The sequence below is a fragment of the Nostoc parmelioides FACHB-3921 genome, assembly GCF_014696625.1.
Taxonomy (GTDB): Bacteria; Cyanobacteriota; Cyanobacteriia; order Cyanobacteriales; family Nostocaceae; genus Trichormus; species Trichormus parmelioides.
Map to the genome: position 1 here is coordinate 173,014 of NZ_JACJQL010000003.1, position 57,671 is coordinate 230,684.

45 protein-coding genes and 1 tRNA gene (1 of these 46 running past the window's edge) are annotated in these 57,671 nt (G+C 41.4%); 20 read left to right on the top strand and 26 right to left on the bottom strand.

Annotation, left to right across the window (positions count from 1 at the left end; translation table 11 throughout):
- Positions 1 to 886, bottom strand: the 5' portion of a protein-coding gene (gene lipA / locus H6G14_RS04065) for a lipoyl synthase (protein WP_190565857.1). Its footprint begins 5 nt before the window's first position; the window shows 886 of its 891 coding nt (coding positions 1-886); it begins with the start codon at positions 884 to 886; its stop codon lies beyond the left edge, outside the window.
- 145 nt (positions 887 to 1,031) lie between these two features.
- Between lipA and H6G14_RS04070 the strand changes: the two genes are divergently transcribed.
- Positions 1,032 to 1,105, top strand: a tRNA-Pro gene (locus tag H6G14_RS04070).
- An 80-nt stretch (positions 1,106 to 1,185) separates the two neighbouring features.
- Here H6G14_RS04070 and H6G14_RS04075 read toward each other — a convergent pair.
- Positions 1,186 to 2,601 carry a DICT sensory domain-containing protein gene (locus tag H6G14_RS04075; protein WP_190565858.1) on the bottom strand — a complete coding sequence of 472 codons (1,416 nt, stop codon included), beginning with the start codon at positions 2,599 to 2,601 and terminating at the stop codon, positions 1,186 to 1,188.
- Positions 2,602 to 2,964: 363 nt separating this feature from the next.
- Here H6G14_RS04075 and H6G14_RS04080 point away from each other — a divergent pair, with 363 nt between their 5' ends.
- On the top strand, positions 2,965 to 3,252 hold the full coding sequence (locus H6G14_RS04080; protein WP_190565859.1) for a glutaredoxin family protein: 288 nt from the start codon (positions 2,965 to 2,967) through the stop codon (positions 3,250 to 3,252).
- A gap of 32 nt (positions 3,253 to 3,284) precedes the next feature.
- Entirely contained in the window at positions 3,285 to 4,775 is a 1,491-nt protein-coding gene (locus H6G14_RS04085; RefSeq protein ID WP_190565860.1) for a UDP-N-acetylmuramoyl-L-alanyl-D-glutamate--2,6-diaminopimelate ligase, read from the top strand.
- 515 nt (positions 4,776 to 5,290) lie between these two features.
- On the opposite strand, the gene H6G14_RS04090 is transcribed toward H6G14_RS04085, so the two are convergent.
- Positions 5,291 to 5,557 (bottom strand): hypothetical protein, encoded by a 267-nt coding sequence (locus tag H6G14_RS04090; RefSeq protein ID WP_190565861.1) that lies wholly within the window; start codon positions 5,555 to 5,557, stop codon positions 5,291 to 5,293.
- Between the two features lie 25 nt (positions 5,558 to 5,582).
- Entirely contained in the window at positions 5,583 to 5,819 is a 237-nt protein-coding gene (locus tag H6G14_RS04095; RefSeq protein WP_010995830.1) for a hypothetical protein, read from the bottom strand.
- A gap of 142 nt (positions 5,820 to 5,961) precedes the next feature.
- On the opposite strand from H6G14_RS04095, the gene H6G14_RS04100 reads away from it, so the two are divergent.
- On the top strand, positions 5,962 to 6,264 hold the full coding sequence (locus H6G14_RS04100) for a hypothetical protein (protein WP_190565862.1): 303 nt from the start codon (positions 5,962 to 5,964) through the stop codon (positions 6,262 to 6,264).
- A 151-nt stretch (positions 6,265 to 6,415) separates the two neighbouring features.
- Here H6G14_RS04100 and H6G14_RS04105 read toward each other — a convergent pair whose 3' ends face one another.
- The gene (locus H6G14_RS04105; RefSeq protein ID WP_190565863.1) at positions 6,416 to 8,170 is read right to left on the bottom strand and encodes a ShlB/FhaC/HecB family hemolysin secretion/activation protein; all 1,755 of its coding nucleotides are present in this window, start codon (positions 8,168 to 8,170) and stop codon (positions 6,416 to 6,418) included.
- A 292-nt stretch (positions 8,171 to 8,462) separates the two neighbouring features.
- Here H6G14_RS04105 and H6G14_RS04110 point away from each other — a divergent pair, with 292 nt between their 5' ends.
- The 16 genes from H6G14_RS04110 to H6G14_RS04185 all read left to right on the top strand — a co-directional run bounded on the left by H6G14_RS04110 (position 8,463) and on the right by H6G14_RS04185 (position 30,527).
- The gene (locus H6G14_RS04110; protein WP_190565864.1) at positions 8,463 to 9,239 is read left to right on the top strand and encodes a Uma2 family endonuclease; all 777 of its coding nucleotides are present in this window, start codon (positions 8,463 to 8,465) and stop codon (positions 9,237 to 9,239) included.
- A 101-nt stretch (positions 9,240 to 9,340) separates the two neighbouring features.
- Complete coding sequence (locus H6G14_RS04115; protein WP_190565865.1) at positions 9,341 to 10,459, top strand: phosphotransferase enzyme family protein; 1,119 nt, start codon at positions 9,341 to 9,343, stop codon at positions 10,457 to 10,459.
- Positions 10,456 to 10,995: a DOMON-like domain-containing protein gene (locus H6G14_RS04120; RefSeq protein WP_190565866.1), complete on the top strand. Its 540-nt coding sequence runs from the start codon at positions 10,456 to 10,458 to the stop codon at positions 10,993 to 10,995. Before H6G14_RS04115 ends, H6G14_RS04120 begins: the two co-directional genes overlap by 4 nt.
- A 551-nt stretch (positions 10,996 to 11,546) precedes the next feature.
- Positions 11,547 to 13,778 carry an SMP-30/gluconolactonase/LRE family protein gene (locus tag H6G14_RS04125; RefSeq protein ID WP_190565867.1) on the top strand — a complete coding sequence of 744 codons (2,232 nt, stop codon included), beginning with the start codon at positions 11,547 to 11,549 and terminating at the stop codon, positions 13,776 to 13,778.
- A 156-nt stretch (positions 13,779 to 13,934) separates the two neighbouring features.
- The gene (locus H6G14_RS04130; protein WP_190565868.1) at positions 13,935 to 15,035 is read left to right on the top strand and encodes a glycosyltransferase family 4 protein; all 1,101 of its coding nucleotides are present in this window, start codon (positions 13,935 to 13,937) and stop codon (positions 15,033 to 15,035) included.
- A gap of 577 nt (positions 15,036 to 15,612) precedes the next feature.
- Complete coding sequence (locus H6G14_RS04135; protein ID WP_190565869.1) at positions 15,613 to 16,446, top strand: helix-turn-helix domain-containing protein; 834 nt, start codon at positions 15,613 to 15,615, stop codon at positions 16,444 to 16,446.
- 176 nt (positions 16,447 to 16,622) lie between these two features.
- Positions 16,623 to 17,999, top strand: coding sequence for a cache domain-containing protein (locus H6G14_RS04140; protein WP_190565870.1), 1,377 nt, complete (start codon positions 16,623 to 16,625; stop codon positions 17,997 to 17,999).
- A gap of 64 nt (positions 18,000 to 18,063) precedes the next feature.
- Positions 18,064 to 18,852 (top strand): MinD/ParA family ATP-binding protein, encoded by a 789-nt coding sequence (locus H6G14_RS04145; protein WP_190565871.1) that lies wholly within the window; start codon positions 18,064 to 18,066, stop codon positions 18,850 to 18,852.
- A gap of 7 nt (positions 18,853 to 18,859) precedes the next feature.
- Positions 18,860 to 20,032, top strand: coding sequence for a DUF7005 family protein (locus H6G14_RS04150; RefSeq protein ID WP_190565872.1), 1,173 nt, complete (start codon positions 18,860 to 18,862; stop codon positions 20,030 to 20,032).
- Positions 20,033 to 20,069: 37 nt separating this feature from the next.
- Positions 20,070 to 21,164: a cyclic nucleotide-binding domain-containing protein gene (locus H6G14_RS04155; protein WP_190565873.1), complete on the top strand. Its 1,095-nt coding sequence runs from the start codon at positions 20,070 to 20,072 to the stop codon at positions 21,162 to 21,164.
- 203 nt (positions 21,165 to 21,367) lie between these two features.
- On the top strand, positions 21,368 to 21,586 hold the full coding sequence (locus H6G14_RS04160) for a type A2 lantipeptide (RefSeq protein ID WP_190565874.1): 219 nt from the start codon (positions 21,368 to 21,370) through the stop codon (positions 21,584 to 21,586).
- Between the two features lie 122 nt (positions 21,587 to 21,708).
- On the top strand, positions 21,709 to 22,758 hold the full coding sequence (locus H6G14_RS04165; RefSeq protein ID WP_190565875.1) for a radical SAM protein: 1,050 nt from the start codon (positions 21,709 to 21,711) through the stop codon (positions 22,756 to 22,758).
- 63 nt (positions 22,759 to 22,821) lie between these two features.
- Positions 22,822 to 23,829 (top strand): hypothetical protein, encoded by a 1,008-nt coding sequence (locus H6G14_RS04170; RefSeq protein ID WP_190565876.1) that lies wholly within the window; start codon positions 22,822 to 22,824, stop codon positions 23,827 to 23,829.
- A 40-nt stretch (positions 23,830 to 23,869) separates the two neighbouring features.
- Complete coding sequence (locus H6G14_RS04175; RefSeq protein WP_190565877.1) at positions 23,870 to 25,315, top strand: NHLP bacteriocin system secretion protein; 1,446 nt, start codon at positions 23,870 to 23,872, stop codon at positions 25,313 to 25,315.
- Positions 25,302 to 27,554 (top strand): NHLP family bacteriocin export ABC transporter peptidase/permease/ATPase subunit, encoded by a 2,253-nt coding sequence (locus H6G14_RS04180; protein ID WP_190565878.1) that lies wholly within the window; start codon positions 25,302 to 25,304, stop codon positions 27,552 to 27,554. Before H6G14_RS04175 ends, H6G14_RS04180 begins: the two co-directional genes overlap by 14 nt.
- 111 nt (positions 27,555 to 27,665) lie before the next feature.
- Positions 27,666 to 30,527, top strand: a complete 2,862-nt coding sequence (locus tag H6G14_RS04185) for an NHLP bacteriocin export ABC transporter permease/ATPase subunit (protein WP_190565879.1) — start codon at positions 27,666 to 27,668, stop codon at positions 30,525 to 30,527.
- 98 nt (positions 30,528 to 30,625) lie between these two features.
- On the opposite strand, the gene H6G14_RS04190 is transcribed toward H6G14_RS04185, so the two are convergent.
- From H6G14_RS04190 to H6G14_RS04290, 21 genes are all read right to left on the bottom strand, one after another.
- Positions 30,626 to 31,003, bottom strand: coding sequence for a hypothetical protein (locus H6G14_RS04190; protein ID WP_190565880.1), 378 nt, complete (start codon positions 31,001 to 31,003; stop codon positions 30,626 to 30,628).
- Between the two features lie 197 nt (positions 31,004 to 31,200).
- Positions 31,201 to 32,625, bottom strand: coding sequence for an O-antigen ligase family protein (locus tag H6G14_RS04195; protein ID WP_190565881.1), 1,425 nt, complete (start codon positions 32,623 to 32,625; stop codon positions 31,201 to 31,203).
- Positions 32,626 to 32,642: 17 nt separating this feature from the next.
- Positions 32,643 to 33,590, bottom strand: a complete 948-nt coding sequence (locus H6G14_RS04200) for a glycosyltransferase family 2 protein (protein WP_190565882.1) — start codon at positions 33,588 to 33,590, stop codon at positions 32,643 to 32,645.
- Positions 33,590 to 34,735, bottom strand: coding sequence for a glycosyltransferase (locus tag H6G14_RS04205; protein WP_190565883.1), 1,146 nt, complete (start codon positions 34,733 to 34,735; stop codon positions 33,590 to 33,592). Before H6G14_RS04205 ends, H6G14_RS04200 begins: the two co-directional genes overlap by 1 nt.
- Before the next feature lie 328 nt (positions 34,736 to 35,063).
- The gene (locus H6G14_RS04210; RefSeq protein ID WP_190565884.1) at positions 35,064 to 35,951 is read right to left on the bottom strand and encodes a glycosyltransferase family 2 protein; all 888 of its coding nucleotides are present in this window, start codon (positions 35,949 to 35,951) and stop codon (positions 35,064 to 35,066) included.
- A gap of 79 nt (positions 35,952 to 36,030) precedes the next feature.
- Positions 36,031 to 37,005 carry a glycosyltransferase family 2 protein gene (locus tag H6G14_RS04215; RefSeq protein ID WP_190565885.1) on the bottom strand — a complete coding sequence of 325 codons (975 nt, stop codon included), beginning with the start codon at positions 37,003 to 37,005 and terminating at the stop codon, positions 36,031 to 36,033.
- Between the two features lie 119 nt (positions 37,006 to 37,124).
- Positions 37,125 to 38,093 carry a glycosyltransferase gene (locus tag H6G14_RS04220; protein WP_190565886.1) on the bottom strand — a complete coding sequence of 323 codons (969 nt, stop codon included), beginning with the start codon at positions 38,091 to 38,093 and terminating at the stop codon, positions 37,125 to 37,127.
- Positions 38,094 to 38,144: 51 nt separating this feature from the next.
- On the bottom strand, positions 38,145 to 39,965 hold the full coding sequence (hepA, locus tag H6G14_RS04225) for a heterocyst formation ABC transporter subunit HepA (RefSeq protein WP_190565887.1): 1,821 nt from the start codon (positions 39,963 to 39,965) through the stop codon (positions 38,145 to 38,147).
- 456 nt (positions 39,966 to 40,421) lie between these two features.
- Positions 40,422 to 41,189: a heterocyst development glycosyltransferase HepC gene (hepC, locus tag H6G14_RS04230; RefSeq protein WP_190565888.1), complete on the bottom strand. Its 768-nt coding sequence runs from the start codon at positions 41,187 to 41,189 to the stop codon at positions 40,422 to 40,424.
- 773 nt (positions 41,190 to 41,962) lie between these two features.
- Positions 41,963 to 44,188: a polysaccharide biosynthesis tyrosine autokinase gene (locus H6G14_RS04235; protein WP_190565889.1), complete on the bottom strand. Its 2,226-nt coding sequence runs from the start codon at positions 44,186 to 44,188 to the stop codon at positions 41,963 to 41,965.
- Positions 44,189 to 44,304: 116 nt separating this feature from the next.
- Entirely contained in the window at positions 44,305 to 45,393 is a 1,089-nt protein-coding gene (locus H6G14_RS04240) for a glycosyltransferase (protein WP_190565890.1), read from the bottom strand.
- Positions 45,394 to 45,795: 402 nt separating this feature from the next.
- Complete coding sequence (locus H6G14_RS04245) at positions 45,796 to 47,109, bottom strand: NAD(P)H-dependent oxidoreductase (protein WP_190565891.1); 1,314 nt, start codon at positions 47,107 to 47,109, stop codon at positions 45,796 to 45,798.
- Positions 47,110 to 47,178: 69 nt separating this feature from the next.
- The gene (rfbC, locus tag H6G14_RS04250) at positions 47,179 to 47,748 is read right to left on the bottom strand and encodes a dTDP-4-dehydrorhamnose 3,5-epimerase (RefSeq protein ID WP_190565892.1); all 570 of its coding nucleotides are present in this window, start codon (positions 47,746 to 47,748) and stop codon (positions 47,179 to 47,181) included.
- A gap of 84 nt (positions 47,749 to 47,832) precedes the next feature.
- A complete protein-coding gene (locus H6G14_RS04255) occupies positions 47,833 to 48,645 on the bottom strand; it encodes a phytanoyl-CoA dioxygenase family protein (RefSeq protein WP_190565893.1) in 813 nt (270 codons plus the stop codon).
- Between the two features lie 7 nt (positions 48,646 to 48,652).
- A complete protein-coding gene (locus H6G14_RS04260) occupies positions 48,653 to 49,669 on the bottom strand; it encodes a glycosyltransferase family 2 protein (protein WP_190565894.1) in 1,017 nt (338 codons plus the stop codon).
- Positions 49,670 to 49,746: 77 nt separating this feature from the next.
- On the bottom strand, positions 49,747 to 50,775 hold the full coding sequence (locus H6G14_RS04265) for an NAD-dependent epimerase/dehydratase family protein (RefSeq protein WP_190565895.1): 1,029 nt from the start codon (positions 50,773 to 50,775) through the stop codon (positions 49,747 to 49,749).
- Positions 50,776 to 50,851: 76 nt separating this feature from the next.
- Positions 50,852 to 52,066 carry an L-2-hydroxyglutarate oxidase gene (lhgO, locus tag H6G14_RS04270; protein ID WP_190565896.1) on the bottom strand — a complete coding sequence of 405 codons (1,215 nt, stop codon included), beginning with the start codon at positions 52,064 to 52,066 and terminating at the stop codon, positions 50,852 to 50,854.
- Positions 52,067 to 52,177: 111 nt separating this feature from the next.
- On the bottom strand, positions 52,178 to 52,951 hold the full coding sequence (rfbF, locus tag H6G14_RS04275; RefSeq protein ID WP_190565897.1) for a glucose-1-phosphate cytidylyltransferase: 774 nt from the start codon (positions 52,949 to 52,951) through the stop codon (positions 52,178 to 52,180).
- A gap of 441 nt (positions 52,952 to 53,392) precedes the next feature.
- On the bottom strand, positions 53,393 to 55,591 hold the full coding sequence (locus H6G14_RS04280) for a tetratricopeptide repeat protein (RefSeq protein ID WP_190565898.1): 2,199 nt from the start codon (positions 55,589 to 55,591) through the stop codon (positions 53,393 to 53,395).
- Positions 55,592 to 55,718: 127 nt separating this feature from the next.
- Positions 55,719 to 56,501 carry a PP2C family serine/threonine-protein phosphatase gene (locus H6G14_RS04285; RefSeq protein ID WP_190565899.1) on the bottom strand — a complete coding sequence of 261 codons (783 nt, stop codon included), beginning with the start codon at positions 56,499 to 56,501 and terminating at the stop codon, positions 55,719 to 55,721.
- Between the two features lie 238 nt (positions 56,502 to 56,739).
- Positions 56,740 to 57,414, bottom strand: a complete 675-nt coding sequence (locus H6G14_RS04290; RefSeq protein ID WP_010996973.1) for a vWA domain-containing protein — start codon at positions 57,412 to 57,414, stop codon at positions 56,740 to 56,742.
- Positions 57,415 to 57,671: the final 257 nt, after the last annotated feature.

Consider the following 57,671-nt stretch of genomic DNA (forward strand, 5'->3'; position numbering starts at 1 on the left):
CAGCACTCAGCACTTTTTGCCGGGGATAACGTTCCATTAATTGTCTTACTTGTTCGGCGTGGTAAGAACTTCTCGTCAAAGGTGAGGATACAACTTGTAGAAATCCGATTTCTTCACCATAGGCTTGCCAAGCAGCAAATTGTTCTGGAGTAACAAAATCGTTAACTTGCAAGTGCTTTTGACTGGGTTGGAGATATTGCCCGATTGTGAGGATATCGCAATCCACAGCGCGTAGGTCTTGCATAACTTGGCGAACTTCGGCATCAGTTTCGCCTAAGCCGACCATGATACCGGATTTTGTGTAGAGCCAGGGAGCAATTTGACGCGATCGCTGCAATAATTCTAGGGTGCGATCGTAGTTGCCTTGGGGTCTGACTCGTCGATAAAGGCGAGGAATCGTTTCTGTATTATGGTTTAATACCTCTGGTGATGCTTGGAGAATGATCTTTAACGCCTCCCAGTTACCGCACAAATCAGGGATTAGCACCTCAATTGTGGTTTGAGGCGAAACTGCGCGCACCTCTGCGATACACTTAACAAACTGCGATGCACCACCATCTGGTAAATCATCTCGGTTCACGGAAGTGATGACCACATGATTCAGTCTCATCCGTCGCACAGCTTCAGCTAATCGCGTTGGTTCTGTGGGGTCGAGAGCTTTGGGCTTTTTCTCAAAATCAATATCACAATAAGGACAAGCACGGGTGCAGGCTGGCCCCATAATCAAAAATGTGGCTGTACCAGCTTGAAAGCATTCACCAATGTTCGGACATGACGCTTCCTCACAAACTGTATTTAGCGCTAAATCCCGCAAAATTTCTTTAACGTTACCAACGCGCTCCCATTGAGGCGCTTTTACCCGCAACCAGTCTGGTTTTACAGTCACAATCCGCTTTTACCACTGAATGTTATACAAATCTAATCCTAGCAAGCAAATCCCATTCCGATTCATCTATATATATAGATGTAGATATCTTTTCGGTATTGACTATTATTTATGTTATGCTAAAAAAGGCGTACAAATTTTTTAACGGGATGTAGCGCAGCTTGGTAGCGCACTTCGTTCGGGACGAAGGGGCCGCTGGTTCGAATCCAGTCATCCCGATTGTACATTCGCACATTATATGTCGCTCTACAAGTGTAGTGGTCAACCAACAAGCGATCGCTTCGTCCTATTTTCCGGATCTAAGTTGGCGAAGTAGTTCCTATCTTCATTTGCACTATTACCATAGTGCCTTCATCAACCTTGCTTCTCACATTAACAGAACCCCCACAATGCCATAACAATCTCTGCACGATTGTGAGTCCTAAACCTGCGCCATTCGTCTCATCAATTAGTCCCGATCGCACACGATAAAAGCAGTCGAATATTTTGGGAATTTCGCTTTCGGCAATACCGATACCTGTGTCACGAATTTCTAGTTGGACGTATTCGCCTTGTACTTTAGCTCTAACCCAAACTTTACCACCATTGGCTGTAAACTTGAGGCTGTTGTGCAGCAGATTAATGACTATTTGTCTCAAGCCGCCATTGACACATAAAACGCTTGGCAAGTCTGTAGGGATAGTGTAGCCTAGCATGATGCCTTTTTCTTGGGCTACTGGTTGGTAAGTGCTGACGACTCCAGGGACAATATCTGCAAGCTTGACGAGTTCTAAAGTTGTGGTTTCCAAATTATGCTCTAGTTCTACCAAAGTCATGAGACCGGCAATCAAAACACTTTGGCGATCGCACTGGGTATTTAACATCTGCAAATACCTCTGTCTTTGGTGCGGTTTCAGGGTGGGCGAATTCAATAGCGAAAGTGCAGTTTTCATTTGCGTCAGGGGTGTACGCAGTTCTTGACACACATTAGTTAAATATTCATCTTTCAATTGCTCTTTTGTTTGTAATTTCTGATTGTGCTGCTGCAATTTGGCAATGCGTTCAACACTGATGCGACGATTAATTTCGTTTTGTCGTTGGAGTTGCTTGGTGAGCATTTGGCTGATGAGGGCTGGCTCGCAAGCAGTGGAGCAGATAAAATCCTTTGGTGCTATTGGCTTTAACTCAGAAGTAGCTTCTTGTTTTATCCCATCCAACACACGCTGAATTACTTGATGTTCAACCGAAGTAATCGTTAATAGCGGTTGACTCTTATTATTTTGTGTCTTACCCAAGGGGGCAATTTTGTGATTTTGACGTGGGCGATAAGCTGCTATTAAACTGCAAAATTTTGTCGATAAGACTATCAAAAAATATTCTCGTTGTAAGTGATTATTTGGTAGTAATGGCACCTCAAAATAATGCTCATACGAACAAGATAAAGATGTTAAATTTTCTTCTCCCACCTCTGATTTACTTTCTCCAACTTGGCAATTGTAAATACGACCAGAGTTATCCACCGATGACTGATAACGGACTATTTCTGTAGACCAAACTTTTCCTGGTGGCAGCTTAATCCATAAAGTTGCACTGAGTTGCTGCTCAATCAGTAAGTCTATTTGCGCTCTCACCAGTGATAGCAAGGTCGCCGGACTGAGAGTCACTGTTTGAGAAGGCGCTTCCACTCCTAAAGCCAGCTGATAAACGGACAAATCCTTATGCAGAGAGTCATTCATGAGTTAAGCACAACCAATAAAAATCAGGGGGAGGAAAAAATAATTACTTTTTGGAAGTAGAGGGAAAGCCTAACTCATCATTGGTAGGGAGAAAAGCCACCCTGGCGCTTTGGTAATTGGTAACAGGTCTATTACCAATCACCTATTACCAAACCCCCATCTACAAAAAGATGAAGATTTTCACAATATTACTTACATATATGTTTTTTACACAAAAGCCACGTAAACACAATAAATTATGAATGACAAAATTACTAACTACTACTTTTGTTAATAAAAATGACCAATTTGTATTGCAAAGATTATAGATTTATCATGTATTCTTTACAATAGCAGTTCTCAGTGATTTGTAGTATTCAGTAAATGCGATTAATTTTATACAGTAAGCCCGGTTGTCATTTATGTGAAGGTTTGCAGGAAAAACTAGAACAGATCCAAAATTTGAGTTTTGAGTTAGAAATCCGTGACATTACAACTAATGAAAACTGGTTTGCTGCCTATCAATATGAGATTCCGGTTCTGTGTTTAATAACGCCTGGAGACGAGAAAGAGCAAGCTTTACCCCGCCCTTCTCCCCGCGCTAGCGTTCAGCAATTGGCACAAATGTTGGGCAAGTATTTAGCCAATCCGGAAAAAAATAATGCAGAATAGGCGCAAGAAAGGCGTGTGTCGAGGTTCACAACATGAAATTGCGGGAATTACTAGCGACAGTAGACAGTGTTGAAAATTTACCTCCGGTTTTGGCGGATGCGGAAGTTAAAGGCATCAAGACCAACTCCCATGCTTGCGGTGCGGGTGATTTGTTTATTGGAATGCCAGGAACGCGGGTAGATGGTGGAGAATTTTGGCCTAGTGCGATCGCCTCAGGTGCGATCGCGGCGATCGTTTCTCCTCAAGCTGTGGAAAAAAATCCTCCCAGTGATGAGGCTGTTGTCATTAGCTCTAACAATATGACTAAAGCTTGTGCCGCGATCGCCGCAGCTTTTTATGGTTACCCTGGGCAGAAACTCAAGCTGGTGGGTGTAACTGGTACTAATGGTAAAACTACCACCACCCACCTGATTGAATTTTTCTTAACCAAAGCTCAATTATCTACGGCTTTGATGGGGACTCTCTACACCCGTTGGCCTGGTTTTGAGCAAACAGCCACCCACACCACCCCCTTTGCAGTAGAACTACAACAGCAACTAGCACAAGCTGTGAATGCTGGTTGTGAGTTTGGAGTTATGGAAGTCAGCTCCCACGCTTTAGCACAGGGACGGGTGCTTGGTTGTCCCTTTGAGGTGGGGGTATTTAGCAATCTCACCCAAGACCACCTGGACTATCACAGCGACATGGAGGATTATTTCGCAGCAAAAGCGCTGTTATTTAGTCCTGATTACCTGAAAGGACGGGCAATTATCAACGCTGATGATACCTATGGTCAAAGATTAATCAAGGCATTGAGTCCGGAAAAGGTCTGGAGTTACAGCGTTAATGATAGTAGTGCTGATTTGTGGATGAGTGACTTGAGTTATGAGCCTAATGGTGTAACAGGAACTCTGCACACACCAGGAGGTGATGTCAGTTTCTGTTCACCTTTAGTTGGTCAATACAATTTAGAAAATCTTTTGGCAGCTGTCGGCGCGGTTTTACACTTGGGCTTAGACCTACAACTCATCGCCAATGCTATACCAGAGTTCCCCGGTGTCCCCGGACGAATGGAACGGGTGCAGATTAATTCTGAGCAAGATATTAGCGTGATTGTCGATTACGCCCATACTCCTGATAGTTTAGAAAACTTACTCAAAGCGGCTAGACCGTTTATTCCTGGGAGAATGATTTGCGTATTTGGTTGTGGCGGCGATCGCGATCGCACCAAGCGCCCCAAAATGGGTAAAATCGCGGCTGAACTAGCGGATTTAGCTTTTGTGACTTCAGATAACCCCCGGACTGAAGACCCAGAGAGAATTTTAGATGATATTCTGGCGGGGATTCCCGACACAGTGCAACCGACAGTTATAGGCGATCGGGCGATCGCTATTCGTACCGCAATCTTACAAGCTCAACCTGGTGATGGGGTGCTACTGGCGGGGAAAGGTCATGAAGACTACCAAATTCTCGGTACAGAAAAAATCCACTTTGACGACCGAGAACACGCACGCGCCGCTTTGACAGAAAGAGAAAAACTATAAGGGTTGTAGTGGCGTGACAAGTCTTAAATAGTGCATAAAAAAAGTTTTTGTAGTGTAGGCATTTTGCCTGCGCTGCAAAGGCTAGAAGAGACGCGATGAATTCTGCAATTAGGGTGGCTAAATTAATCAATTAATTTAAAGGCGTTGCTGATTAGTGGGATGATTTTTATCTCACGCATACCGCTAAGGCGAAACCTGTTTACCTTAGCGTCTCCGAAGGAGAAGGGTAGGCGCAAAGGCGCAAAGGCGCATACTGCTAAGGCGGAACCCGTTCGCGTTAGCGTCTCCGTATCCTACGGGAAGCAAGCTACGCGCAGCGTCTCTGACAGGAGAAGGAGCAGGGTAGAATCTATATTATGCTTTGTGCAAAAGTCCCAATTCATGCCGCATTTATGCAACACCAATTTATAGCCGTAGCCAGATAGATTAGGACATCAAGCTAAGATAAAAACCTGACAATCAAAGGCTTTCAAGTCTGTCAACAGACAACAGTCAACCGTCAACAGCTATAAAATCTACGAGTCCTCAGATGAAACATTCCCTTTCACTAAACGGTGAAACAAACGGCAAGGCCAAATGCAGGCTCCACAAAGAGTTACAGAGGCAATGGCTACCAAAATACGCCAGTTATCCTTCAATGTATTAGTAGATTGTGATGACTCGTCTTGCCTATCTTTGGTGAGTTCTGGCAATGAGTGAGCTAGCTGACCAGCTGTACTTACCCCTTCAATCGCCGCTCCAATTAGATAAGCTACAAGGGCAATACCTAGCCAGTGATTCATGATATTTTATTCGTGAATTTTCGTGTTAATGATTTTCCTGTCCTAAAGATAATCTACCTTCAGCAGTGTCTCGAATTAGGGGTAGTTTAGATGTGATGTAACTATCCAGGCTACTATCTACCTGCGCGTCTAGTCCCTGGTTGACTTTTAATTGCTGGGTGAGTAATTGTACTAGAGATATATCATCAAATTGAAGTAAAGTGCTGACGTTAGTAGACTCAATTACAGCCCAAAGCTGGCGTATTATTTTTGTGGTGATCATGAGTCTCTAACCTCTTAAGCTTTTCTTTATAATTACACATTTTTCGGATGTGTGGGGAAATATTTGTTGAAGAATTATCAAGCCACTGGAAGATAAAGTAGAATGGTTGGGTAAATTCTGGTACATAACATAACCAAATCTTATGGAAACCACAAAGCTCCACATCTGTAAGCTAGAGGCGACTCAGGAATGGTTGTGTTTAGATGCAAGGGCTTACATTGCAGAATGTTTAGAAGCTTGTGTCACTGTGGAGATGCTGGCTGATTTGAGGGAAATCTTTCCACGTCAAGCATTGACAGTAGCTAGTGTTCAGGTTTGCGAATTACAGAGAAAGCGTATTCAGCGATGGCTGAAAGAGCAAAATGGAGAAGTTCAGGATTTAGGGGAGTCATCCCAGGTTTTGCAGAGTGCTATGGATACATCTTTGGGTCAGCGTTCATCGTAATTGAGTCAGGCTCACTGTGCAAGCGATCGCTTCTGAAATAACTGCAAATATTTTAGGGGTGTGGGGGTGTAGGGGTGTAGGGGAAACAACTAATAATTAAGTCAAGATAAGTTACAGCGAAAGTTTCATGTTTACCAGCATGATTTTTTTCTTAAAACGGTTGATACCGCAGTGAAAAGTGAAGACCATTTTCTTGCAGTGTGTTTCCGCCATCATTAATATTCGTTAAGGGAATACCATAATCTAAACGTAGGCTTAAATCTCGACTTGGTTGCCAAAGCAAGCCTAAACCGAGACTGGAAATTGTCTGTGGTTGGGGATTACTACCGCGATTATTCCACACAGTACCGATATCAAAAAACGGTGCTATCTGCAAAGCATTGGAGTTAGCAGTTAAGGGAAGGCGAACTTCCACAGAAGCTGTAAAACCATTGTCGGCTACGAGTTTGTTTTGGGTATAACCACGAACTGTATCAAACCCACCAATACTAAATTTTTCTAATGATAATAAAGAATCTCCCGTCAGTTGGGCATTGACTCTAGTGAGGATTAATGTTCGTGAGGATAATAACTGCACCCATTGAAATTGACCTAACCAAGAGAAGAAGCGCCCATCCGTATCAGTATCATTGACTGTAGCATCAAAAGCCCCAATACCAAGGCTAAATTGGGAGCGAGCCGCTAAAACCCTTGTGGCATCTCGTTTTACCCAATCTTGAGAAAAGCGAAGGGCGGTAATTTTTGATTCTCCATCTTCCGCACCAGGAGAAAAGGAAAAAGGGATATTATCGAGGAGAAATGTTTGGGAACGACGTAAATCTAAGCCTAAACTCAGAGCAAGTTCTGTCTGGGGTTGGCGGTAGAGAGGATGACGATAACTGAGGGAATAGGTTTGAGTTTCGCTTCTAATGTCCAAATTGCGGAAATCGTCTGTAATAATGCGGCTATTGGCATTATTCACCCGAAAACTCAGTGTGTCATTATTGCCATTTACCGGAATTGTGTAGCTGACATCATACAAGTTAAGTCCTTCCGTAATTGTATATTCAGCAGCGAGGCGATCGCCAAAACCCAGTAAGTTATCATGATTCAAAAATACCCCTAGTTGAGTGGAACCAATACTGGGAGTTTGGTTATTGGCTGTAAAGACTCCCCCATGAAATGCCGGCGCTTCCGTGATATTTACCAGCAAGATATTACTACCAGGAGTACTACCAGCAGTTAACTCAGCATTTACCCGTTGAATTACGGGGTCTAATTGTAATAGTTGCAATGCTGTTTCTAAGCGTTGGCGATTTAATGGCGTGGAGGTAGCTTTGGTGAGGTGCGATCGCACGTATACTGATTGAAGACTCCTTAACCCGGTGATCTCAATTTTCTCTAGTTCTCCTTCCACCACCTGAATTTTCACCACACCATCGGTCAGATTTTGATTGTTGGGTAAAAATGCACCACTAGTGATGTAGCCGTTTTGAATATAAAGTTCGGTAATATCTGAACGTAGTTGAATTAAATCTGCAAAAGTAACTCGACGGTTCTCAAATGGTTCAATCAACCTGGCAATTTCATTTTTTAAGACTGTAGCCCCCAAAACTTCAACTTTTTTGACTAGAAAGCTTTCACCAGTAGGAGAAGTAACATCCGATGGTGTTGGCGCAGGAGGCACAGGAAAGATAAGTGTAGTAGGAGAAGGGGGAGTGGGAGTAGCAGGACTAGGGGACGGTTTAGGGATAGTTTGGTCGATAGTTTCTGGTGTAGTAGGGGGGATTATCACCCCTGGTGGCGGTGTAGATTGGGCAGATGCAACACCAGGAAAGCTCATTAAGGTTAGTAGCAGAAATAATCCGGGACAAAGAAATTTTGCTTTAGTTCGTGTATCATTTCTGCCTAAGACAATATTTTTCACATTCTTGAAATTAACAGTTAACGCACGAGTATTTTTACTTAAGTACAGTCTAAATTATCACATTTATTCTTGACATACAAGCAATTAACGACATTTGAAATTGCATAAAACAGCATTGCTATTTGGGCGAAAGCAAGGTATGGGGAAACTTAAATAAGGGAGGGGTATAGAGGTGTAAGGGAAAGACTTTTTATGGATGAGTAATGAGTCTTGAGTAAGATATTCTCCCTTGCCTCCTACCCCCTGTCTTTCCTGATAAAATAGGAAACAACCTCATATTTATGCTGTGTTTATGGCAACCCAACTCAGCGAAGCTAAATCATCAAATCAGCTGGTAATTACTTGGGAAGCTTTGCCAGACGATTTTCAACTAAAGGATGAACCGGTGGAGAATACAGGTCAGCCAATATTGGCTGGTGCTTTACGGGAAAGTTTAGAACTGAGTGGATTTATCCAACCCCAAATGTTGATTGCTTCAAATTTTGGTCTTTGTGCAACTATCAACGGCCAATTGGTGGTGAAAGCACCGGATTGGGTTTATGTACCATCGGTTAAAGAGGTGAGGGAAAATCGTAAAAGTTATACACCCATTTTAGAAGGTGATATTCCTGCGATCGCTATAGAATTTCTTTCAGATACCGAAGGTGGAGAATATTCAGTCAAGCGGACTTATCCACCAGGAAAATGGTTCTTTTATGAACAAATATTGCAAATTCCTATCTACGTCATTTTTGAACCAGATGGGGGTTTGTTGGAATATTATCAACTGGAAAATGGACGCTACGAATTAAAGCAACCCGATGAAAATGGTCGTCATTGGGTTGATTCAATGGGCTTATTTTTGGGAACATGGCAAGGCACAAAAGAAGCCCGGACTGGTTATTGGTTGCGTTGGTGGGATCAAGCTGGTAATTTGTTACCTTGGGCTGTGGAACAGATTGAACAAGAACGCCAACGCGCTGAACAAGAACGCCAACGCGCTGAACAAGAACGTCAGCAAAAAGAACGACTGATGGCTTATTTAAAATCTCAAGGTATTGACCCAGAAAATTTACCACCCCTTGAGTAGATAGTCAGCAATACTTTTATACAGATGGGGCGTAAAACTTGAGTTACTATGTCTCCTAATTGCCATTGTGCAGTTTTTGTGGGGAGTAGTAAAAGTTAAATATGACAGAAGTTATCAGCACGCAGTCTGTAGTAGATTTAGCTGCCATTGCCGAAAAATTCGCGTTTCCAGGTACAGTCACAAATGTTCAAGCATTTGGTAGTGGCAATATCAACGATACTTTTTTAGTAACTGTTGATTCCTTAGAAGCACAGCATTTTATTCTGCAACGGATAAACACTTTGGTGTTTCGTCAACCAGAACTGATTATGCAGAATATGCGTATCTTCAGTGATCATGTTTATCAACGTCTACAATACGCACCCCCAAACCGTCGTTGGGAAGTTCCGCGCGTACTTTCCACCAAGGATAATCACGATTACTGCACAGATACTCAGGGGAATTTTTGGCGGGCGATTAGCTTTATTTCTGGGTCGCAGTCTTTTGATACTATGCAGGATTTAGCACAAGCCCAAGAAATCGGCTATGCCTTGGGGATGTTTCACAACTTAATCAGCGACTTATCACCAGAAAAACTAGCTGATACTCTGGAAGGCTTCCATATTACGCCGCTTTACTTGCGTCACTATGAACAGATTTTGGCAACAGCTAAACCGCAACCATCCCCAGAATTAGATTATTGCTTGCAATTTGTGAGCGATCGCCAAAGTTATGCCTGTATTCTAGAAAATGCTAAAGCTGCGGGTGAGTTGCCGTTACGTCTCATACACGGCGATCCTAAAATTAACAATATCATGTTTGATACTGTTACTCACAAAGCCGTCAGCGTTATCGACCTCGACACGGTTAAACCCGGTCTAGTACATTATGACATTGGTGATTGTTTGCGATCGGGCTGTAACCCTGCTGGGGAAGAAACAGAACATTGGGAAAGCGTTTCTTTTGACACTGATTTATGTCAAGGAATTTTACAAGGTTATCTGTCGGTAGCAAAGGATTTTCTCACCGATAATGATTACGCATATATGTATGATGCTATACGCCTCATTGCCTTTGAGTTAGGACTGAGATTCTTTGCTGACTATTTAGCGGGGAATGTTTACTTTAAAATCAAGTACCCAGAGCATAATTTAGCCAGGGCGCTTGTGCAATTTAAACTAGCCGAAAGTATCGAATCTCAAGAAATTAAGATTCGTAAAATTATTCAAGATATAAAATGAGTCACCAAATATTTTCTCTACAACCATTCCCCTCTGAAGAATCTTTAATTGATCTCAAAATTGCTGGTAATATTAGCCGCCATAATAATCAACTCACGATTAATTATCAGGTTGTTGGTGAATTATCACCAGTTGATATTCCCTCGCCTGTAGACACACCAACGAGAAAAAATGAACTATGGCAAAATACTTGTTTTGAGTTCTTTATTGGCGTTAAAGATTCTCAACAATATTGGGAATTCAACCTTTCTCCATCCCGAAATTGGAATATATACCGATTTCATGGATATCGCCAGGGAATGCAGGAAGAAACAGCTTTTACTGACCTACCTTTTAGTGTTGAGAATCAATCAGATAGTTTAGAAATCTCGTTAAATGTCGATTTAGGAAAAATCATCTCTTCTGAACAATTTATTGATGTCGCAATTACTACAGTGATCAAACAAAAACATGGCAACATAACTTACTGGGCTTTAGTTCATCAAGGTAAAGAAGCTGACTTTCACATCAGGGACAGTTTTATAATTAGATTATGAGATGTAGGGTGCGTCAGTCCGAGGAAACCTAGCTGCACCAAGAAATCATTCATATTGACGCACCCTACTAATACCAATTCAAAATTCAAAATTAAGCTAGTATGGTGGGCATTGCCCACCATACGAAATAATAGTTTTTTTTAGCTTGACAATTTTAGTAATACGCAAGTGGCGCAAGATATAAATCAGAGAGGTATTGCATTTATATTGATCAGTAAATATTAATCCATGATTATTGTGATTGATGGAAATAAGAAATAATTATGTGATTTTAATAAATTTTTCGTGAAATCAAAAAAAATAATCTTAAATATTTGCTATACATAACTGAAAGATTCAGCCATAAAACAACGGGTTATCTACAAATTACTAAGGAAATTTCATATTTTGCTGATAGAACATTGAGCTTCACGTAAAAATCATTTACATATATGTTCATCAGAGTCGATTGGAGTCCGTTGTAGTAATTAGCCATGATACACCGAAAGTCCAATGAGGTAATTTATCTTGCTACATAACACATCGTACTAATTAAAAATTTGCATAATTTTATGGAAAAAAAATTAGCTCCACAGTTAGATAATTTTTACCAAAGCTGTAGTCGGTATTTCCAAAAACTGTCTCGTAATCAAAACTTTCGAGGCTTGAAAATATATCTTTTGATACTTACTATAGCTATGGTGGTAATTATTAATCCCATAGGCAATTATATGCCTTGGATTGTTAATATACTACCAACGACTACTGAGAAAATAACTCATAAATCATCTGTACAGCAAACTGATAAACAATCGCATAAAACCTCAAATAAAGCAGCCTATAAAACCTCTTGGATAGGTAACACTTTTGGTGGTAAAAAGTGGGTACAAATTCAGATGGAGGGTATATATGTCACTCCCAATGGCACAGTTTATGTCAACAGTCATTGGGATGAAGCTGGTAGAGAAGTAGGTATTTATAAAGACGGCGATGTAATTGGTAAAGCTGATGACTTACATGGCTGGGGAAGGTTGGGAGGTAAAGCAATTACAGCCAATCAAAAGTACCTCTATGTAGCTATGCAGCAATCCCACGAAGGGAAACCAGAGGATGATTACCCACCAAAGGGAACCACTTGGTACAATGTCCGACGCTATGACTTATCTGGAAAACCTGCGCCCTTTGCTGGGGGGCGTGGTTGGGATAAAAGTATGGTCATTGTCAATAGTAAAAGTGAAGTTACTGGATTAGCAACTAAAGACAAAGAGTTATATGTAAGTGATACTGCTAGCGATCGCCTCCGCGTTTACAATACAGATACCATGCAGGAGCTACGCAGCTTTAGCGTTCCTGATCCTGGTGCGATCGCTATTGATCAGCAAAATAACTTATGGGTTGTGCAAAAGAAAAAAATAGTCCGATATTCGCCCCAAGGTAAGCAATTAGCCCAACAAATCACCGATGTTGCTAACCCAAGTGCGATCGCCTTTGATCCTCAAGGTAGATTACTAGTAGCTGACAATGGGAAACGTCAGCAAGTACTCATTTATAACATCGCCAATAAACCAAAGCAGGTAGGCACTCTCGGTGACAAAGGCGGTATCTATGGGGGTACTTCTGGGGAAGTCAAAGACTCGAAACTGTATGGTATTACCGGAATCGGCACAGATAAAAGCGGCAATATCTACGTTAGCAATCATGGTTTTAATAGTACTGGTGCTGACTTGAGAAAATTCTCGTCATCGGGAAAACTCCAGTGGCGCTTACTCGGTTTGCAATTCATAGATAACGCCGATGCTGATCCTGATAGCGATGGTAGAGACGTGTTCACCAAAAACGAACACTTCGTCATGGACTACAGCAAAAACAACGGCAAAGAATGGACATATAAAGCATATACCCTAGATAAGTTCCGCTACCCAGATGATGGAAGACTGCACACCACACCCACATCAGCCTTCGTTCGGCGCTTGGGTGGAAAACGCCTACTCTACCTCTCCTCAGAAATGATGGCAGAACGGCTGTTAATCTACCGTTTTGATGGTGAGATAGCTGTTCCCTGCGGCATTTTTGGCAAAAACCATCTTAGTTGGCCTCCCAACCAACCAAAAGACGGTAGTTGGTTATGGCGGGATATCAATGGTGATGGTTCCATCCAAAACAACGAATACAAAACCTTGGGTGAAGAAGATGGTTCTGTCTGGGGTTGGGAAATAGACAGCAAAGGAGATATTTGGCAAGCGGCCGAAGCTGGCTACATCAAACACTATCCCTATCAAAAATTAGATAATCATGGCTGTCCCATTTATGGACAAGCTATTGGGGGCAGAATACCCATGCCAGCACCTTTCAAAACTTTGACAAGAATCAAATACTTTCCCAAACAAGACGTGATGTATCTTGGAGGGTACACCAATGAACATCCCAATCTTGATGGTGATTGGGGCTTAGTTGGTACAGAAATAGTCCGTTTTGACAACTGGAGTAAAAAAAGAAATCTCCGGTGGCGGATAGTGCTTCCTTATAATCATCAAACAGACCCCAAATTACATATCAAATCAATTGATGTGGCAGGAGACAGAGTTTTTGCCGTTGCTAGTAAAAAAGCAGAGGTTTATGTCTATAAAGCCACAACAGGGGAAGCATTGCCAATGTTAACACCCGGCGCAGAAGTAGGAGGCGAAAGCGGCTGGATTGATATCCCCTACGGCATTCGCGCTTTTCGTCGTGCCAATGGTGAGTATTTAGTATTTGTGGAAGAGAACGCTAAAGGAAAGGTGATGATGTATCGATTACCTGGGTAATGGTTGACGGTTGACGGTTAACAGTTAACTGTTAACTAATGACTAACACCAGATAGAACCCCGACTTCTTGAAGAAGTCGGGGTTCTGAAAGAACTTCCGGATAATTGCCACTAACTAGAGATTTATTTTGTGGAACTAGAATAAAAATTATTTTTATGCGTATACTACATATTTTGAATCACGTCCGCGAAATTGGTAATGGCATCGTGAATGTGGCTGTAGATTTAGCTTGTCTGCAAGCCAAAAACAATCATGATGTAGCTGTAGCATCTGCTGGTGGAGAATATGAAATATTACTTGCTCAATATGGTGTTAAGCACTTTGAGTTAAACCAAAGCCGGACACCTCTAAATTTAATTCATGCGGCTAGGCGTTATCGCGCAATTATCCGAGAATTTCAACCGGATATTGTCCATGCTCATATGATGACGGGAGTTGTGCTAGGAAGATGTCTCAAGGCTGATTCTGAATATGCTTTGGTGGCGACAGTACACAATGAATTTCAACGCAGTGCTGTACTCATGGGATTAGCAGATAGAGTAATTGCGGTGAGTCATGCTGTCGCTCAATCAATGGCTAGGCGTGGTATTCCTGAGCATAAATTGCGGGTGATATCCAATGGCACATTAGGCAGCGTCCGTACTCGTAACATTAAAGAGTATTCACCAGTAGAATTACAACGACCAGCGATCGCCACTGTAGCCGGGATGTATCAGCGTAAAGGCATTGGTGAGTTAATCGCTGCATTTGCACACATTGCCCAAGATTTCCCCCAAGTTCATCTTTATCTCGTTGGAGAAGGCCCCGAAAGGCAGATTTTTGAGGAAAAAGCCCAAGCTACAGGTTTGAGCGCTACACGCATTCATTTTGTAGGTTTCCAGCCAGAACCACAACGCTACTTATTAGCCGCAGATATATTTGTACTCGCTTCTCACCGTGATCCTTCTCCCCTAGTAATTCCAGAAGCCCGTGAAGCCGGCTGTGCTATTGTCGCCACCAATGTAGATGGCATTCCAGAAGCATTAGACAATGGCAAAGCTGGTGTTTTAATTCCCCCAAAAGATAGCTCTGCTTTGGCAGATACCCTAGCAAAATTACTTAGTCAACCTCATCTGCTCAAACATTGGCAAGACCAAGCACAACAAAATTTAGAATGGCTGACGGTTGGGCGTGTGAATCAACAAACATTAGCAGTTTATGCTGAGGTTAAAATAGAATTTAGAAACGTAATTTGCCACACTCTGAAAAAGAGTTAAGCTAATACGTGTCTAAATTGTGTAAATACTAATAAGGCTGTTGACCGTTAACTGTTAACAGTTAACAGTTAACGGTCAACAGTTAACAGTTAACGGTCAACAGCACCCCTAACCTCTACTCTTTTTCTCTATAAATTTTCAATGCACCAAAGTAGGAAACTGTATATATATTTTGATGAATCTTTTTAGGATGATTATTAAATTTAATCTTTGCTATTAGTAGGAATTGGCTAAAAATATAAACTTTTATAGACAATAATCAATTAAATTTTACTTAGCTGTGGGTGTTATTTATCATCTGACAGTTTTTCTTGATTGATGCTGATACTTTCCTTGGGGGAAGCAGCACAACATCTTTGCTCTCAAGGAAAAAGCTAAATGAATGCAGCTAAATGCTAAAGATATCTCTATTCCTTGAAGAGTGAAGATTTTTAACGTGTATTATTTAGTAAATTTAATTACTAAAATGTAATCTAATAGATACATATATTCACGTAAAACCCTGGATTCTACAGTTAAATAACCTTAAGGCTCATTAGGTTCACTTAGAAATTCAGTAATTACAGTGAGTAGAACTATGGTTTTTGACAGCTGTATTTCCGAGCAACATACTTATCAAGTTACACAGCAGCTAGAAAAAGAGTTGCGTCTTACTAATTTGCTGATGGATTGTGTCACAGATGCGGTGTTCTGGGTAAAACCAAACGCCAGGATTTTATACGTTAATGATGCTGCGTGTAGTTTAGTAGGCTACTCCCGTGAAGAATTGCTTTGTATGAGTATTCAATACCTAAACTTAGAATTTTTGATGGAAGTTTGGTTACAGCACTGGACAACTATTAAACAAAAAGGGTCTTTATATTTTGAATCTCTGTATAGGACTCAAACAGGTTTAAGTTTACCTGTCCAAACCACTGTTACCTATATGGAAGAAGACGGTAGGGAGTATGGTTGCATCTCCATCCGTGAGATTAAAAAACGTCAACCAGAGTCATTTCAGTTCCCACAAAATCCAGCACTAGATATTGTTGCAACCAAAAAATCATCAGAACCTTGTAAATCAATATTTCCCTCTGGTTCTCAGCTAAATCAGGTCTTTAAATTTATTGAGTCTAACTACAACCAATCTATTGGCTTACGTGACGTAGCCCAAGCAGTTGGTTACTCCCCAGCTTATTTAACTGATCTAGTGCGGCGACATACAGGGGAAACTGTAAATCACTGGATTATTAAGCGACGGATGGTAGCCGCACGAACATTACTCCTAGAAACTGACCAATGTGTGAATCAAATTGCTGAGGCTGTGGGGTATCAGCACGAGGGACATTTCTTCCGCCAGTTTCGCCAGTACCATGACACTACGCCCCACGCTTGGCGAAAAATGCAGCGTCAGGTTGCAACATCACAATAGAGGCGAAAAAATTGCGAGTCCGACAAAAAGATTGTGCATTGTTTTCAAATCTCGTTTCTTCTAACCTGCTAAATACCTATTAGTCTCCCTTTTTATCAGACTGTTTTAGAGGTGATGATGATCAACGGGCAAAAGATTTCTCGTTGATCATCATCAAACTTGTCTGCATTGTCAAAATGAAGTATTTCCGGCGGTTATTTTATCCACCTGCTTGGCCGATCGCTGCCAAAATTTCGGTAGCCTTGGTTTGTGCTGTGCTAGTACCGATGATTTTTACGGCTTACTACAACCTACAACAAAGTTTAAACAGTGTAGAGGCCGGAGAATATCACAAACTAGAGCTGCTAGCTAGCAGCAGCGCCAGTCGTCTTGACCAATTAATTATTGATTATCATCGGGTAGTTGCTCAAATTAGTAGCGATCGCCATGTGGTAGATTTTCTCTCAGCTACCACACCAGAAAACCGCAAAGCCCAAGGCCCCAACCTACAACAGACCATCCAAAATGTCCTCCGTTCCCATCCCAACTTGGATGTTGTTTTACTGATGGATAAAAATGGTCAATGTCTGGCTGCAACAGATCCTAAATTTATTGGTGAAAACTATTCCCACATCCAAGGTAACTTTTATGGGTCTAGCACTTTACTTGGTGAAACTAGCCAAAATCCGGGTATGTTCTTTTCCCAGCCTGTGCGATCGCCTCATGGGGAAATTATCGGACTCACCGTTATCAAAATTCGCCAAGCAGATATTTGGGTAATTATCAATGCTTTGCAACTATTAGGCTCCCAGAATTACGTCTTTGTGATTGATCAACAGGGAACTATTATCAGTCATCCTGATCCGTCTGTGGTCAACCACAGCCTAAATATTCCTGAGTTAGGGGTGATGGTGAAAACCACACAACCAGGTCACGCCACTTATCACTTACCAAAATCTCACATTTCCCAAATAGTCGGCTTTGCACCCTTAGCGACGCAACCTTGGGTATTGGGAGTTAGCCAACCCAAAGCAGAATTTACCGCACCCTTGCATCGTCTGATTTGGCTCAATAGCAGTAGCGTGGTGATTGTTGGTGGAATTACGGCCATCATCGCTCTGCTGTCAGGGTTGAGTATTTCCCGCCCGATTCACGCCCTCACCGCCGCCGCCCAAGCGTTGGAGGATGATAATTTTGATGCTCACGTAGTTGAGTTACACCAGAGTTTGGCGGAATTAGGACATAGAGAAGATGATATCGGGCAATTAGTCCGAGTTTTTTCAGAAATGGCGGAGGAAGTCAGGTTACGCGATCAACGGCTGAAAATGCAGGTTCAGGAATTGCGAATCGAGATTGATCAAACCAAAAGAGCCAACCATGTAGCCGAAATCACCGAAAACGAACACTTTCGGCATTTACAACAAACAATCCAAAAACTCAAACACCAGGAAATAACCACTCATGAAACCGAAAAAGAGTACTACCAGCGATTGCAAACTCAAGTGCAATCATTAAAAGAGCGATCGCTCAACAGCAAAAATCAGCCCTTAACAGAGCCAACAGAAAACACATAATCACTATATTTATTTTCCAATCACCAATCACCAATTACCCATTACCCATTACCAAATATAATTTATGTCCCAAATCATCGCTATTCACTCATTTCGTGGCGGAACCGGCAAATCAAACATAATAGCCAATATAGCAGCTACTATGGCGCTACAAGGGCAGCGTGTAGGCATCATTGATACAGATATCCAATCACCAGGGATTCATATTATCTTTGGTCTTAAAGAAGAGAAAATTAAACTTACCCTCAATGACTATCTATGGCAACGCTGTGATATTCAAGATACTGCCTATGATGTTACAGATACACTAGTTAATGAACTAGGAAGTACAACTAAAGTTAAAGGTAGTCTTTATCTAATTCCTTCCAGTATTAAAGCTGCGGAAATTGCCAGAATTCTCCGGGAAGGATATGATGTAGTCCGCCTTCATGACGGCTTTCAAGAACTGATTCGTACTCTAAAATTAGACTATTTATTAATTGATACTCACCCTGGTTTAAACGAAGAGACATTAGTTTCCATCGGTATTTCTAACGTATTATTAATTATCCTCCGTCCAGATAGTCAAGACTTCCAAGGAACAGCCGTGACAGTGGATGTCGCCCGGAAATTGAAAGCGGCAAAAATTCTCTTAGTCCTCAACAAAGCTTTAGCATCCTTAAATTTCTCTGACTTAAAACAACAAGTAGAGCAAATCTATGACGTACCCGTCGCCGGGATTTTACCCTTAGCAGAAGATATGGTACAGCTAGGAAGTAAAGGTCTTTTTTGTTTGCGTTACTCTCAACATCCCATTACGCAAATCATTCAAGAAATTACTGAGCAGATTGCTGGTTTAGTTGTGAGTCACTAATAGCCATATGAGCAATCAACAATTATTTCGTACTCAGGTTTTGACTGACTTTGGCGCAACAGCTTCCGAGGTTGAGGAACTATTGATATATAACCAGAATGTTTTTGCTCACAGTAGCTTAATCCATCCCCTAGAGTTTCCCTTACCCCCAGAACCCCATATAGAAACTTGGGAAAAATATGCAGTTACAGCCAAAATGATAGGCGCATTTGCAGTACTTAAACAGAAGCTAGTACAGTTACAATTTCCCATCCAAGAAGGTATCTCTCAGACAAAAGCCTATCGAAACGCCACTCGTAAGGGTGTATCAACAGACGAGATGTCAGAAGCAACAGGTTTAGTCTTGCAGCAACCCCAACAACTCCAATTAATTCTTCATCAAAGTTTGGCGGGAACAATCCCCGTATTACTAACTGAAAACAGAGAAGATTTTGTATCTCTAGTGCAAGCCTTAACAAAGCACAACGAACCCCAACCGCTTCCTCAATCAATGGGAGCTTGTATAGTTCGTGGGTTCAACAATTGGGACAGGATTCGTCAATATCGCCAAAAATGGGAAGCAGAGCATTTTGCCTCTAATTGGAACACGGAGTTTCAAAGATTAATCCTACAAAAACATCTTTATCAAGATACATTTATTATTTTAAGTAATATTCCATATAGTAATATTTCAGCCGAAGAAATAGGACTAAAAGCATCACAATGGCAAAAATTGTCACTCACAATTCGTCTAGAACATGAATGTACTCACTATTTAACATATCGTCTATTCAACTCTATGCGAAATAATATATTTGATGAGTTAATTGCCGATTATAGAGGCATTGTTGCTGCCACTGGTCATTACCAATCCAACTGGTTCTTACGATTTTTAGGCTTAGAATCATTTCCCCAATATCGAGAAGGAGGTAGACTGCAAAACTATCGCGGTAAACTGCCACTTTCTAACGGAGCTTTTGCCATTTTACAAGCATTAGTAAAAGCCGCCGCCGAAAACTTACAGCATTTTCATACTCAATACGCCCAAAAGCTAACAGATACTAATATGCAAATCCTAATGTTAATCACTTTGACATATTTGACATTAGAAGAATTGGCTACCGAAGAAGCACACTTTTTCATCCAGAACACTTTAGACAGATTACAGAGTAATTGCTTGGGACTTACACCAGTGTCATAGATTTTGTATGAGCTTAGATAAATAATTGGTCTTAGTTATGACAGAAGTTTTACTCAAAGAACTAACTAAAAGTGATATTGATTTGATGATTGCTATAGGTCATCAAAGAGAAGTCGCGGCTGGTACTACACTTATTCAACCAGGGAAAATTGCTGATTTCTTACATATTTTATTAGATGGTACATTCAGCGTTATTGTCCCGCAACCAGAAGATAATCTTCTAACTCGTGCATTTGCGGCTATTGAGGGGAACGAAATCTTCGGTAAGGAGATTGGGAGATTATCTAGGGGTGAGATAGTGGGAGAAAGTCCCTTAATTGGGACACGTCCACCAGCCACTACGATTCAAGCTGTGGAAAAGTCTCTGGTGATGTCAATTCCGGTAGGAGAATTAGCGGCGAAATTACAGCAAGATGTGGGTTTTGCGGCGCGTTTTTATCGAGCGATCGCCATCATTATTTCCGATAGAATACAAAATACCATCCATCAACTTGGTCGTCGTAACCTAGCACAAAGTCAACATTTACGAGATGTGCTGTTTATCCTGGGAGAATTGCACGATAGTGACATAGATTGGATGATGGCTTCTGGTACGCCCCAAAAAATTCCCGCTAACACCATACTCATCCACGAACAAGGAACTGTAGACGCGCTGTATATTCTCCTCGATGGAAAAATGTCTTTGTCTATTTCCCCAGATGAACAGAATCCTTTAGCGCGTGCTTTTGCGGCTATTGAGGGTCATGAAATTCCTGGTAGAGAAATAGCCAAATTATCCAAAGGTGAAATCATCGGCGAAACACCCTTTATTGATGGTAGTTTACCCCCTGCAACTGTTAAGGCTATTATCGATTCCACAGTATTGGCGATTCCCCGTCAACAATTAGCCGCAAAATTGCAGCAAGATGTAGGATTTGCATCCCGATTTTATCGTGTAATTGCTACTTTACTCTCTGAGCGATCGCAAGCAATGGTGAGTCAGCTTGGTTATGGTAGGCGAGTTTATAGCCGGGGTCAATCTTTACGTGAAGGGCTAGAGTATGACGATGAATTAGATATTAACACTTTAGATAGGATGGCGATCGCTGGTAAAAGATTTGATTGGATGTTGGGAAGATTAAAAGTAAGTTAAATTCCCAATATGCTATTTTTTTAATCTAAAGTAGATTTTTTGAATCTTGGTATCTAAAGAAATGTGAGTAGTAAGCAAAAAAAAATGTATTGATTTACCCTATTAAAGAGATTAATTTATATACAGTAAATCAAGGATTTTTCCTTAAGGGAATCTTCCGAAATTCCAAAATTGTGTCAGTTGTAAATCATTAAGGAGGGACTATGTCCAACGAAAACCTAGAGCAAGATAACAATGAAAAAATTCAAATTAATGAAAATGGAGAATTAGTGATCAAAGATCCACAATTAGCGGATGCACTCCAAGAGTTAAGCCCTGAAGAACTTGAAGCAATTGCTGGTGGCAATGCTAACTACGTCGCCTGTGGAGCAAATTACCAATGCGGTAAAACTCGTGCAAGTTTTGACCAAATAGCAGAGTAATAATTCTCTGAAAAAGGATTGCTACACTAGGCTAAAGGTAAATCTAGACTGTAGCAATCATATTTATTTTATTTACATACATTTGAAATAAAAAATAGAAAATTAGTTGAGGAGTTTGTGTTATGACAGTAGAAATTTTGCAACAACATATTGATAATGTAAAGCGTGCGAAATTAATATCTGATAAATATTTGGAACTAATTATTTTACCAACAGAGCAGTGTAACTTTCGTTGCGTTTATTGCTATGAAGATTTTTCTATAGGGAGGATGAAATCAGAAACTATCTCAGGCATTAAAGCACTAATTGAAAAGCGATGTGCAACCTTGAGTTATTTAAATTTATCATGGTTTGGTGGAGAACCTCTGGTTGCTAAAGACATTGTTCTAGATATTTCTGAATATGCTATGTCCCTGGCTGGCAATTATTCTCATTTGCATTACTCAGGGTCTATGACCACTAATGCTTACTTTCTTGATATCAATACTGCTTCTGCTTTAGCCAATGTGGGAGTTACACATTACCAAATCTCTTTGGATGGTCCTATGGAGATTCATAATAAAAGCCGTATCCGCGCAGATGGTAAAAATACCTTTGAACGAATCTGGTCTAATTTACTAGCAATACGCGATAGTCTCTTGCCTGTTTCCGTTTTATTGCGTCTTCACTTTACTGCCGATACATTTGATTTACTTGATCCTTTATTAGAGGATATCAAAAGAGAGTTATTGCCTGATCCTAGATTTTCTGCTTTCTTCAAAGGAATTGAACATCTTGGTGGGCCTAATGATGCTTCGATCAAAGTTTTTTCAGAAACGGATAAAGCAAAGGCTATGAAAATACTAGAAGATAAATTATTTGGTGATAATTTAAAATCGCCACAGAATGGTGCTGTACCAGACAATGCCGTTTGTTATGCCGCACGTCCTAACTCTTTAGTTATTCGTGCCAATGGAAAAGTTGGCAAGTGTACGGTAGCTTTAACAGATGAGCGTAATGATATTGGTACTTTAGCATCAGATGGTAAGCTAAACCTCATTCCTGGTCGTTTTTCTCCTTGGGTTCGTGGAATTGAAACCTTAGATATTGACACACTAGCCTGTCCTTTAGTTTTATTGCCAACAAGTGACGAAATAGCTGCTAACCTGCGAAAGAAAGCAGTGACTGTATAAGCCAAAATGACAGTTACAAAAAATACAATTATTCTTTCATATCCTCAGGCATAACTTTAAAATATGCAACTTTATTCAGTCATTAATTCTTGTAGAGATGCTCTACAAATGACTCTTGAATCTTACTGTGTAGGTCGTGCTAAAACTATTGATATTTCATCAGTAAAATCTGATGATTCAGCAGATAAATATCTCTCAGATTTAATAAATACTCGCTTACCCTCGACCGATAGACTGCTGATAGATAAATTTAGTACTGCTAGACAAAGAGGCTTACTTGCATGCCGTAGAGGAGATTTAACTGCGGCTGAGAAGGCGTTTTCTGCTGCAAATGTTCTACTTCAGCTAGATAAGCTCTCCCATGAAGGAATGTTACTTTACAAGTCTTTTTTAGAACAAGCAGAAGCTTACTTAGATTATCGATTAGGTGATTTCACACAAGCTCGTAACCGAACTTATAGCGCTCTAGAAACTAATATGATTTTAGAGGAAGAATATGGTTATGAAATTATCTTTTTTGGTCGGATTCAATTAGTTCATAATCTTGTACGTATTGATGCGGGATGTATGCAGTGGAGTCGAGCGATTAAACTCGCTTTCCAGATTCTGGGTTATCTTGAAGGAGTATTAGATATATTACCTGTTCCTGGCCTATGGGGCTATGAGCGTGTAAAACGCCAAATACCAGAATTTGTTGCTGCAATGTTTGCTCAAGTAACAGGTGAAATTGCGATCATTTTAGCTAGTCAAGATCATCAGTTTGATTCTGATTTACTAAAACTAGTCAACACCAATGAGAATAATCATTGTCACCCTCAAGCCTATGCTTGGTTATTGCTAAAATTGGCATTCATAAATAATGAAGTTGCTACTTTTTTAGCACAAGCATCTAATTTTGTTGCTCAGGGGCGTGGAGATACACCATTACTTTGGTATGCAACACTTGCTGATTTAGTTACTTTGTGTGATGAAATCAAGCTTCCAGAGTCTGATTTATTAAAACAAGAGATAATCAAAGATGTAGCGGCTTGGAATGGTGTTCCAAAAAAATTATTATCTTTATTTTCTTAGCTTGGAAATCTTGGCAAGATTATTGTTAAATTAACAAAAAATGCTCCAACAAAAGCGCAGTATATTCCGCAAAGAATCCTTAGAGCGTCTATCTTCTCCTGAAAGATTAGACCAACTGATGCAGGTAGTCAGTCCTAAAAGCTGGCTGCCTCTTGTGGCGTTGGGTTCTATTGTGGGAGTTGCTTTTATCTGGAGTATTTATGGTAGCATTCCCATCACCGTTGAAGGTCGGGGTGTATTAATTTACCCCAGTAATGTTGTACCACTACAATCTAAAAGTGCTGGGCAAATCATGGCGCTGAATGTGAAAGTGGGGGATGTGATTAAAAAAGGGCAGGTGTTAGCGACAATTGACCAAGCTGAACTACGTAAGCAACTGCAACAACAGCGAGGGAAACTAACGCAACTGGAATCACAAGATAAAGCTGTTGGTTCGCTACAAGGGCGGAGGTTGGAACAGGAGGAGCGATCGCAGCAACAACAGCGTCAGTACCTCCGGCAGCGTATACTGGAATTACAAGCAATCACGCCTTTACTCAAAACCAAAGGTAACACCTCTGTTGATCAGCAACGTCAAGGCTTACAGCAACGTCTCCAGCAGGCTCAAGCTCTGACTTCTGTGTTTTTACGGAGGATGAAAATTCGCCAAGAATTATTTCAAAAAGAAGGGGCGATTTCCGGTGATGAAGCCCTCAAAGCAGAACAGGAATATCTGCAAAACTTAGAAAAAATCGCTGATATTCAAGCACAATTAAAAGAACTGGATGTCAAAGAGACTCAACAAGAAAAAGATTATCGGGAAAATCTAACGCTTGTGGCTGATTTGCAGTCACAGTTGAAACAATTAGATAGTCAACAGGCTTCCGTGGCTCAACAAGATTTGGAAAATGTCACGGCGAGAAATAAAGAAATTCAAGAAGTCAAGCGAGAGATTGGTTCTCTGGAACTACAACTAGGCAATAATAGCCAGATTATTAGTCAACATAGCGGACGCATTTTAGAAATCACCTTAACACCGGGACAAGTTGTTAACGCAGGTACACGGTTAGCTACCATAGAAGCGGAGAATCCCCAGAGTAAGTTGGTTGGTGTCACCTACTTTCCTGTGGCGGAGGGGAAGAAAATTCAGCCAGGGATGTCTATCCAAATTACCCCCCAAACGGTGAAGCGGGAACGTTTTGGGGGGATTGTGGGTAATGTCACCAGCATTTCTCGCTTCCCGATTACCAAGGAAGCGGCTGCTAGTGAAGTAGGTAATTCTGAGGTGCTGGAAGGTTTGGTGTCTCAACAACAAGGATTAATACAAGTATTCTCTCACTTAGAATTAGATGCCAACACACCAAGCGGTTATAAGTGGTCTTCTTCCACCGGGCCGCACCTGAATATTTCTTCTGGAACTACTACCGTTGTGCGGGTTAAAGTGGAAGAACGCGCTCCCATCACCTTTGTTTTACCAATATTGAGGTCTGCCAGTGGTATCTACTAAATCTACCGTAGTAACACTGGTTAATCCTTGGCAGTATGTAAAAAAAATACTACTACCTAGAAGGCTGCGAGTGAAAACGCCTACGCTGCTACAAATGGAAGCAGTGGAATGTGGTGCGGCTGCTTTGGGAATTATTCTTGGTTATTACGGTCGAATTGTACCACTGCCACAACTGCGACGAGACTGTGGAGTTTCCCGCGATGGCAGCAAGGCATCTAATATGGTGAAAGCTGCCAGAACTTATGGACTAGAAGCTAAAGGTTTTAAAAAAGAACTGAAGCAAGTACAACAATTACGCCCTCCTTATATTGTCTTTTGGAACTTTAACCATTTTGTTGTGGTAGAGGGATTTGGTAAACATCAGGTTTATCTCAATGACCCCGCTACGGGGCCGCGTCATGTATCGTTACAAGAATTTGACGAGGGATATACCGGAATAGTGCTGGTGATGGAACCAGGCGCAGAGTTCCAAAAAGGTGGTCGCAAACCCAGCATGATTGCATCTTTGTGGTCACGGTTACAGGGGGCGGAGAGTGCTTTAGTTTACTGCATCGTGGCAGGATTTTTCTTGACGATTATTGGGTTAGTAATCCCCGTATTTAGTCAAATATTTGTCGATGATATTTTGGTACAGGGACGGATGTTATGGCTGCATCCTCTGCTTTTGGCAATGGCGATCGCTGCTATACTGCAAGGGTCACTGACATTACTCAGGTTACGCTACCTACGCCGACTCAAAATTAGACTGGCTGTGGGTATGTCCAGCCGTTTCCTCTGGCATATTCTACGCCTACCTGTGAGCTTTTATGCCCAAAGATTCGCCGGGGAAATCAGTAACCGCACTAACCTGAATGACCAAGTAGCCGATGTTTTAGCTGGACAGTTAGCAACAACCATCATTGACACATTGATGGTGCTTTTTTATGCTTTGGTTATGGTGCAGTATGACTGGGTACTTACCTTGATGGTGGTTAGTTTTGCTGCCGTGAACGTCTTAACTTTGCAATGGATTTCTCGTCAACGGGTAGACGCTAATCAACGATTAATCCAAGAGTATGGCAAGGCCGCAGGGGTGTCGATTGCTGCCTTGCAAAGCATGGAAACACTCAAAGCATCAGGGTTAGAGTCTGATTTCTTTTCTCGCTGGTCTGGTTATTACACCAAAGCGCTCAATTCTCAACAAGAATTAGGAATTACTAACCAGACATTCTCAGTTTTACCCACACTGCTATCGGCTCTCTCCGCCATGTTGCTCTTGATAGTCGGTGGTTTTCGGGTGATGGATGGACATCTGAGTATCGGTATGCTCATCGCCTTTCAAGGTTTAATGTCTGGTTTTCAGCTACCCGTCAACAATCTTGTCAACTTTGGTACGACTCTTCAGGAATTAGAGGGAAATTTGATTCGTCTTGATGATGTGTTAGATAACCCGGTGGGGGAGGGGGGTATAGGGGTGCAGGGGTGTAGGGGTGTAGGGGGGGAAATATCGTCTCCATTAATATATGCGCTTCCTAAATTGCAAGGATATGTGGAGTTAAAAAATATCACTTTTGGCTATAGTCGGTTAGAAGCGCCTTTAATTGAAAACTTTAATTTGTCAATTAAACCAGGACAGCGTGTGGCGTTGGTGGGGGGAAGCGGTTCTGGTAAGTCTACCATTGCCAAACTTGTAAGCGGACTGTATCAACCTTGGACTGGGGAAATCTACTTTGATAGTCAACCGAGAGAGGAGATTTCCCCCCAACTGCTGACTAACTCTGTGGCGATGGTGGAGCAGGAAATTTTACTGTTTGGCGGTACGGTGAGAGACAATTTAACCCTGTGGGATACTACTGTACCAGATAAAAACCTCATGAGGGCTTGCCAAGATGCGGCGATCGCTGATGTAATTTTCTCTATGTCTGGAGGTTATGATGCCGAACTCATTGAAGGTGCTGCTAATCTCAGTGGTGGTCAACGACAACGACTAGAAATTGCCCGTGCGTTGGTAAATAATCCCTCTATCTTAGTTATGGATGAAGCCACCAGCGCCTTAGATGCAGAAACAGAAAAAATCATTGACCAAAATCTCCGCCGTCGGGGATGTACCTGTATTATCGTGGCGCATCGATTAAGCACTATCCGCGACTGTGACCAAATCATTGTTCTAGAACGGGGGAAAGTAGTACAGCAAGGTACACACCAAGAACTTTGGCAAGTTGAGGGTGCATATTCGCGTTTGATTCGGACGGAAGGATGAGAATCAATTCAAAATTCAAAATTCAAAATTCAAAATTTACAATTTAAGAATTTCTTTCTCTACACCCCAAAACTAGTAACCAACAACAATAACCAAATCTAAATAGCCAAAATGGAACTACAGGGGCAAACTTACATAATTAATGGCAATGAACCAATTTTACTCAATGACTCATCGCGGGTTTGGGTGGTTCAGTCTGGTTCTATGGCGTTATTTGCAGTCACCGTAAAAGATGGTGTGATTGATGGAACTCGTCGTTATTTATGTAGTATTAGCCAAGGGAAGGCACTTTTTGGCACTGTTCATCAGCAACGCCAAATTCTCGCGGTTCCTATTGGTGAAGTTGAGTTATTGCTTTTACATCCAGAATGTTTTCGGGGGTTAGGAGCGAAAGCTAATGCTTGGATAGAAAATTGGTTAATGCAACTTAGTAGTGTATTGTGCCAGATTCCCTCCCCAAAAATTCAGGTAAAAGCTGAGGGACAAGGACGATTTTCCTTAAATAATGGTCAAAATTTCCAACCAGCCGCAGGTTTAACTTGCTGGGTGCAGTTTCAGGAAGGGAATGTTTGTTTTCTGGGATTTGAGGAATTGATTTTAGCCACAGACGTAGCCTTTCCCATGAATGACAAAATGTGGTTAACAGCAGTTGGGGGAGCGCAACTAACAACTCATAACCCTAGCAAATACGAAAATCCCGATATACTGCTGGCTGGTTTATCTCAATTACATACTCAAATATTGCATTGCGTTGCTTTATTAGATGAGCAAGAAGCACAAGCAGAACTGACAAGATTACAAGAACGTCAACGCCTAAATCGTCGAATGACAGCCGAAGCTTTAGGGGAACTATCATCAACCCTCAATCCTCAAGACGGTGACTTTTTCCTAGAAGGTACTCCTTTATTGGTGGCTACTGGTGCAGTCGGTAGGGCTATGGGTATTAAGATTAGCCCCCCATTGCGTTCGGAAAATCTCCAGCGAGTGAAGGAACCATTAGAAGCGATAGTCAGGGCTTCACGTATCAGAATGCGCCGGGTGTTGTTGCGGGATAATTGGTGGCTGAAAGATGCAGGTGCTTTAGTCGCCTATACTAAAGAGAATCAACCAGTGGCGCTGTTACCTGTTGCTGGAAATCGTTATGAAATGTTTGACCCAGTTAACTATAGCTGTGTGCTAGTCAACGAGGGTGTAGCTGCAACATTAGCTCCTATGGCTTATATGTTTTATCGCTCTTTACCCGATAAAGCACTCAGGGCTATTGATATAGTCAAGTTTACCCTCCGGGGACACGGGTGGGATTTACTACAAATTTTATTTACTGGTATTTTCATTACCCTTTTGGGGATGATTACACCTTATGCCACTTCAATAATTATAGATAATGCCATCCCCGATAGCGATCGCTCTTTATTATTACAAATCGGCTTAGGGTTATTAGTTGCTGCTTTAGGTACAGGTTTATTTCAACTGGCTCAAGGTTTTGCCTTGCTGCGAATGGAAACCTCTGGTGATGCTTCTACTCAGGCTGGTGTGTGGGATAGACTACTCAATTTACCAGTATCGTTTTTCCGAGAGTACACCACAGGGGATTTACTCTCACGGATTTCCTCAGTCAGTGCTATCCGTCGTCAACTTAGCGGCAGGACGCTGATTAATTTTATTACTAGTATATTTGCGTTATTTTACTTAGGACAGTTATTCTATTACAACTATAAATTAGCCCTGATTGCAGTTGCTAGTGCCGTAGTGGCGATCGCTATCACCACAATCTCTGGTATCCTCCTATTATCAAAAGTGCGCCCCTTACTAGAAGTGCGGGGCAGTATTTTCGGGCAAACAGTACAGCTAATCAACGGTATCTCTAAACTGCGTATTGCTGGGGCTGAAGAACGCGCCTTCGCCGCTTGGAGTAAAAACTACACTCGGCAGATTAAGCTGGAACTCAGCACCCAACTGGTAGAAGATTTTGTGGTAATTTTCAATACAGTCATCCCCATCATTACCACTGGAGTCCTATTCTGGTTTACCACCAAGCTATTGGAAGAAGCTCAAACTTCCGGAAGTATCGCCTTCTCCCTTGGTACTTTTCTCGCCTTTAACACAGCCTTTAGCAACTTCACCAGAGGAACCACAAACCTCAGCAATACAGTTACCCAAATTTTACAAATTCTTCCCCAGTGGCAACGCACACAGCCAATTTTGGCAACTGTACCAGAAGTAAATATCACTAAATCCGACCCAGGTAAATTGACTGGTAAAATTACTGTAGATCATGTAACATTTCGTTATCGCCGTGATGGTTCCCTGACCCTAGATGATATATCTATCTCTGCGGAACCGGGAGAGTATATCGCTCTAGTAGGTGGTTCTGGAAGCGGTAAATCAACCATATTTCGCTTACTACTGGGGTTTGAAACGCCCCAAGCCGGAAGTATCTATTATGATGGTCAAGACCTCTCTGGCTTAGATGTGGATGCAGTCAGGCGACAGTTAGGCGTTGTATTACAAAATGGTCAGCTAAATTCAGCTTCTATTTTTGAAAATATTGCTGGTGGCGCTCAAATTACCCTAGATGAAGCTTGGGAAGCAGCGCGGATGTCTGGTTTTGCTGATGATATTAAAGCCATGCCCATGCAAATGCACACCGTAGTCAGTGAAGGCGGTGGTAATATTTCTGGAGGACAAAGACAGCGATTGCTAATTGCTCGCGCCTTAGCATTAAAACCCCGGATTTTGTTATTTGATGAAGCTACCAGCGCCCTCGACAACAGAACCCAAGCAATAGTTAGTGAAAGTCTAGATAAATTACAAGTTACCAGAATTGCGATCGCTCACCGACTAAGTACAATTCGCAATGCTCACCGCATCTATGTATTACAAGCAGGCCAGATAGTACAATACGGCACTTTTTCAGAGTTAGCAAACGCTGAGGGACTATTTGCCCAATTGATGGCTCGACAAATGGTGTAATTCTTTTTTATGAAGCGAAAATGGGAAAATTTGAGTGTATTTGGTTACAAGAATGGGATTTTGACTATGACAACAATAACAACTAGTACTTTTAAAATTTAGTACACCAAGTTGCCAGTACCACGTAACTGCCGCAAAGAATTAATGCAGAATGGACAGTCGCACGTAAAGATCCTAATTGCGGCTTCGCTTTCTTCATCGGTAAAATCAAGTTCTGCAACTGTATCATCAGATGGCCTTGATGAGACTACCATTGATTGCGGTGCAGGAGCAGCTTTGGGATCTCTTTCTGAATCTCGAATACACACGAAATCCTTCATACCATGAGGATTAGTAATACAGGTACGACCATCATTAGTGTGTATTAATCGCTGGGTCAGGTTAGCATGAGCAGGGTTGATTATCCCTAGTGTAGATACCAACGATGTAAAAATTGAGGAACTAGCGAACAAACTAAGTATGAGTTTTCTGTTCATAAACTCCCGGAAATACTATGACTAAACGTTTAGGTTATGCGATTCACTATCAAATATCAAGTAAATTTTTGCACCCGTTAATTTGATAATGCCCGTTGTAGTAAGCTTATTCTCTAGTTAGATTAAATTTCCGGATAAACTTGCCTTTCTCCTCCTATTTCCCCTAGCTAGCCCGATAATTCTGGGTTGGTGAACTGCTAGTGGTGCCTAATTCTTTGCTGTACATGATATTTATGCCCCGCCATAGCCATAGCAATAAAGCTCCAAAGAACCATACCCGGCATCCCCAACATCCCACTATTACCCAATAATGTGGATAACATACCCAGACTAATAGCTCTAGCCGCAGCCATGAAAGAGTCAAAACTATACTCTGAATATTGGAATGCTTGGGTAAACAGCATAAATAATGCCAGTAAGTAGAATATACCGCCAAACCAACCCAATGTGAAAAACATATCCAGAATGCCGCTATCAACGACAATGGGTTCTAATACGCCTTTTTCATTCACAATAAAAGTGTTGCCTACTCCATTACCCAAAGCATTGGTTAAAGCACTATTGAGACCATCTTCATAGATTTTCTGTCTGACCCTAGCACTATCATCATCTTCAAGATTAGAAAAAGTTTCAAAGCGAGTGGTGATGGGTTTAGAAAATTGCTCTATTTGTGTTAAAGGAATTACACACAACGCCATAACTAAAATAGTGATAAATAGGCGTAGTTGTAACCGGGTTTTTAGTGAAGTTAAAAAAGTTAGAAAAGCTATTAACCATCCTCCCCACAAGGTGCGTACTGTGGTCAGTAGGAAAGCCAAATAACCAGCCGCCGAAGCAGGAAGGCGAATAAAACTTTTATTGGTAAATAATAATAACAAGCCAGCCATCATCATGGCTGCATAAGGTGCAGGGGATGCCATTGTACTCCAAATACGTAGTTTCAGAGGTTCAGGATCACCCATGCTAGTTAATTTTGTACTGGTTAACCAAAATAAATCCCACTCAGGAGGATTAAGAAACTGCACAATTCCATAGATTCCTGTCACCAAGACACCCCAGGTAAAGGTACGCTCAATAGTACGGCGATACAGGGGATAATCACGCCAGTGAACGAATAGATAAAAAGCAAAGGTGATTGGGGTTAACCAATCTAGAAGTCCCCGCGCCGCCGTGAAGGGTGATGTTTTAATCATGCCTATGAGAAAGCCATAAAACACGCCCAAAAAGGCGAGAACAAAGGGTAAACTACCTTGGCGCAAGGACTTTGGTAATTCTTTGAGGAAGGTATGTAATGTTAATAGTGTCACTAAGTATTGTGACACCAACATAAAACGTGTGGGATCCCAACCACTTTTATAATCAACTACACGAGCTACAAATGGTGTAACAAACCAGATCCACCAAACAAAACCTGTGTAAAGTACGGGGTATCGCACATATAAGAAAGCACCAACAGCGAAGGATAGAATTACATAAGCTGTACGGAGAATGCCAGCCGCACCACCGAAAATGCACACGGCTGAAAACAAGACTAGAGATAGTATTGCTAGCCAAGCCAACAGTGGTTGTTTGCTAAAACCCAAGTCTGTGGTAGAAGAACTATCTGTAAGAATATGATTCACTTCCTACTCCCAACTTTTTAATTTTTAATTTGAGCAAAGCGAATTGAACTTTGCCAGGTTTGCCAACCGCGCCAGCGACCATGCCAAGCTGCTAATAACTTCTGCCCAGCTAAGGCGCGATCGCTCGGTAAAAAGCGGAAAAATTGCATCAAACCCATAGCATCTCTCGTACCCACCAAGGTCGCCCAGAGCAGAAATGTTAATTGTTGAGTTGGTGATAGGTGTTCTAATAAGGCTAAGGTTTCGTTGTGGACGGCATTAGTTACAGCCAGATGATTGAAGCTTTGGCGCTGGTCTTCATCAAATCGCTGGGCTGGATAATGGTTGACTCCGATTTGGGGGTCATAGATGAGCTTCCAACCAGCCCGCTTTAAGGCGAGACAAAAAGCGACCTCGAAGTGAACTTGTGCGCCTGTACCGAGCATCCGTTGATCAAAACGCAATCCGTGGACAGCCGATCGCCGAAAGCTCATATTAACTCCCTTGAGAACATCGACCTCGCGGGCTTTTCCTATACCTATATGGTGATTACCAATCACTCTGCCAAACCAATGAACCTGACCAACTACTGGGCAAGTACCATCTTCTAGGCGATCGCCATGATATACCCAATCCCGTCCACCAACACCGGCAATCTGTTCATGGGCGAGGAAGTGGGTTTCAATTTGCGCTAACCAATTACTATGAGGCGCTGCATCATCATCTGTAAAAGCGATGATATCTCCTTGGGCTATATCTAATCCTGCATTCATCGCCGCAACTACACCAGGAACGCGTACCGTTGTGGTGTGTAATGGTAGAGAGTGAGGCGCGATGGTTTCCAAAAATTGCCAAGTCTCTACGTCAGTATCTCGGACTACCACCAATACCTCATCAGCTGGTCGAGATTGCTTTTGTAATGACTCTAAGCAGCGTGTTAGGTCTTTAGTACGGCGGTAAGTAGGCACAATAACTGTAATTTTCATTACTGGTGCAACTCCTCAAATAAATCTATATAACGCTGTGCCATATTTATCCAACTGTGTTGCTCGGCGATGGTGCGGGCAACTTGTCCCATTTGTTGTCTTAAAGTGCGATCGCTTGCTAGCAAAGATAATGCTTGCGCCAAAGCTTCTACATCGTCTGAATCCGCTAAAACTATTCCAGATTCCGGCGTTAACAAATCTGCTGCACCTGTGGAACTAGCAGTAATCACAGGCAAACCAGAAGCCATTGCTTCAATCACCACCAAGCCGAAAGGCTCATAACGTGAAGGGAACACGAAAAAATCTACGGCTTTCATCAGTTCGGGAACATCACGCCGCAGTCCTAAAAAATGTACTCGTTCATCCAATCCCAGGGATTGCGCTAACTGAAGATATGGACTTCCTTCCGTAATTCCCGCAACTGCTAGATGTAAATCTGGCACATTAACTAAGGCTTTCAGGACTGTATCTAAGTTCTTGCGAGAGATTCTAATATCACCAGCAAATAGAGCTAAAGGGACTCCTGCCGGTAATCCCCACTGTGAACGCTGATTATTTCCCGGTGAAAATTCCTGCAAATCCACACCGTTGACAATGACCCGAATCTTTTCTGGCGCTACACCAATGGCTTGCAAATCTTCAGCCACCCGACTAGAAACAGCCACCACCACCCGCGCCCGACGAAAAGCCTTTTTTTCCCAACGAGCATTTAAAACGGTGTACAACCACTGGTAAAAATTATAAAAAATTCTGCGCGATCGTGTAGTTTTAGCTGAATTTGATTGAGCCTTACTAGAGGAAAAATTCAACCAAGAACTATGGACAAAATGCACTGCATTCACATCACCAGAGGCATGGGTAATTGCCCCATTAATTTTGATTAAATCAACTTGAGAACGGTGTTTTTGCAACCAATTAGCGCTGATGAAAGCGAAAATCAAGTTACGGAATAATTCCGTAGGCCATTGCTTAACAGAAATAGCAACCCAATTAACTTGCTCACTCTGTTGTAATTCTGGAGCCACTTGACTAGCTAACAAGGTGACATGATGACCACGACGAATTGCTTCTTGGGCAATTTCATAATTAACCCGTCCTTGGCCATCACCTTTAATTACATTATGTGTAACGATACTTAATCTCACAATATAAATATCCTCTAGTAGTTCACCAACCCAAAATTGCTGGGCTAGGGCAAGCAGGGGGAGCAGGGGAAGCAGAGGGAGCAGGGGGAGAAAGAGATTTTTTTTGCTGCTATTAACCTTGCAAAGTTCTCTTGGCAGACTACTAGATTTCTCCCCCCCTGATGGGTATAGGGGTGTAAGGGTTTAGGGGTTTAGAGGTTTAGGGATTGATAAAACTATTATTCTTTCGTTAGTACGATAGTCACCACTCATCACTCGAATAAAAACCTACACCTGTCGGCTCCCCTACCTCCCCTGCTTCCCCTGCCCCCTGCCCCCCTGCCTCTTCTCATCCCCAATTCAACTGGGACGGCTGCCATAATTTTTGGATATGAGAACGGCGAATAATTTCTGGCCAGGCTTGTAGGGAACCCCGCTTGCAGAGGTATGCAGTCATGTGCAGGAAGTATACACAGCAAAAACCGATGAGTTTTAAGACATTAGGGAATAAATCTTTGTAACGTTTAATCCCGATGTAAAGCCTAGCCGCTTCTATAGAAATTTCGTATTTAGTTAGTTTGCCGATATCGGATTCCATCAAGGAACTTTTACCGTTTCCTCCAGCATTGAGGACGCGTAATTCTGGGCAATTTAAAATCTTGTAACCCCTTTTCAATGCCCGTAGACACAATTCTGCATCTTCATAACCAAAAAATATATTTTCATCCCACTGTTCTTGCTCAAAAAACTGACGAGGAAAAATAGAGGCATGAATAGCAATGGTTTCGGGAACATCACTAGAACGGAAATATCCGCGAAAAGATAACTTTCCCGGAGCCATTACATATCCGTCGGGGCTATAACTGATGCCAGAAAGAATGGTGTGCTGACTTTGTTCTGGTGACATTTTTGCGTATTGAGCGATCGCACTACCAATAAACTCTGGTTCAACACAAATATCATCATCAATAAAAGCAATTAAGTCTGTTTCTGATGCTGGGATGGCATTAACTGCATTGTTGCGGTTAGCACAAACACCAATCCGGGGGCCAGTAATATAAGTTGTCTGGGGATATTGTTCAACAATCTTTTGATTTTGTTGCTGCATCTCAATACTCGGCGAGTCATCAGACACAATTACCGAGTGTGGTTTGATCTGGGAATCCCACAGCGATCGCAAGCAATTTTCCAAATCCTCAGGGCGATTTCTAGTTGTGATGCAAGCCGATAGCCGCATTTTATTTATACCTCTTTAGTTAGTTTTGTTATATCCCCAGAGATCCCCGACTTCTTAGAGAAGTCGGGGATCTGACTGATTAAAATCTTGATGCGATCATCGGGGGTGTAAAACTGAGCATCAACCCAGCCATAGTTCTCAGCTTTAAACTTTGTTTTAAAGAACGCCAGAAGTAAGAACGGGCTAATTTCATCTGTTTACTACGCATGAAACCAATGCCTAAGGTTGTGCTGACATGGGCCCATTGCTGCTGAAAATAGGGTTTAAGCTCCTGTAGGCGTTCATCGGCCATAAACTGCTCGTAGCAAAACATATCAGCTTGAGCCTTACGGATTTTTGCCTGAGCATCGCGCTTACCACTGAGCATGGTTTCTGTTTGTTCATGGACACGATAACGCGTTAGTTTTTCAGGATAAAAATAAGCTCCTAAGCCAGAACGACAAAATAGGTAGTTTAAATATATATCCCATGAACCCCCTACTTCAGCCGGAATGGCATCCCAGGCGATCGCATCTCGACGCATCACGGCTGCTGTAGCTGTTGAGACTGATCTATCTACTAAGCCCATCCGATAAAAGGGTTGATAAATCCCTTCTGGCAAATCAACTCGTTTATATGACCGAGAATATTCTTCTGTGAGCGCATCATCTATATTGCCGTTGGCATCTATGATGTAGTGGTCACAAAAGGCTAAGGCTAAATTGGGGTTAGCTTCTAAGGGCGGAACGAGCTTTTCGAGAAAGTCCTCTTCCCACATATCATCGTCCAGCAAACAGGCAATATATTTTCCCCGCGCCATTTGAAAGGCTTTCATGGTATTGGCAAACATTCCCATATTTGATGAATTGCGGAAAAAGCGAATGCGCGAATCATCAAAGGAATCAACAATTGCCTGGGGATTTTGTGGACTACAATTGTCGCAAACAATAATTTCAATATGGGAATAAGTCTGTCTGACGGCACTTGTCAGCGCTGCTTGTAAATAGTTTGGGCGGTTATAGGTAGGTGTAATAACGCTAACTAATGGAGTGGAGGAGTTAGTATCTATAGCCATAATGTTAATAGGGGATTAGAGACTGGGATTTTTACTCAGTACTCAGCACGGGCTGAACGCCCCGCCATCGCTAACAGCGCCTTCAAAGGAGGAGAGATAACGGCTAAACATACTTACGGCTAAATTGTCGGGCTTTCCGTATGAACATCGGAACGAAGCAAAAATTTTCCGCTTTTAAATAAAAATCGAGCTAGGTAATAGGCTCGCTCTTTCCCAGAGTAAAAAGGCCATCCCAGTATTAAACGTGAGATACCCCACACCTCCCGGAGATCCCATTGAGATTGTTGATAATATTTTGTGCGTCGATATTGGAGATTGCGGGATAAGTCAACTTTTGCACCATAACCAATACGTACTAAATAGTCGTTGATATATTGGTTCGTCATCTCAATCCCGGCTTGGGACTTGGCTTGTTGTTCGCTGGTGGCGATGGCTGCATTCATGTGATTGTTTGCACCATGTATGCGATAGTACGCCAAATTTTCGTGTAATGTCTTAATTTTACCGAGGAAGGCTGTGCAGTAAATAATGCAACCATCAGCCCAAATACGCCATTTCACAGGATCAATAGGAAATACTTTTTCCAAGGCTTCACGACGATAAGCCAGTCCAGATGTGGGCGGAAAACACCAAGCATTCCCTGTCTTCAAGATGACTGAGGCTAAATCTTCACTCAGTTTCGGCCCTTGAGTCGAAGCTTGATCAATCGTCTGGTCATTGCCATCTATGATATCCAAATGGTGCATAACACCAACTACATCCGATGTCTGAAACACCTCAACAATACGCTGTAATTTATGAGGTTTCCACACATCATCTGCATCCAGAAAAGCTACGACTTCGCCAGTCGCCGCCGCAAACCCCGCATTGAAAGCGCCTCCCTGTCCTTGATTTGCTTGAAAAATGGGCTTGATTTTATCCGGCGCTTGTTCTTGCAGTTGGGTAATAACATCACGGCTGTTATCTGTAGAACCATCATCTACGATAACGATTTCAATGTCTGAGTATGTTTGAGTGAGAACAGAGTTGATTGCTCTAGAAAGATAACGAGCATAGTTGTAATTAGAGACGATAACAGAAATCTTCATAGGGAATAGGGAATCACTATTGACTATTGACTATTGACTATTGACCATTGACTATTGACTATGCCCCGATTCATGTTGCATTTGATGATATTTCCAAAGCTTTCCGCGTTGTTCTAGAAGTTCTTGATAATTTCCCTGCTCAACAATTCGCCCTTGTTCCATGACAACAACCTTGTCTGCTTTGGCGATTGTGGAGAGTCTGTGAGCGATCGCAATTACTGTTCTCCCGACGGAAAGTTTTTCTATAGACTCCTGAATTAACCGTTCGGAGACTGAATCTAGGGCGCTGGTAGCTTCGTCGAGGATGAGGATTTCGGGATCTCTCAGTAATGCACGAGCGATCGCAATCCGTTGTCTTTGTCCTCCAGATAAACGAACACCGCGATCGCCTAACTTAGTATCAAACCCTTCGGGCATTTCTTCGATAAATTGCAACGCATTTGCTAGCCGCGCTACTTCTCGAATTTCGGCTTCACTCGCCCCAGATGTACCGTAGGCGATATTGTCTCTAATAGAGGTGTTGAAAATGAATGTATCTTGACTAACTACAGCCATTTTGCGGCGGAGGGAATTGATTTCAAAGTACTGCACATCCAGTCCATCTACTAAAATCTGTCCCTCTGTCGGATCGTAAAATCGGGGAATTAAATCAGCTAATGTAGTTTTACCAGCACCCGATGCACCTACCAGGGCTGTCGTTTTACCACGCTCAATTGTTAAAGTGATATTATTCAACACTAAATTATCGGCTGTATAACCAAAGTCTACAGATACTAAATCAATGGAACGCTTCAAACCTTGGAAATGAAGTTTGCCATTTTTCAAGTAAGGCTTATTATTTGTCTGCAAAATATTTTTAATGTTTTCTGATGACCCTTGTAAAGTACTCAGAAAAGCAACTGTACCGTTAATATCTTGAATATTGGGAATCACTCTGACTAAAACAAAGAAGAATGTCAATAATGAGGCAACTGGTAATGTAAATGTTGTGAAGGAAATCACAATCAAACTAATCAAAACTGTAGTAGCGATGCCTTCAGCTATAGGTTTTACTAGTGTCCAGGCTAAGACAACTTTGATGGCTGCATTCAGTTGATTAGTACTGGCTTTATAGAAACGCTGACGTTCAAATTCTTGTGTCCCAAAAGCCTGAATTGTCCGAATTCCATTGATAAACTCTACTGCTGTAGCTGTAAATTGAGCATTAGCATGGGAAATACCAAAACTAGTTTCTCTGACTCGCTTATTCAGCGTGGATAATCCCACTGCTAACAGTAAAAATATCAGTACAGAAATAATCGAAAGTTGCCATGATATAGAAAACATCACAACAAAGTAAACGCAAACAGTCATGATTCGGGTTAACACAAAAGCCAACCCACTAAAACCCTGTTTGATTCTTTCAATTTCTGTAGTAATCGTATTAATGAGTTCACCCGAACGAGTTTGAGCAAAGTAACTCAACCTCAGAGCTTGTAATTGCTCAAAAATTTGCTTATGTAAGCGATCTGCTAAATTAAGTTGGGCTGATTCAGTGTATACTCCGCCAAAATAATTGAAAGTAGCACGCATCCAGGTACTCAACAAAATTAGTAGAGATATCCTGTATATGGGGGGAATCGGCCAAGCATTAGCAGCCAAAATCATGTCAACCCAGCTAATTCCTGTTTGAATTGGATCATTAGGACTAGTCAATTTTTGTAAAAATGACAGTAGAAAACCAATACTAACACCTTCAAAACTGGCAGCTAAAAATGAGAATATGACGGCTAATATAGCTATTTTGCGAAAATGTTTTATTTCTCGCAATATTAAATTGTTCTCTTTCCAGAAGCTATTTGCTTTAAATAATTTATGTGGTGATTTTGGCATTTTTAAATGCGTTGTATATTTTCTAAGACAATTTTTTTGAACCGTGACAACCTAATTTTTAACTAAAGTGTAGTAATTCATCTATAGGATTTTTACTTGCTTGCTGAAATAAGTATAGGGTGGGTATTGCTCACAATTTTATAGTTGTGCAGGGCATTATTCACCCTATAGATACTTATATTCTTCAATCATCAAATAGAAATCTTGTGTTTACAACACTGAGTAAAAATAATGGAATTTAGCATGGTCAATGATGTAATCAGATGGTGCATTCCCTGGGAAATGGATTGAATAAAATCCTCATTAATTTAGGATATTCGGATTTTTTTTACTCTTTCAGGATAAACCTAATTCTAGTTTTTATATGACTAGTATTTGATTTCTGAAATATAAGTAGTAGGGTGGGCATTGCCCACCATAACCATGATAGGCACCCTACAGATACTGTATTTAATTTTAAATTTTGTAGGCTTGCGTTCCTGTAGGGTATGTTGTACTCTTACGGAGAACACGCAGGGTATTTTGAATTGATTCATCTGCCTGTTCTTGCCCTGCAAAACTGAGTCCTACAGCATCCTCTAAAGTACAACAAGCAGATCCCGTTAAACTCATTTCTCCCCGCAATACATTCCATAACTGTGGTAGATGAGATAAACCAGATTTCTTTAACCAAACTTGCAAGATTTGAGGATGATTTTGAGTAGGAGTTAACTTGATGACTCGAAAGATTTTACCCCGTTCTCCTACACGCCACTCATAGGTAAACAAAGATTTTTGTGAATCAATCTGCATCAATATAACTAATGCCAAAAGCATTGGACTTACTAACAGCGTCAATCCAAAAGCCATTAGCCAGTCTATTAATCTCCACAACCATCTAATAGATTGACTAATTAATGTGGGTGCGGATGGCTTGCGGTGAGCAGGTTTACTGAGAAAAATAGGTTTATGTGCTTTTTTACAAGCTTCAACCCAGAACTTTACCCAAGTTTCACCTAATTTACCATCTATACTCACCAAGTTGACTGGAGAGCGTTTTAAGCAATCAACTAATAATTGCTCATCGTTCAGAGAAGGTAAACATAACTGTTTGACTTTGTTAGCAGGTTTCACTAACAATTGGCCCCGTCTCCACTGAAGCGTGTAATGTGAGGAACCGTGATTTTGATTGTGTGGAGTTACTATATCGTAGCTCTCAACATTTGGAACTATTACGCTTGTCATAATGTCTTTGGATTCATCTAAATTAAATTGCTGAAAAATATCCAAGGCTGTCAATGCCAAAGACTGTGATGGAAATATTATTCTGCTCAAATAATCTGTAAATTATTACTTGCAGAATCAAGTTTTTTAGATGGTAGAAGTTGCGAGTAAATATATTACTGAATACGATTTTTTAAATCAGTATCCAGGGCTGCCATATTGTGTAGATAATTAGCCGTAAACATATTGGTAAATCTGCTTGGGAAATATAGATTTTTCTCTAAAAATGAAGGATGTTGAAAATTTCTAGAGGCAATTAACCTAACCTTTGTAATATCCGCCTTAAGCCTCAAAACTCCTTTGAACCAGCACTTTACATTTACGTTTAATGACAGCTACTTGTTTACTTGCACAATGATTTTCAGACCATCAGTTAATTTCTACTTTGAAACCATTGGAATTAGATTTCCATCTCTAGGATATAAGACTCTGTAGAAATGACTATATACTCAAGCTAATTCTTTATTTACTCTTTAAATAGTCATAGCTTTAATTAGATATTTATAAAGTCGAGATGAAATACTCAAATGTTGTGGATTTTTTATTGATTAAATTATCACATTTAAAAAGCTTAATTATGACAATCTTAATTGGCAATTTATGTTAAAAAACGATTTAATAAATCAAAATTGAGAATTATTTGCTGAATAAAAAGATGTGTGCGATCGCCTCTTATGGGATGCGATCGCACACAAAAAATATTAGGGTTCGGGATCACACCCTCCCCCCACTCATTACTTTTCCACCGCTTGTTGCAAAGCAAAACGGTATTCCCTCGCATAAGGTACATAGGTGCTATCAGAGTTAGAAACCCCATTAGCCACAACACCAATCAGGTTTAACTTGCTCAACATGGCTGTAGCTTGAGCGATTTGATTGCGAGTCACTTTTCCCAGACTAGCTACCATCACCACACTTCTACAAGATGATGCTGTCAACAAAGCATCTACTAGACCTATAACTGGCGGTGCATCAATAATCACCAAATCGTAGTTCTCCTCAAATGCTGCCATTAATTGTTTCATCCGTGGGGAACTCAAGAGATTTGCTGAGTCACTAGGCGAGGGGCCAGCCGTCAAAATATCGATGTAGGCTGAACCTACGTTATGAATACCAATCTGTTCGGGTAAAGTAATTTCGCTGGCTAACAAAGTTGATAGCCCTTGTTCATTGGGAAGATTCAGATGTTCATGGAGGCTGGGATCGCGTAAGTTTGCATCAATCAGCAGTACCCGTTTGTGTAACCGGGCTGCACTCATAGCTAAACCCAAGGCCAAACCAGATTTACCTCTATCCAGTAGAGGTGAGGTAATCATCAAGGACTTTAAGCTGGATACCGAGTTTAACAGCTCGATATTTTTGTAAATCAGATCCAACGATTCCCAACGGATGGAAGACTGTAACACCTCCACAGTCCAAGGCCCCAACACTTCAGGCTTACCAAAAGGCAACTTGATGACTGATTCTCTGCTCTTAGCTGGTGGCAATTTCGGGGTGCTTCCTAATAAAGGTAAAGCTACTTGTTTTTCTAACTCAGCTGTGGTGTGAACAGAATCATCAGCAGCTTCTCGAATAAAGGCAGCAATACCTCCCAGCATTAACCCAACAACTGCACCCAACATCAAATTCTGTTGGAGATTTGGGCCTAATTTCATCCCTAACTGGGGTTCTTCCACCACTTCCCAGTTAAATCCACCTTTGGCCAATTCTTGCCGTAGTTGTTGTTCTGCACGTAATAACTGCTCTAGTCGCTCACGGCTGAATTGCAACTGTGGTTGTATACGGTTGTAATAAGCCAACAGGGGCGGAAAACGTTTAATTTCTAGGCGTAGTTGATTTTCTTTTTGTGCCAGAGTTTGATCACGGGCAGTTAATGAAACTATGGTTGTCTGGGTTTCTACTAATTGACTAGCCAAAGTCAGATCAATTTCACCAAACTGTCCCTGTTCTAAAAGCGGTTCTCCTCCACGGAAGACATTAGCAGATTTAACACCTAGAGTTCTACCTACTTCCTGTTGCAATAATTCTTTTTGGCTTTGCAACTGTTCCTTCAGCTTCTGGACACTGGGGGTTTCATCGGTGAAGCGTAAACGCTCTTGAGCTAATAACAGTTCTGTTTTTTGAATTTCGTTGAGTAAGCCTTGGTAGCGGACGGACTGACTCAAACGAGAAGTAACTAAAGCATTTTTGGGAGAACGATTTAATTGCTCCTCTAAAGATTTTTGTTTTGCTAAAGCCTCTTCGTATGTAGAACGAGTAGTACGACGTTCTTGCTCAATCGTATTCAAAGCAACTTCTAGAGCTTTTGCTTGCTCTTCTGGATTAATTAAATTTTGGTTTCTGCGGAATCTTTGTAAGTTAGCTTCAGCCGCATTCACTTCTTCACTGGCTTTGCTCAACTGTTCTCTAATAACTTGCAAACCTTTTTTGAGTCGGTTATCTTGCTGCTGTTTGTTATATTCCACATAGACTTGCCTGATAGCACTGAGAACTTTTTGAGTCTGTTCAGGGTCGCCAGAAGTGTAATCTACTTGAAAAATTTTAGTAGCGACATTATCTTCTTTTGTCCTAACTTGATTTAAGACCAAGGCATTTTTAATATCAGCTACAGTAATATTTGGATATTCTGATTTCAATTTGTCAACTGCTTTGTGAATTAGTCCAGAACTTTGCATCAAGTTCAGTTGTGTAGCAGTATCTATTTGTATATCCGGTTCGAGAAACTGGGTCTCTGGAGTACCACCCTCTCTTTTACCTTGATAGTTAGGTTCTACTAACAGTTGCATTGTGCTTTTGTAAGTAGGCTTGGTTCTTGCAGTTATTAGGGCTGCTAGGGCAATTGTTGTTAAAAATGCCGTTAAGAACCAAGGAGACCTACGCAGAAAAACTGAAAAGATTTTACCGTAACTGGGTTCTGAATCAGCGCTGTTTATATTTGTACTTAGATTAGTTTGAACCACTTTGATGATCCTTGTATTCGAGACGCTAATAAAATAAATGAATGTTGATTAATCAGTAATCAGTGCTGAGTAATGAATGATATTTTCCACTCAGCACTTTTTAGCTGACTACTGATTTAATTGAGGTTACAAGTTTGGGTAATAACTCGCTCAACTTTACTAAAGAAAACTGGCTCAGAAAAATTATTCACGGCATGATTACGAATATTTTCATAATTCCAAGTGATTTCTCCGGACTCTAATAATGCTTTTTGTAAAGATTCTGGTGTTTGGCGCTTGAAAAATACGCCAGTCTGACCGTTTATTTGAGTATCTAAGACTCCACCTGCGCCAAAAGCAATCACTGGTGTACCGCTAGCATTAGCCTCTACAGGTACTAAACCATAGTCTTCTAAAGCCGCTACGATGATAGATTTAGCTTTGGAAAATAACTCTTTGCGTTGGTTGTCACTGACATGACCTAAAAATTTAATATTATCCAAAGCTTTAGCTTGTAATCTTTCTCTTTCTGGCCCGTCCCCAGAAATGATTAAAGGCCATCCTAGCCAATTAAAAGCCTCGACTATAATATCTAGACGTTTATAACTAATCATGCGTGCTGATGCCAAATAATATTCGTCTTTTGTATCAGAGAAAACAAAGTTACTAGTATCAATTGGATAGTTAATCATTATTGCCTGTTTGCCATAAATCTGCTCAATACGACGGGCAACAGTGCTGGAGTTGGCAATATAAATATCAGGTTCCTGAGCATATTTCAGGTCTACATCTCGCATTAACTGAAATACTTTTTCAATTAAAACTGACAAATATCTATAATCGCTATACTCTCTTAAATAAGTTTCTGTATCCCATAGAAAACGGGTGACATTATGACAAAAGCAAATATGTTTAGCACCTGGTTTTTTCCGGACTGCTTTGGCGAAGCTGGTGCTACTGCTAATAATTAAGTCATAATCTTGTAAATCTAATGCCCGAAAGGCAGGAAAATATAAAGGAGCCATCAATCTAAAGTATTTGGCTGCACCAGGGATTTTTTGCAAGAATGTTGTGTTAACTATCCGCTCACCCATATCAATAGTTTTTTGCGGGTCATACAATGATGTAAAAATATCAGCTTCAGGATAGCGTTTACAAAGTAATTCAAATACCCGTTCTGCCCCACCGCGCTGGGTCAAATAATCATGGACTAGAGCAACTTTCATATCAGTCTAAATTTGTGAGGATTTGCCTTAAAATATTTCAGCAGATATTAGCTATTATTTTGGTATTTTGGATGATATTTTTTAACTATTTTTTGATACATTTATCGAACTTTATAGAGTTAAAGATTATGCGATCACTAGTAAATAATAGTATTTACAAACAAACTCAAAATTGATTCTATCTTTTGAATTATTTTGCTGTTTAATTAGGAAAATAATTGTTTTCAGATAGCTTCAGCCCCCCTGTTGATGAAAAGGGGGGCGTTTTTGAGATGGGTAATTGGTAATAGACTATCCAGTAGGGTGCGTCAGTGCGATAGAACCTAACTATACTCAGAAATTTTCATACTGACGCACCCTACCAAACAATTAATTGCGGCTAATTCATTTTTTGGTGTTCCCTTAACCAACAGTTACCAGAACTTTTTCTGGGGCAAAATATTTGTCTTGCTCGGCTCGTAGTTGGTCACAAAGTCTGCCTTCTGGTAGTTCTACATCATCGTAAGTGAGGACTTGATCTTTAGGAATATCACGTTTGAGACGACATCCTTCTGCTAGACCCATTGGTAAGAGGTTTTGCTGTTGGACAATATCGGAGTTTTCACACTGTCCATAGGTCATGTAGTAGCCAATGCCATCTAGAGTTTCTCCGGCTTTCAGGTCTATTTTGGCAGTGGTGATAACATCTACTGAGGGGCCTGCTATAGGAGCCATAACAGCATCGTTAAAGAGGACTGCACGAGCTACAGATAGAGGAACTTCAAAATGACAGAGGTGGTAGGGGGTGTAGAAGCTATAGAGGGGGCCTTCACCTAACTTGTAGAGGTTGAGGTAGTGGCGTTGTTTGGGGTCGTCGTGGGTAGCAAACACATATACGCCAGGGCCGGGTTTTGCACCAACTACATAATCAACAATACCGCCTAGTTGTTTGAGTTGTTCCACATCGTACATATTGGTCATTTCATCAACATGACCGGTGAAGTCATATCCCAACATCCCCCGCTTGGCTACTTTCATCCCTGTAGCGTTAGCCACGATCGCCTGTTCAAAGGAAATTTTGCTACCATCAGCAAAGCTTGTTACCATGTGGGCTTTTTGTCCCCAACGCTTGGCAAATCCTTCTTGGGTGGTGGGGTTGCGGTAGGGGTCTTGCAAGCCTTTGATATTACCGCAAAGTAAGGGAGTGAGACCAATACTTTGGACAAATCGGTAAAGATTCATCTGTACCCCTGGCTGGTCGCCATCACAAGCACTGAGAATCACCCCAGCTTTGTCTGCATATACTTTCAGGATGGGGCCGATTGTACCGTCAAGTTCCGCATTCATCATAATAACGTGTTTGCGGTGGGCGATCGCTTCCATGACTACATGAGCGCCGAATTCTACTGCACCGGTGACTTCGATAATTGCGTCGATACCGTCGGCTTGGCAGATAATTTTGGCATCTTCAGTAATAGTATACTTACCTTGAGCGATCGCACTTTCTAACTCACCGACAGAATCCACAATTTCAATATCTTCGATACCAGCTTCGCTATAAGCTCGTTTCGCACCATCAATACTGCGGTTGGAGATAGCAACTAATTCCATCCCTGGGACGGAATTAATAATTTGGTTGGCAATACCTCGACCCATAAAACCAGCACCAATCATGCCTACTTTCACGGGATTGCCAGCAGCAGCACGAGCCTTTAAGGCGTTATCAATAATAATCATTTTGCTTAATCCTTTATTTTCTAAAACAAGCAACAGAAGCAGAATATCTTACTCACAACTCAGTATTTTTTAACAAACAGCTTCTACTGGGTCTGGGCTACCGATGGGGATAGTTTCTAACAAAGGCCAACTGGCATCTTTATCAGAAATTACAGTCACATCTAAAGGCCATTCAATGTTAAAGAATGGGTCATTATAACGCAGGCCTTTTTCATATCCTGGGGTATAAAATTCACCTACTTGATAAACCACCTCTGCATCATCAGTGAGGGCTTGATAACCATGAGCAAACATCTCTGGTACATACAAAGCGCGACGATTATCAGCAGTGAGTTCTACACCAATATGTGATAAAAATGTAGGTGATTCGGGACGCATATCAATAATTACGTCATAAATAGCGCCTTTAATACAACGAATTAATTTTGTTTCGGCGGCTGGTCTGAGTTGATAGTGCATCCCCCGCAGTGTACCTTTTTTATAGTTATAAGATAAGTTACATTGAGCAACTACTGGTTTTAAACCATGATTGGCAAATTCATTAGCACAAAAAGTTCTGGCAAAAAAACCACGATGATCTGGTTTTTCTTCTAAATCAATAATAAATGCGTCCTGGAGTGATGTAGCGGTAAAAATCATGGGTTTCTCAACTATGAATTAATGATGGGAGAATAATGACTAATCACTTAGTCTTTACAAAGATGAATACGCTAAACAGGAACTTTAGCTATAATTTGGTTTAGGAAAAGTATCATCCCAGTATTGAGTACAAAGTCCTGGTCTTTTGGCGGGGTTAGCAGTATAGGCATAGAACAGCGTTGAACGTTCTTCTGTGCGGACTGTGCCATGATGTAAAAGTCTTTGGGTATCAGCAATAATTACGGTTCCTGCTGGGCCAGTACATGATTTCCAAGCTGATTTAGGAACAATTTTATTTAATGCCTCATCATTAATACCTGACTTATGAATTTTGGAATAAAGTCGATAAAAATTCAGGCTATCTATAGAAGTAAATGATGCTGGTACGTATTCAAAAGGCCCGTGTTTTTCTTCTACATCACTTAAGTAAATGATGATTTTGACAATGCGGCGATCTTCTGAATCTCTGTGCCATAACATCGTGCTGAATTGATTGGCATTTACAAAATCTTTGCGAATTTGTACACCATGATAAGCGACCGGAAGACCAATATAATTTTCTAGAATATTCAATAGTCTTGATTCACTTCCCCAGTTATAAAAATCTGGTATGTGGGCAACTGTATAAATTTCTGGGGGATTTTGGGATGAATCTTGATAGTTACCTTGCCCCATACTCGGTAATAAAGCATGAGAAGCTTTAAGTAATTGTGCTGTAGATGGAAGTCCTAACTCTTCTAGTGTAGTTACGTAAATTCCCTCACTTTTAAGAGTATCAACAATCTGGCGATCGCGTGATTCTATTGTAGGTAGCTTGGGAGCATATTGCCAGAGTTTGACTCTATAGGAAACTTCTGAGTTTATGGCTTCAATTTTCTCTTTGACTGTAGTTAACATAGGATGCTCACTTTGTTTTGTTATTAGATTTCATTAATTCACGTCTATTGTTATTATTAATGCTACTGCTGATGACTTCTTGAGAAATACCTTCTTTGGTCAAAACAATAGTTTCTAAAACTGATAGGCTGACTAGCCCAAAGTAAGGAATTGCTGTGGTCAATGCCAAAACAGGCCATCTTCTTAAAGCCCCTAACAAAACTCGCCAATTATTATTATTAAAATGATTGATAATTAGGTTTCGGCAAAAACTATCTGAATAGCCTATTTCTTTCAGCTTGATATTTACCTCTGGGGAATATGTATATTGCATTTTTAGCAACATTTTTGGTTTAACCATCCAATGGCTAGCACCAAAAGCATTTTCCAGATATACATCTTTGCTGATTCTGACATTTCCATGAAAAGCACAGAACCCAGTTAAATATACTTGGTAATCCAAGTTATTCACTCCATCAGCCCAGGTTTTTAATGCACGCTGTGCCAAATCTGTTCTGTATACTTGGGCTGACATTAGTTGTACGCCAGAGCGATTTTCTTGGATACAACGTTCAAAAACTGCTCTCCCATCAGCCTCAACAACTTCGTCTTCAATCTGATAACAGCGTTCGTACAATAACTCACCCGTTACTTCATGGCGACAAGAAAAATTTAAAATCAGTAAACCTAAATTAACTGATGACTTTAATGTGTTGATGAGGTAAGAAATCGTTGTGTCCTCGATTTTATCATCATCACTGATTGTCCAAACATATTGGCTGGTTGCAGCATTAAGACAATAAGCAATATTTCGCATCACCCCCAGATTTTGACTATTTCTGTGGGAATGAAAATTTGTTTCTGGCAAAGCCGTCTGCCATTTTTTCACAATTTCTGGGGTATTATCTTCTGAACAGTTATCAGAAATAATGATTTCACATTCAGATTCAAAACCTTTGATGGCTTTAGCTAACCATGCTAATTGTTGATCCAGTAACTTAGCTCGATTATATGTGGGGAGAGCAATTGTGAGTAATTTATTCATGATCAAGAATAAAAATCTGATATTTTCAGGTGGTCAGATCCCCGACTTCTTTAAGAAGTCGGGGATCTATTCAGATATTACTTAACATTCCAAAAGAAATCTTGATCAATTTGTTCAGTCCGAATGAGATACTCTAATTGCTTTAAGCGTGTAAAACCTCTAAACAAGAAGGTGTCTTCTGTCATATCTATTTGGCTGAATAAATCAAATAGCTGTCTAGCACCTTTTTGAGCATCCCAATCACACTTAAACCCTGGTAAAACAGAGTTGATTTTCTCAAAAGATACGCGGTAACTGCGGTTATCTGCACCATTATCACCGAAGGATAATTTACAGCCAGGGAAAGTATCGGCGATGATTTGAGCGATTTCTTTCACGCGGTAGTTGTTTGTAGTATCGCCAACATTAAAGACTTGATTGTGAACAATATCACGAGGTGCTTCTAACGCACAAACTATGGCTTTGCAGATATCTAGTGCATGGACTAATGGCCGCCAAGGAGTACCATCACTAATCATTTTGATTTCTTTGGTAGTCCAAGCCAAACCTGCTAAGTTGTTCAACACGATATCAAAGCGCATTCTGGGAGAAGCACCAAAAGCAGTGGCGTTACGCATGAAAGTAGGAGAGAAGTCATCATCAGCTAAAAGTGTGACATCTCGTTCTACCAGGGTTTTGCATTCTGCATAGGCTGTTTGGGGGTTAACTGGAGAGGTTTCTGTAACATCACCCTCAGTAGCTACACCATACACACTACAAGAAGACATATAGACGAAGCGCCGTACGCCCATTGTTTTAGCTAGGTTAGCCAAACGGACTGAACCTATATGATTGATGTCGTAGGTAATATTTGGTGATAGTTGTCCGGTGGGGTCGTTGGACAGTTCCGCCATGTGAACGATCGCTTCTACACCTTCCAAGTCTTCGGGGGTGATGTGGCGGATATCTTTATTGAGGGTTTTGGCTGTTATTTGAGTACCGTTGTATAGCCAGCCTACTTTGTAGTAACCAGTATCTACGCCAATTACTTCATGTCCTTTACCAATTAACAAAGAAGGCAATAAACAACCTAAATATCCTTCGGTTCCGGTTACTAAAATTTTCATTTGTGTCAAATTCTCTATATTTGTTAATGGGGAGTGAGGAGGGCTGAGTAATAAACCCTGCCCCTTGCTTAACTATCTATGCAATCACTACATTCTCAAGGTGTGATTGCTGGGGGATTTGTGCAGCGATCGCTTTGCCAATTTCTAAGGAAGAAGTCGCGGCTGGTGAAGGCGCATTGCAAACATGGATGGAGTTTTCACCAGGAACAATGTAGAAGTCGTCTACAAGTTTGCCGTCATCCATTAAGGCTTGGGCGCGTACCCCTGCATGGGTGGGGACTAAATCCTCGGCTTGGACTTCGGGAATCAGGTTTTGCAAACTTCTGGTGAAAGCGGCTTTGCTGAAGGAACGAATGATTTCTTGGATACCTTCGTCGGCGTGTTTCGCTGCAAGTTTCCAAAAACCAGGGTAGGTCATGACTTCCGCAAAGTCTCTCAGGTCAAAGTCGGTTTTTTTGTACCCTTCGCGCTTCAGACTTAACACTGCATTCGGCCCCGCGTGGACACTTCCGTCAATCATCCTGGTGAAATGGACACCCAGGAAAGGAAATTCGGGGTTAGGAACCGGGTAAATGAGTGTTTTGACCAAATACCGTTTTTCGGGGGTGAGTTCGTAATATTCTCCCCGGAAAGGGACAATTTTTGCGCTTGGTTGGACTCCACCTAACTTAGCGATGCGATCGCTGTGCAATCCGGCACAATTGATCACAAATCTGGTTTCAAAATTACCTTTATTAGTTTCTAGTACGTGATTTTTACCACTGGGGGAAATTTTCAAAACTTTGGTATTAAGCCTTAAATCTCCGCCTTGTTGTTGAATCAATTCGACGTATTTTAAGCAAACTTGTTTATAATTTACAATGCCTGTTGAAAATACCCGAATCCCCGCTACACATTTAACGTGAGGTTCAATTTCCTTGACTTCTTCGGCGCTAATTTTCTGAACTTCTGTACCATTTTCCAAGCCGCGTTGGTAAAGGTTTTCTAGGCGTGGTAATTCTTGCTCGTTTGTCGCTACAATTACCTTGCCACAAACCTCATGGTCAATGCCATACTCTTGGCAAAACTTTACCATTGAGTCTCTACCATCACGGCAAAATTTAGCTTTGAAACTACCTGGCTTGTAATAAATTCCAGAGTGAATTACACCACTATTATTACCAGTTTGGTGAAATGCCCACTGGCTTTCTTTTTCTAATACTAAAATTCTTGCTTGGGGATAACGCTTACCTAAAGCCATCCCTGTAGATAGTCCAACTATGCCCCCACCAACAATGATAAAATCGTACATTGTTATTACTGCAAAAATTACACTAAATCAGTCAACAATACCTTACAACGGAAGTCAAAATTAGAAGGGACAAAATGCCAAAATGTTTTTTTGAATTCCGTGTACTGTTAGCTACCAAACTTTCCAAGGAGCTTGGTTATTTTTCCATAACTCTTCTAGATAGTTTTTATCGCGCAATGTATCCATTGGCTGCCAAAAACCATTGTGTTTAAAAGCAGATAATTCTTCCATATCTGCTAATTTTTCTAGTGGTTCTTTCTCCCAAACGGTAGCATCATCAGCAATTAAATCTATAACTTCTGGTTCTAAGATAAAATAACCGCCGTTAATCCAGGCACCATCACCTTCAGGCTTTTCCCGGAAACTGGTTATTTTAGTTTGTTCATATCCCAGGGAAATCGCCCCGAAACGTCCTGCTGGTTGGACTGCTGTCAGAGTTGCCAAACTCTTTTGTTCTTGATGAAACTTAATTAATTCGGTGATATTAATATCACATACACCGTCACCATAGGTAAAACAAAAAGTGTCATTACCTAGATGTTCGCGGACACGTTTTAAGCGTCCACCAGTCATAGTATTATCACCTGTGTTTACCAATGTGACGCGCCAAGGTTCAGCGTAACCAGAATGAATATTCATTTGGTTAAAACGCATATCAAAAGTTACATCAGACATATGTAAGAAGTAGTTAGCAAAATACTCCTTAATCACGTAACCTTTGTAACCACAACAAATAATAAAATCATTAATTCCGTGGGCAGAATAAGTTTTCATGATGTGCCAAAGAATTGGCTTACCACCAATTTCTACCATCGGCTTAGGCTTGATACTGGTTTCTTCACTGAGGCGTGTACCAAGCCCTCCAGCCAAAATCACCGCTTTCATACAATTACCTTGGGGATTTGCAGTTAGATTAATTTTTGAATATCAGGATGAAGAGGATGCACATGGATGGGAGAAAATTTCGTTGCTCTTTTCTTTTTCTCCGTACATAATCTAACTGTTATTCTGGGCTTTTGTATAAAGAATGAGTAAATATAAATCTTTTAGATATGAAAGCTTAGTAAATGAATTAATTGTTAGTTGTCAGTTGTTAGTGGTCAGTTGTCAGTGGTTAAAAATAAAGGGTACAGGGCTAAATTATGAATGATAGAATGTTGAACATTATCTGTAATTTTGCAATACACGTAGGGTGCGTTATCCTAAGTGATAACACACCCTAGATACACTTGAATTTTTAAGTGTAGGCACAGACTAAGCCAACAAAAATTAACTTGAATTACGATGTAAACGATTGATTATTAACAACTGACAACTAACAAATAATTACTGTTTTGCCGTCAAGTCTGTGCTGGCATATCCCCGCATTGTAGAACTTTGGAATAAAGCATTACATTTGCTTTCCTCAATGATACAGATACTGCTGAGTGCTTGTTGATAACTTTCTGTATCTTCTTGTTCTAAAGAAAGTTTGGCGGCTAGCTGTAAATCTGCAAGGGCTTTGGCATTATTAACATCAGATTTATTACTAGTAATTTGTGCTAATTCGTAGCGCACCATACCGCGTTTGAGATACACTTTGGCTAGTTTGTCGTTAATTTTTAATGCTTGATCAAAATCCGCGATCGCCTGATCATATTCCTTTGTCGAATCACCTGTATATTGGGCAATGAGATAACGGACAGAAGCACGCTGAAAGTAAGCTTCGGTTTTCGCGGGATTAAGTTTCAGGGCTTGGTCAAAATCGGCGATCGCTTCTTGGTAATCTTTGAGAGTATCGCTGCTATATTTAGCCATTTGCATTCGCACAATCCCCCGACGGATATAAGCTTCAGCTTCCTTTCCGTTGATTTTCAGGGCATGATTAAAGTCGGCGATCGCTAATCTATACTGTTGGTCAGGGTCATTGCTATATTCAGCCAGCATCAAGCGGGAGTTACCCCGATTCACAAAAGCTTTGATTTCCTTGGGATTAATTTGTAAAGCCGCAGTGTAATCGGCTAAAGCACCTTCATAGTCTTTCAGGTTGTAACGGGCATTACCTCGGTTCACCAACGCTTTGGCGTTTGTTGGTTCCTGCTTAATGGCATGGGTGAAGTTATCTACTGCCTGTTTATAATCACGCACTTGGTAAGCAGTATGACCCTGTTGATAATACTCTGCAAAACTCAGGGCAGTATTACCACTGGCTTGCTGAGGCATCAGTGCCTGTTGAGCATAATTATTGCGCGATACTAAAGGACTAGTAAATTTTGTCACCACATCCAAGTATCCCAAAACCCCAAAACCCAACAAACAAAAAACTACCGGATAAAACTTTCCTTTCCAGCGATTGCGGTAAGGTGAAAAACTGGGGATGGGTGAGTGCCAGTTGTTTTGGTATATTGGCATCACTGGCTGCGGCAAGTTAGCAGGCTGATTCCCGTGGCCATAGCGTCTCTTGGTGGGGATGCGGGGGCGGAGATGTTCTCTATTTTCAATCGCTTGCACCGAAGGAAACGGGTCACGACCACCCAAGCGTAAAGCACGTTCGCACCAAGGGCAACTGTGCAGGTGATTGCTGTAGTGATGTTGAGAATTAACTGTGCAGGTAGTCAGGGAATCTTCAGCCTCAGCTATCGCCGACAGCCAAGCTTGGGCATTAGGGCGCAGTTGGGGTTCGTTGTGACCATCCTCAAAACAACGAATAAACAGCGCTTGTAAGCTGGGATGGAGAATTTCCCAAGGCGGGGCGATGGGAGTAGGTAGGTAAGGTACTTGCCGTTTTTTACTATAGGTGAAATGTCCCGACGCAATTCTGGCTTCATAAGGTGGTGGTTCAGGAATGCCTTGATAAATACCAGAAAAGGGATGAGTACCTTCCATCAGCAGTTGGAAGATTAGCACCCCTAAACCAAATAAATCATGAGTAGCTTGGCGATCGTGATGAGCAAAGATTTTATTCTGTAGTTCTGGTGGAGTAAACTCTGGTTTCCCTACCGGGCAACGATAAACAATATCATTATCCGGGTCACATACCTGGAAAGAATCCGTATCTACCAAGGTAACCAGGGCTGTGTCACTTACCAAGATATTAGATTCGTTGACATCGCCTACAGAATAGCCGCTATTATGTAGAGCCGCAAAAGCCGCCGCCAAATTCCGCGCTGTCCGCAGTAGGTACTGATAATTAAATAGAGGACAGTGTTGACGGCGAGTCCGGGGGTTGTAAAAGTCGATGATGGGACGCATCCCCCGAATACGGGGCATCAAAAAGCCAATAACGCGATCGCTTTCATCGGCTCCCCATAATAATTCTTGCGGCCAAGCAATGGAAATATGACCCAAACTAGCTGTAGGATTTTCTGGTGGGTTAGCCAGCATCGCCCGGAGTTTGCTGGCGTGGGCAACTGTCGGCTTGTGATAAATCTTTGCCACACAATCACCCGCCGACGGCACAGCATAAATGCACGCTTCACCGCCACGCCCCAAACTCACGCTGAGGCTGATAATCTCTTCCTGAGGAAGATAACGTAGTACCTTCATGATTAAATTACGGTTAAGGGTATAAGAAAGGCAGGGGGCAGGGGGGCAGGGAGCAGGGGAGCAGGGGGGCAGGGGGAGAAGAAAACCATTGACAACTGACAACTGACAACTGACCACTGACACACCTTTACAAATGATTAAAGGAACCTATAATTAGCGTTAAATCATCGTCAGTACGTTGTGTAATCCGCTCAGAGCTTAGAAACTTGACTAACTGCTCTTTTGCTTCTGCTTGATCTTCGGCGTTTTTTACAAAGTCGAATAACGGAAAAAAGAAGGGTTTGTGAGGTTCACTAACAACCATATTTAAAGCCAGCATTTGCAGCCCATCGGTGAGGAGTCCAATGTTGACGATGGTTTCGCGCCATAATCGCATCTGTGCCGTTTCTAACGCACCTGGTGACGTTAAAAAAGTTGTCTCGTTAATGTATTCGCCGTTATCTGGGATGGTTAATGCCAGTAAGTTGCCCAAATGATCCTTCGCTACTGCCATCCCATCACCGATTTGTGCAGCTGCTACCATTTCTGGTGAGGCGATCGCAATAATTAAGGTAGTCGCTAAATCCTGAGGCTGTTTTTGACAAGCTGCTGCTTCATCTTCCACAGCTTTCTTCGCAGCCAGCAAAGCCTCAGTTAAAAGCGATCGCACAGTTTCATCATCAGCCAGGGAATCTCTGGTAATATCTCTCAGCGATAAACTCTCAATCGCTGTTTCTACCGCTACCATCGCTCCAACTTTCCCTTGACTTGCAGAACCCGCCCCATCTGCGGCCGCCGCCACCAAAACATTCCCCGGTAATAATTGCCAGTGGTGAGCATCCTGACACAACTGCTTAGTTTTCATGTGGCTTGTTCCACAGACAGAAGCGGCGACTACCTGCCAATGAGGATTCTGTTTTGATGTTTTCATATAGTTTGTTGTGTCAGCTAGCTGTGTAAGTGTCAAGCCGCAATGGAACTACGCAATGAGGTGTAAGGGTGTAAGGGGTGTAAGGGGTGTAAGGGTGTAAGGGGTGTAAGGGTGTAAGGGTGTAAGGGTGTGAGGATTTTGATTACCCCTATACCCTTGTACCCCTGTACCCTTGTACCCCTATACCCCTGCACCCCTCCCCATACTCTCGATTCTTCGTCTTCATGCGTAACTCCTATTAGATAGATCCCCAGCCAATCGGCGGTAGCGCTACCTGCTCGTCAATTTGCGAATGAGAAACTGCCGACATACTAGCCGATAGCCAAACAAACATTTCAATAAAGTTCAGTCCTTTCAGTTTCAGTGGCGTTCTGACAGCTATTTGATTCAGCCTTGTCATGTTCGCATTTTCCACACCTACGCTGAAAAATGCCACACGTTTATTAACTTCATCACCTTGTAAACGCAACGCTGCTTGTTCTACTAAATGATCTAGTTCACCTTGTGGTTCACCATCAGTAATCATAAACACCCAAGGACGATAGTAAGCAACACCGTTGGCACGATACAAAGATTTGCGCTCTTGTACCATATCCAACGCTTTGTGAATACCAGCACCCATACTGGTTAATCCTTGCGCTGTCAGAATTGGTGGGTTAAATTGATCGGCAGTTACAAAGTCTTGTATTACATTGATATGACTATCAAAAGTAACGATCGCAATTTCTACCCGTCTAGCTGCTATGGAATTTTTCATCAGCTCATCTTTCAAACTGAGCAAGCCCTGATTTAGAGCTTCTATAGCAGCGCCTTGCATCGAGCCAGATGTATCGAGCAACAACACGCAAGGACAGCGCGGTTCTGGGTTCTCAGCAAACTCTACTACTTCATCTAGGGTCAAAGTATCATTCATAACGTTTTGTGTTATGTTATAGTCCAAAGCTCTATTTTCCTTTTTTCAAAGTATATAGTTTCCACAGCCGAAGCCGACAAGACCACAGGTAGATGTTTGGCGGTAGCTGGTTTAATCTTCATTAATAAAGATCCTTCTCACCGAAAGCTCTACAGATTTAAGGAAATCTTAATCAAAATGTAGAGTCAAAAATAAATCATCGGTTTTCGTTCGAGACATTAATCCATCTATCAAAATTTATATAGAGCAACCACAGA

Coding starts and splice junctions, on each gene's coding strand:
- H6G14_RS04075 (WP_190565858.1), bottom strand. CDS start 2,601: ATGAATGACTCTCTGCATAAGGATTTGTCCGTTTATCAGCTGGCTTTA.
- H6G14_RS04080 (WP_190565859.1), top strand. CDS start 2,965: ATGCGATTAATTTTATACAGTAAGCCCGGTTGTCATTTATGTGAAGGT.
- H6G14_RS04085 (WP_190565860.1), top strand. CDS start 3,285: ATGAAATTGCGGGAATTACTAGCGACAGTAGACAGTGTTGAAAATTTA.
- H6G14_RS04090 (WP_190565861.1), bottom strand. CDS start 5,557: ATGAATCACTGGCTAGGTATTGCCCTTGTAGCTTATCTAATTGGAGCG.
- H6G14_RS04095 (WP_010995830.1), bottom strand. CDS start 5,819: ATGATCACCACAAAAATAATACGCCAGCTTTGGGCTGTAATTGAGTCT.
- H6G14_RS04100 (WP_190565862.1), top strand. CDS start 5,962: ATGGAAACCACAAAGCTCCACATCTGTAAGCTAGAGGCGACTCAGGAA.
- H6G14_RS04110 (WP_190565864.1), top strand. CDS start 8,463: ATGGCAACCCAACTCAGCGAAGCTAAATCATCAAATCAGCTGGTAATT.
- H6G14_RS04115 (WP_190565865.1), top strand. CDS start 9,341: ATGACAGAAGTTATCAGCACGCAGTCTGTAGTAGATTTAGCTGCCATT.
- H6G14_RS04120 (WP_190565866.1), top strand. CDS start 10,456: ATGAGTCACCAAATATTTTCTCTACAACCATTCCCCTCTGAAGAATCT.
- H6G14_RS04125 (WP_190565867.1), top strand. CDS start 11,547: ATGGAAAAAAAATTAGCTCCACAGTTAGATAATTTTTACCAAAGCTGT.
- H6G14_RS04130 (WP_190565868.1), top strand. CDS start 13,935: ATGCGTATACTACATATTTTGAATCACGTCCGCGAAATTGGTAATGGC.
- H6G14_RS04135 (WP_190565869.1), top strand. CDS start 15,613: ATGGTTTTTGACAGCTGTATTTCCGAGCAACATACTTATCAAGTTACA.
- H6G14_RS04140 (WP_190565870.1), top strand. CDS start 16,623: ATGAAGTATTTCCGGCGGTTATTTTATCCACCTGCTTGGCCGATCGCT.
- H6G14_RS04145 (WP_190565871.1), top strand. CDS start 18,064: ATGTCCCAAATCATCGCTATTCACTCATTTCGTGGCGGAACCGGCAAA.
- H6G14_RS04150 (WP_190565872.1), top strand. CDS start 18,860: ATGAGCAATCAACAATTATTTCGTACTCAGGTTTTGACTGACTTTGGC.
- H6G14_RS04155 (WP_190565873.1), top strand. CDS start 20,070: ATGACAGAAGTTTTACTCAAAGAACTAACTAAAAGTGATATTGATTTG.
- H6G14_RS04160 (WP_190565874.1), top strand. CDS start 21,368: ATGTCCAACGAAAACCTAGAGCAAGATAACAATGAAAAAATTCAAATT.
- H6G14_RS04165 (WP_190565875.1), top strand. CDS start 21,709: ATGACAGTAGAAATTTTGCAACAACATATTGATAATGTAAAGCGTGCG.
- H6G14_RS04170 (WP_190565876.1), top strand. CDS start 22,822: ATGCAACTTTATTCAGTCATTAATTCTTGTAGAGATGCTCTACAAATG.
- H6G14_RS04175 (WP_190565877.1), top strand. CDS start 23,870: ATGCTCCAACAAAAGCGCAGTATATTCCGCAAAGAATCCTTAGAGCGT.
- H6G14_RS04185 (WP_190565879.1), top strand. CDS start 27,666: ATGGAACTACAGGGGCAAACTTACATAATTAATGGCAATGAACCAATT.
- H6G14_RS04190 (WP_190565880.1), bottom strand. CDS start 31,003: ATGAACAGAAAACTCATACTTAGTTTGTTCGCTAGTTCCTCAATTTTT.
- H6G14_RS04200 (WP_190565882.1), bottom strand. CDS start 33,590: ATGAAAATTACAGTTATTGTGCCTACTTACCGCCGTACTAAAGACCTA.
- H6G14_RS04210 (WP_190565884.1), bottom strand. CDS start 35,951: ATGCGGCTATCGGCTTGCATCACAACTAGAAATCGCCCTGAGGATTTG.
- H6G14_RS04215 (WP_190565885.1), bottom strand. CDS start 37,005: ATGGCTATAGATACTAACTCCTCCACTCCATTAGTTAGCGTTATTACA.
- H6G14_RS04220 (WP_190565886.1), bottom strand. CDS start 38,093: ATGAAGATTTCTGTTATCGTCTCTAATTACAACTATGCTCGTTATCTT.
- hepA (WP_190565887.1), bottom strand. CDS start 39,965: ATGCCAAAATCACCACATAAATTATTTAAAGCAAATAGCTTCTGGAAA.
- hepC (WP_190565888.1), bottom strand. CDS start 41,189: ATGACAAGCGTAATAGTTCCAAATGTTGAGAGCTACGATATAGTAACT.
- H6G14_RS04240 (WP_190565890.1), bottom strand. CDS start 45,393: ATGAAAGTTGCTCTAGTCCATGATTATTTGACCCAGCGCGGTGGGGCA.
- H6G14_RS04245 (WP_190565891.1), bottom strand. CDS start 47,109: ATGATTATTATTGATAACGCCTTAAAGGCTCGTGCTGCTGCTGGCAAT.
- rfbC (WP_190565892.1), bottom strand. CDS start 47,748: ATGATTTTTACCGCTACATCACTCCAGGACGCATTTATTATTGATTTA.
- H6G14_RS04255 (WP_190565893.1), bottom strand. CDS start 48,645: ATGTTAACTACAGTCAAAGAGAAAATTGAAGCCATAAACTCAGAAGTT.
- H6G14_RS04260 (WP_190565894.1), bottom strand. CDS start 49,669: ATGAATAAATTACTCACAATTGCTCTCCCCACATATAATCGAGCTAAG.
- H6G14_RS04265 (WP_190565895.1), bottom strand. CDS start 50,775: ATGAAAATTTTAGTAACCGGAACCGAAGGATATTTAGGTTGTTTATTG.
- lhgO (WP_190565896.1), bottom strand. CDS start 52,066: ATGTACGATTTTATCATTGTTGGTGGGGGCATAGTTGGACTATCTACA.
- rfbF (WP_190565897.1), bottom strand. CDS start 52,951: ATGAAAGCGGTGATTTTGGCTGGAGGGCTTGGTACACGCCTCAGTGAA.
- H6G14_RS04280 (WP_190565898.1), bottom strand. CDS start 55,591: ATGAAGGTACTACGTTATCTTCCTCAGGAAGAGATTATCAGCCTCAGC.
- H6G14_RS04285 (WP_190565899.1), bottom strand. CDS start 56,501: ATGAAAACATCAAAACAGAATCCTCATTGGCAGGTAGTCGCCGCTTCT.
- H6G14_RS04290 (WP_010996973.1), bottom strand. CDS start 57,414: ATGAATGATACTTTGACCCTAGATGAAGTAGTAGAGTTTGCTGAGAAC.